Annotated in this window: 49 protein-coding genes, 4 tRNA genes and 4 pseudogenes; 30 read left to right on the top strand and 27 right to left on the bottom strand. The window is 69.4% G+C overall.

The features are described 5' to 3' along the window. The first annotated feature begins 50 nt into the window (after positions 1–50). The 3 genes from ABZT04_RS38370 to ABZT04_RS38360 all read left to right on the top strand — a co-directional run bounded on the left by ABZT04_RS38370 (position 51) and on the right by ABZT04_RS38360 (position 3,769). A complete protein-coding gene (locus tag ABZT04_RS38370; protein WP_356063225.1) occupies positions 51–2,321 on the top strand; it encodes a glycoside hydrolase domain-containing protein in 2,271 nt (756 codons plus the stop codon). A gap of 73 nt (positions 2,322–2,394) precedes the next feature. Then, positions 2,395–3,105 carry a M15 family metallopeptidase gene (locus ABZT04_RS38365; protein WP_356063222.1) on the top strand — a complete coding sequence of 237 codons (711 nt, stop codon included), beginning with the start codon at positions 2,395–2,397 and terminating at the stop codon, positions 3,103–3,105. A 127-nt stretch (positions 3,106–3,232) separates the two neighbouring features. Next, a complete protein-coding gene (locus ABZT04_RS38360) occupies positions 3,233–3,769 on the top strand; it encodes a hypothetical protein (RefSeq protein ID WP_356063219.1) in 537 nt (178 codons plus the stop codon). 553 nt (positions 3,770–4,322) lie between these two features. Here the strand turns inward: ABZT04_RS38360 and ABZT04_RS38355 are convergent. Further along, on the bottom strand, positions 4,323–4,766 hold the full coding sequence (locus ABZT04_RS38355; RefSeq protein WP_356063217.1) for a helix-turn-helix domain-containing protein: 444 nt from the start codon (positions 4,764–4,766) through the stop codon (positions 4,323–4,325). Positions 4,767–4,931: 165 nt separating this feature from the next. On the opposite strand from ABZT04_RS38355, the gene ABZT04_RS38350 reads away from it, so the two are divergent. The 5 genes from ABZT04_RS38350 to ABZT04_RS38330 all read left to right on the top strand — a co-directional run bounded on the left by ABZT04_RS38350 (position 4,932) and on the right by ABZT04_RS38330 (position 9,398). Then, positions 4,932–6,032: a substrate-binding domain-containing protein gene (locus ABZT04_RS38350; protein ID WP_356063214.1), complete on the top strand. Its 1,101-nt coding sequence runs from the start codon at positions 4,932–4,934 to the stop codon at positions 6,030–6,032. 118 nt (positions 6,033–6,150) lie between these two features. Continuing rightward, complete coding sequence (locus ABZT04_RS38345; protein WP_356063211.1) at positions 6,151–6,432, top strand: zinc ribbon domain-containing protein; 282 nt, start codon at positions 6,151–6,153, stop codon at positions 6,430–6,432. A gap of 52 nt (positions 6,433–6,484) precedes the next feature. Next, on the top strand, positions 6,485–7,732 hold the full coding sequence (fmdA, locus tag ABZT04_RS38340; protein ID WP_356063208.1) for a formamidase: 1,248 nt from the start codon (positions 6,485–6,487) through the stop codon (positions 7,730–7,732). A gap of 62 nt (positions 7,733–7,794) precedes the next feature. Continuing rightward, positions 7,795–8,832, top strand: a complete 1,038-nt coding sequence (locus tag ABZT04_RS38335) for an alpha/beta fold hydrolase (protein WP_356063205.1) — start codon at positions 7,795–7,797, stop codon at positions 8,830–8,832. Beyond that, the gene (locus ABZT04_RS38330) at positions 8,829–9,398 is read left to right on the top strand and encodes a DUF1097 domain-containing protein (protein ID WP_356063202.1); all 570 of its coding nucleotides are present in this window, start codon (positions 8,829–8,831) and stop codon (positions 9,396–9,398) included. The genes ABZT04_RS38335 and ABZT04_RS38330 overlap by 4 nt, the downstream gene beginning before the upstream one ends. A gap of 557 nt (positions 9,399–9,955) precedes the next feature. On the opposite strand, the gene ABZT04_RS38325 is transcribed toward ABZT04_RS38330, so the two are convergent. The 8 genes and pseudogenes from ABZT04_RS38325 to hutI all read right to left on the bottom strand — a co-directional run bounded on the left by ABZT04_RS38325 (position 9,956) and on the right by hutI (position 16,804). Beyond that, positions 9,956–10,053, bottom strand: a tRNA-Ser gene (locus tag ABZT04_RS38325). Positions 10,054–10,194: 141 nt separating this feature from the next. Next, a pseudogene (locus ABZT04_RS38320) lies at positions 10,195–10,547 on the bottom strand (ISL3 family transposase); the annotation flags it as partial. Positions 10,548–10,582: 35 nt separating this feature from the next. Then, on the bottom strand, positions 10,583–11,254 hold the full coding sequence (locus ABZT04_RS38315; protein WP_356063247.1) for a hypothetical protein: 672 nt from the start codon (positions 11,252–11,254) through the stop codon (positions 10,583–10,585). Beyond that, a complete protein-coding gene (locus tag ABZT04_RS38310; protein ID WP_356063199.1) occupies positions 11,251–11,763 on the bottom strand; it encodes a SigE family RNA polymerase sigma factor in 513 nt (170 codons plus the stop codon). The genes ABZT04_RS38315 and ABZT04_RS38310 overlap by 4 nt, the downstream gene beginning before the upstream one ends. Before the next feature lie 109 nt (positions 11,764–11,872). Next, complete coding sequence (locus tag ABZT04_RS38305) at positions 11,873–13,849, bottom strand: Xaa-Pro dipeptidyl-peptidase (RefSeq protein WP_356063196.1); 1,977 nt, start codon at positions 13,847–13,849, stop codon at positions 11,873–11,875. 70 nt (positions 13,850–13,919) lie between these two features. Further along, complete coding sequence (locus tag ABZT04_RS38300) at positions 13,920–14,258, bottom strand: hypothetical protein (protein ID WP_356063193.1); 339 nt, start codon at positions 14,256–14,258, stop codon at positions 13,920–13,922. 445 nt (positions 14,259–14,703) lie between these two features. Then, positions 14,704–15,390 carry a helix-turn-helix domain-containing protein gene (locus ABZT04_RS38295; protein ID WP_356063190.1) on the bottom strand — a complete coding sequence of 229 codons (687 nt, stop codon included), beginning with the start codon at positions 15,388–15,390 and terminating at the stop codon, positions 14,704–14,706. Positions 15,391–15,478: 88 nt separating this feature from the next. Beyond that, positions 15,479–16,804 (bottom strand): imidazolonepropionase, encoded by a 1,326-nt coding sequence (gene hutI / locus ABZT04_RS38290; protein ID WP_356063187.1) that lies wholly within the window; start codon positions 16,802–16,804, stop codon positions 15,479–15,481. Positions 16,805–16,905: 101 nt separating this feature from the next. Between hutI and ABZT04_RS38285 the strand changes: the two genes are divergently transcribed. The 11 genes and pseudogenes from ABZT04_RS38285 to ABZT04_RS38235 all read left to right on the top strand — a co-directional run. Further along, positions 16,906–17,922, top strand: a complete 1,017-nt coding sequence (locus ABZT04_RS38285; RefSeq protein ID WP_356063184.1) for an arginase family protein — start codon at positions 16,906–16,908, stop codon at positions 17,920–17,922. A gap of 78 nt (positions 17,923–18,000) precedes the next feature. Beyond that, complete coding sequence (gene cynS / locus ABZT04_RS38280; RefSeq protein WP_356063181.1) at positions 18,001–18,450, top strand: cyanase; 450 nt, start codon at positions 18,001–18,003, stop codon at positions 18,448–18,450. Between the two features lie 29 nt (positions 18,451–18,479). Next, positions 18,480–18,842, top strand: coding sequence for a cupin (locus ABZT04_RS38275; RefSeq protein ID WP_356063178.1), 363 nt, complete (start codon positions 18,480–18,482; stop codon positions 18,840–18,842). A gap of 62 nt (positions 18,843–18,904) precedes the next feature. After that, complete coding sequence (locus tag ABZT04_RS38270) at positions 18,905–21,211, top strand: molybdopterin-dependent oxidoreductase (RefSeq protein ID WP_356063175.1); 2,307 nt, start codon at positions 18,905–18,907, stop codon at positions 21,209–21,211. A 152-nt stretch (positions 21,212–21,363) separates the two neighbouring features. Next, positions 21,364–22,470 carry an ABC transporter ATP-binding protein gene (locus ABZT04_RS38265; protein WP_356063172.1) on the top strand — a complete coding sequence of 369 codons (1,107 nt, stop codon included), beginning with the start codon at positions 21,364–21,366 and terminating at the stop codon, positions 22,468–22,470. Then, positions 22,464–23,117: an ABC transporter permease gene (locus ABZT04_RS38260; protein ID WP_356063169.1), complete on the top strand. Its 654-nt coding sequence runs from the start codon at positions 22,464–22,466 to the stop codon at positions 23,115–23,117. Before ABZT04_RS38265 ends, ABZT04_RS38260 begins: the two co-directional genes overlap by 7 nt. Beyond that, the gene (locus ABZT04_RS38255) at positions 23,114–23,869 is read left to right on the top strand and encodes an ABC transporter permease subunit (protein ID WP_356063166.1); all 756 of its coding nucleotides are present in this window, start codon (positions 23,114–23,116) and stop codon (positions 23,867–23,869) included. The genes ABZT04_RS38260 and ABZT04_RS38255 overlap by 4 nt, the downstream gene beginning before the upstream one ends. Further along, positions 23,862–24,758 (top strand): ABC transporter substrate-binding protein, encoded by an 897-nt coding sequence (locus tag ABZT04_RS38250; RefSeq protein ID WP_356063164.1) that lies wholly within the window; start codon positions 23,862–23,864, stop codon positions 24,756–24,758. Before ABZT04_RS38255 ends, ABZT04_RS38250 begins: the two co-directional genes overlap by 8 nt. Positions 24,759–24,792: 34 nt before the next feature. Next, a complete protein-coding gene (locus ABZT04_RS38245; protein WP_356063159.1) occupies positions 24,793–26,394 on the top strand; it encodes an aromatic amino acid ammonia-lyase in 1,602 nt (533 codons plus the stop codon). Between the two features lie 89 nt (positions 26,395–26,483). Further along, positions 26,484–28,097 carry a urocanate hydratase gene (locus ABZT04_RS38240; protein ID WP_356063156.1) on the top strand — a complete coding sequence of 538 codons (1,614 nt, stop codon included), beginning with the start codon at positions 26,484–26,486 and terminating at the stop codon, positions 28,095–28,097. Positions 28,098–28,154: 57 nt separating this feature from the next. Further along, positions 28,155–28,253 (top strand): annotated as a pseudogene (locus ABZT04_RS38235) (hydrolase); the annotation flags it as partial. Between the two features lie 42 nt (positions 28,254–28,295). Here the strand turns inward: ABZT04_RS38235 and ABZT04_RS38230 are convergent. Next, the gene (locus ABZT04_RS38230; RefSeq protein ID WP_356063244.1) at positions 28,296–28,553 is read right to left on the bottom strand and encodes a hypothetical protein; all 258 of its coding nucleotides are present in this window, start codon (positions 28,551–28,553) and stop codon (positions 28,296–28,298) included. Between the two features lie 919 nt (positions 28,554–29,472). Further along, the gene (locus ABZT04_RS38225) at positions 29,473–30,399 is read right to left on the bottom strand and encodes a LysR family transcriptional regulator (RefSeq protein WP_356063153.1); all 927 of its coding nucleotides are present in this window, start codon (positions 30,397–30,399) and stop codon (positions 29,473–29,475) included. Positions 30,400–30,518: 119 nt separating this feature from the next. On the opposite strand from ABZT04_RS38225, the gene ABZT04_RS38220 reads away from it, so the two are divergent. Beyond that, entirely contained in the window at positions 30,519–31,262 is a 744-nt protein-coding gene (locus ABZT04_RS38220; protein ID WP_356063150.1) for an SDR family oxidoreductase, read from the top strand. A 37-nt stretch (positions 31,263–31,299) separates the two neighbouring features. Further along, entirely contained in the window at positions 31,300–31,734 is a 435-nt protein-coding gene (locus ABZT04_RS38215; protein ID WP_356063147.1) for a hypothetical protein, read from the top strand. A gap of 580 nt (positions 31,735–32,314) precedes the next feature. Here ABZT04_RS38215 and ABZT04_RS38210 read toward each other — a convergent pair. The 3 genes from ABZT04_RS38210 to ABZT04_RS38200 form a co-directional block, all read right to left on the bottom strand. Further along, positions 32,315–32,388, bottom strand: a tRNA-Ile gene (locus ABZT04_RS38210). A 167-nt stretch (positions 32,389–32,555) separates the two neighbouring features. After that, a tRNA-Asn gene (locus tag ABZT04_RS38205) sits at positions 32,556–32,628 on the bottom strand. Positions 32,629–32,634: 6 nt separating this feature from the next. Beyond that, positions 32,635–32,707 (bottom strand) — tRNA-Asn (locus ABZT04_RS38200). A 157-nt stretch (positions 32,708–32,864) separates the two neighbouring features. Between ABZT04_RS38200 and ABZT04_RS38195 the strand changes: the two genes are divergently transcribed. From ABZT04_RS38195 to ABZT04_RS38180, 4 genes are all read left to right on the top strand, one after another. After that, positions 32,865–33,170 carry a YtxH domain-containing protein gene (locus tag ABZT04_RS38195; RefSeq protein ID WP_356063144.1) on the top strand — a complete coding sequence of 102 codons (306 nt, stop codon included), beginning with the start codon at positions 32,865–32,867 and terminating at the stop codon, positions 33,168–33,170. Between the two features lie 51 nt (positions 33,171–33,221). Next, entirely contained in the window at positions 33,222–34,679 is a 1,458-nt protein-coding gene (locus ABZT04_RS38190) for an FGGY family carbohydrate kinase (RefSeq protein WP_356063141.1), read from the top strand. A 133-nt stretch (positions 34,680–34,812) separates the two neighbouring features. After that, positions 34,813–36,546 (top strand): ABC transporter ATP-binding protein, encoded by a 1,734-nt coding sequence (locus tag ABZT04_RS38185; protein WP_356063138.1) that lies wholly within the window; start codon positions 34,813–34,815, stop codon positions 36,544–36,546. Continuing rightward, positions 36,546–38,474 carry an ABC transporter ATP-binding protein gene (locus ABZT04_RS38180; RefSeq protein ID WP_356063135.1) on the top strand — a complete coding sequence of 643 codons (1,929 nt, stop codon included), beginning with the start codon at positions 36,546–36,548 and terminating at the stop codon, positions 38,472–38,474. Before ABZT04_RS38185 ends, ABZT04_RS38180 begins: the two co-directional genes overlap by 1 nt. Before the next feature lie 58 nt (positions 38,475–38,532). Here ABZT04_RS38180 and ABZT04_RS38175 read toward each other — a convergent pair whose 3' ends face one another. From ABZT04_RS38175 to ABZT04_RS38155, 5 genes are all read right to left on the bottom strand, one after another. Continuing rightward, on the bottom strand, positions 38,533–39,843 hold the full coding sequence (locus ABZT04_RS38175; protein ID WP_356063132.1) for an RNA polymerase sigma factor: 1,311 nt from the start codon (positions 39,841–39,843) through the stop codon (positions 38,533–38,535). 81 nt (positions 39,844–39,924) lie between these two features. Continuing rightward, entirely contained in the window at positions 39,925–41,829 is a 1,905-nt protein-coding gene (gene dnaG, locus ABZT04_RS38170; protein ID WP_356063129.1) for a DNA primase, read from the bottom strand. 35 nt (positions 41,830–41,864) lie between these two features. Continuing rightward, a complete protein-coding gene (locus ABZT04_RS38165; RefSeq protein ID WP_356063126.1) occupies positions 41,865–43,142 on the bottom strand; it encodes an FAD-dependent oxidoreductase in 1,278 nt (425 codons plus the stop codon). Between the two features lie 93 nt (positions 43,143–43,235). Beyond that, on the bottom strand, positions 43,236–44,537 hold the full coding sequence (locus ABZT04_RS38160) for a deoxyguanosinetriphosphate triphosphohydrolase (protein WP_356063124.1): 1,302 nt from the start codon (positions 44,535–44,537) through the stop codon (positions 43,236–43,238). Positions 44,538–44,708: 171 nt separating this feature from the next. Beyond that, a complete protein-coding gene (locus ABZT04_RS38155) occupies positions 44,709–45,464 on the bottom strand; it encodes a sirohydrochlorin chelatase (protein ID WP_356063121.1) in 756 nt (251 codons plus the stop codon). 232 nt (positions 45,465–45,696) lie between these two features. On the opposite strand from ABZT04_RS38155, the gene ABZT04_RS38150 reads away from it, so the two are divergent. Further along, on the top strand, positions 45,697–46,383 hold the full coding sequence (locus ABZT04_RS38150; RefSeq protein WP_356063118.1) for an ElyC/SanA/YdcF family protein: 687 nt from the start codon (positions 45,697–45,699) through the stop codon (positions 46,381–46,383). 18 nt (positions 46,384–46,401) lie between these two features. Here the strand turns inward: ABZT04_RS38150 and ABZT04_RS38145 are convergent. The 3 genes and pseudogenes from ABZT04_RS38145 to ABZT04_RS38135 form a co-directional block, all read right to left on the bottom strand. After that, positions 46,402–46,551: pseudogene (locus ABZT04_RS38145) on the bottom strand (gamma-glutamylcyclotransferase); the annotation flags it as partial. Between the two features lie 60 nt (positions 46,552–46,611). Further along, a pseudogene (locus tag ABZT04_RS38140) lies at positions 46,612–46,761 on the bottom strand (gamma-glutamylcyclotransferase); the annotation flags it as partial. Positions 46,762–46,821: 60 nt separating this feature from the next. Continuing rightward, positions 46,822–47,241, bottom strand: a complete 420-nt coding sequence (locus tag ABZT04_RS38135) for a gamma-glutamylcyclotransferase family protein (RefSeq protein WP_356063115.1) — start codon at positions 47,239–47,241, stop codon at positions 46,822–46,824. 169 nt (positions 47,242–47,410) lie between these two features. Here ABZT04_RS38135 and ABZT04_RS38130 point away from each other — a divergent pair, with 169 nt between their 5' ends. Then, positions 47,411–49,057 carry a M4 family metallopeptidase gene (locus tag ABZT04_RS38130; RefSeq protein WP_356063112.1) on the top strand — a complete coding sequence of 549 codons (1,647 nt, stop codon included), beginning with the start codon at positions 47,411–47,413 and terminating at the stop codon, positions 49,055–49,057. Positions 49,058–49,204: 147 nt separating this feature from the next. Here ABZT04_RS38130 and ABZT04_RS38125 read toward each other — a convergent pair whose 3' ends face one another. Then, on the bottom strand, positions 49,205–50,722 hold the full coding sequence (locus tag ABZT04_RS38125) for an MFS transporter (RefSeq protein ID WP_356063109.1): 1,518 nt from the start codon (positions 50,720–50,722) through the stop codon (positions 49,205–49,207). A gap of 151 nt (positions 50,723–50,873) precedes the next feature. Here ABZT04_RS38125 and ABZT04_RS38120 point away from each other — a divergent pair, with 151 nt between their 5' ends. Beyond that, positions 50,874–51,605, top strand: coding sequence for a TetR/AcrR family transcriptional regulator C-terminal domain-containing protein (locus tag ABZT04_RS38120; protein WP_356063106.1), 732 nt, complete (start codon positions 50,874–50,876; stop codon positions 51,603–51,605). A gap of 186 nt (positions 51,606–51,791) precedes the next feature. On the opposite strand, the gene ABZT04_RS38115 is transcribed toward ABZT04_RS38120, so the two are convergent. Then, positions 51,792–52,388 carry an NAD(P)H-dependent oxidoreductase gene (locus ABZT04_RS38115; RefSeq protein ID WP_356063103.1) on the bottom strand — a complete coding sequence of 199 codons (597 nt, stop codon included), beginning with the start codon at positions 52,386–52,388 and terminating at the stop codon, positions 51,792–51,794. 265 nt (positions 52,389–52,653) lie between these two features. Between ABZT04_RS38115 and ABZT04_RS38110 the strand changes: the two genes are divergently transcribed. Both ABZT04_RS38110 and ABZT04_RS38105 read left to right on the top strand, forming a co-directional pair. After that, a complete protein-coding gene (locus ABZT04_RS38110; RefSeq protein ID WP_356063100.1) occupies positions 52,654–53,172 on the top strand; it encodes a hypothetical protein in 519 nt (172 codons plus the stop codon). A gap of 124 nt (positions 53,173–53,296) precedes the next feature. Next, positions 53,297–53,914: a class F sortase gene (locus tag ABZT04_RS38105; protein ID WP_356063098.1), complete on the top strand. Its 618-nt coding sequence runs from the start codon at positions 53,297–53,299 to the stop codon at positions 53,912–53,914. On the opposite strand, the gene ABZT04_RS38100 is transcribed toward ABZT04_RS38105, so the two are convergent. The 3 genes from ABZT04_RS38100 to ABZT04_RS38090 all read right to left on the bottom strand — a co-directional run. After that, positions 53,832–54,509 carry a sulfite exporter TauE/SafE family protein gene (locus ABZT04_RS38100; protein WP_356063095.1) on the bottom strand — a complete coding sequence of 226 codons (678 nt, stop codon included), beginning with the start codon at positions 54,507–54,509 and terminating at the stop codon, positions 53,832–53,834. The genes ABZT04_RS38105 and ABZT04_RS38100 overlap by 83 nt on opposite strands. A 60-nt stretch (positions 54,510–54,569) precedes the next feature. After that, the gene (locus ABZT04_RS38095) at positions 54,570–55,217 is read right to left on the bottom strand and encodes a response regulator transcription factor (protein ID WP_356063092.1); all 648 of its coding nucleotides are present in this window, start codon (positions 55,215–55,217) and stop codon (positions 54,570–54,572) included. A gap of 31 nt (positions 55,218–55,248) precedes the next feature. Continuing rightward, positions 55,249–56,211: histidine kinase (locus ABZT04_RS38090; protein WP_356063089.1), on the bottom strand; the 963-nt coding region annotated here is incomplete at its 5' end.

Below are 56,211 nucleotides of genomic sequence, written 5' to 3'. Positions count from 1 at the left end.
CAGCGGAACCCAGCGCAGTTCGGTGCCTCAACTGAAGAGAAGTGAGTCAGATGGCTGACGACATGGTTCTGAAGTCCCAGGAGTTCATCAACGTGTATTACAACGGCGTCTCCGGGATTTCCCCGGTCGCCGAGGACGGACTCACTGGCTGGGCGACCATGCACGCGCTGACCCGGTGCCTTCAGCACGAGCTCGGCATCACGTCACTGTCGGACACCTTCGGGCCGACGACGCTTTCACTGCTCACGGCGCAGTACCCGTCGATCGACCAGTCGACTTCACTCGACGGCCAGATGGTGATCAGGATCATGCAGGCAGCCATGTACTGCAAGGGTTACGACGGCGGTGAGTGGCAGAGCAACGCCCTGCCGTCGGGGACATTCAGCGATCGAGTCAGCGCGGGCGTGCAGAAACTCAAAGCGGACGCCGGCCTGAGCGGCGTCTATCCGGGCGCGGCCATGGTCCCGAAATTGTTCAAGGCACTGCTGACGATGGACGCCTACGTGGTCGTCAACGACGGCAGTTCCACCGTGCGATCCATCCAGCAATGGATGAACGGGAGTTACATTCAGCACACCAACTTCTTCGTCATCCCGTGCGACGGCATCTTCTCGCGGGACGTCCAGAAGGCGCTCATGCTGGCGATCCAGTTCCAGATCGGCATCAGTGACGCCTCGGCGAACGGGGTCTTCGGACCGGCCACCCAGGCCGGTCTGAAGGCCAACCTGCTCTCCATCGGCTCCTCCGGCCGTTGGGTCCAGTTGTTCTCCGCGGCGATGGTTTTCAACCAGCGCGGCGGGGCCACCTTCACCGACACCTTCACCTCCCTCCTGTCCGATCTGGTCAGTTCCTTCCAGTCGTTCGTCAAACTCCCGGTCACCGGCAAGGGGGATTTTCAGACCTGGGCCTCGCTGCTGGTCTCCACCGGCGATCCCACGCGGCGCGGGCAGGCACTCGACTGCGTCACCGAGATCACCGCCGCCCGGGCCAAGACGCTGACCGCGGCCGGTTACCAGGTGGTCGGCCGCTATCTTTGCAATGTCCCGAACACGGCGCTGGACAAGAAGATCAAGTTCGGCGAACTGGACACGATCGCCGAAAACGGCCTGCGGTGTTTCCCGATCTACCAGACCTACGGCGAGGATGCCGACTACTTCCGCTCGGACCAGGGCTACAGCGACGCCCTGAGCGCAATCGAAAATGCCCGTTTCTACGGCTTCAAGACCGGTACCCAAATCTACTTCGCCGTTGACTTCGATGCCCTCGACGAAGAAGTGACGAACCACATCATTCCTCATTTCCGCGGGATCAACGAGGCAATGGACGAGCGCGGCAATCCTTATCGGATCGGCATTTACGGCCCGCGTAACATCTGCTTGCGTGTGGGCAACAGCGGACTGACAACCGCCAGCTTCGTCTCCGACATGTCCACGGGCTACTCCGGAAACCTCGGGTACCCGCTGCCTTCGGATTGGGCGTTCGACCAGATCGCGACCATCAGCCTCGGTTCCGGCGACGGTCAGATCCAGATCGACAACAACATCCTGTCCGGACGCGACAACGGCCAGAACACCTTTGATCCGGGAGAGTACACCGAAAACCTGGACGTCGACTTCGACTCGTCCCTGAAGCCCGCCCTGCTGGCAGACCTACAGCAGTACCTGCAATCGCAGGGAATTCCCGAGCGCGGCGGAAACCCCGTCGAGGACGCTGCCCAGGTCTACTCCACGACCGAGGCCTTCGACATCATGATGTCGTTCGACCCGCTGATAACCGGGCTGGCCCGCGCGCTCAAGATGCGCAAGGCGCTGATCGCGGTACCGATTTTCTGGGAGGTTCGAAAGTATGCGGTGGACGACCCCTTCGCCGATGACGGGGTCACGCTGTACTACGCCGGGCACCGAGAGCCGACCAACAAGTGGATCAAGCGGGACTCCAGTACCGGACTTGGGCAGATCTTCGGCGTGGCCGCGATCAATGCGCGCAACTACGTGATCGGGCAGGGAATCATCTCCGGCGCGGTCAAGAACCCGGATGTGGACGCCGACGTATGGGAGGTCTGGCAAAAACTGCACAACGACAATGCGTACAACATCAGCACGGCCGCGTACGTGCTGATTCACTGCGCGACCGACATCCGGCGCAACGAATCCGATACCCCGATCACCATTCCGCGGCCCTCGCTGGACTACAGCGACGAGTACACCCGGCTGGTCCTGCGGCGGTATCAGGGTTGGGGTGACGGTCCGGAATCCGACAGTTATATCAAGCTCGGCGTCTACCAGGTGCTGGAGAAGCACTTCGGTCCGTTGCGCAACTGACCTTCCGACCAGCTGTTTCGCGTCCGTCATTCGATGACATCCGGGCTGATCCGGAGGAGAAGAGGCACTGAGCATGGTCGCATCGCGACGTACCCTGCTGCGGGCGGCAGCGGTCGCCACCGCCGGCATCGCCATGCAGACCGGGCTGGCTTCGCCCGCCTGGTCCGCCGCGAGGGCGAAGCCGATACTCCGGCGGGCAAAGCCGCTCACGAACCCGATCTTTTCCGGGGAGAATTCACCGAACGGTTGGCCGATCAATACCAAATCCGACGCGGGCGGCAGTGTGTGGGCAAGACCGGTCGCCGGTGCGGGCACCACCGTGGAGGTGTCGATCGGGGACGTGGAGGTGATCCTGGTCCACGTCGTCCGTCGGTTCCACTACGAGATCGACACCCTCCGCCCGGGTGAGGTGATCGGCTTCCGGAAAGCGGCTGGGGTAAAGGGATATCAGCTGAACCACGCATCCGGGACCGCAGTCGACATCCGCCCCGGGTCATACCCGGTGGGGGTTGGCGGCGGTTTCTTCCCGGCTCAGCTCGAGGTGATCCGGGACATCCTGGCCGACTGCGAGGGGCTGGTGTCCTGGGGCGGCGACTTCACCATTCCGGACGAGGCGCATTTTCAACTCGCCGTTCCCCCGAGCGACGCGCGGGTGACCGCGCTGGCGGCCAAGCTGCGGGGGTGGACGGCAACGCCCGGTCTCGGTGCCGGCGTCATTCAGAACCCGCTGGACCCGCATCGCCGCGATGCCGCTCTCCGCGTCCAGCGCCGACAGCACCACTGACCAGTCGTCAGGTGGGCCCGCCGCTCCGTCGGCAGTGCCTGAAGAGAGCAATTCGGAGGCAACTCGGCATTCATCGATCACCGTTCGGCGCATTCGTTTTACCGTCAGCAACACAGGGAGCCACATCGTGAAGTCCCGGAACCACATTTTCCGCCTACTGGCCACCTTCTCGGCCACCATCGCGCTCGCTTTCGCCAGCCTGGCATGGGCCGGTCCAGCATCTGCCGCCTCGCAGAACTTCGAAAACGCGGGGCTCCGAGACGGCTATAAGCTGGTCTGCTGCTCATCGGACAAGGCAAACCCTGTCTGGTTGGAGCAGTTCGCGAATGCGAGCTGGTCGGTGTACCACAGGGGTGACACCAATGGTCATTCCATAGTGCAGATGCAATCGGCTGACCGCCCCGCGGCAGGTTGCCTCGACAGTCACGGCAACTCGGCCGGCGGCCAGGTGTGGGTGCAAGCGTGCAACAGCGGGGACTATCAACTCTGGGAAGTATTCCACGTGTCGGACAGCAGCCAGTCCTACGTGGTGTTCAAGAGCCGAGGCGCCTACACCAAACAGGGCAAACATCTGTGTATCGCCGGCCTGAAGAACGGGGGCATCCGCGAAGGAATCGTTCTGAAGACGTGCAATGTGAATGACGTTTGGCAACGCTTTTTCTAGGCTTCGTGCCAAACGCCTGAATGGGACTGGCCGAGGAGATCCGTGGGCTGTCGATTTGCCATGGATACTCGGCCGGCCCTCTGGCTCCGCCGCCAAGGCCTGGGTGGGCAGCCGCGATCGTTCATGAGGGGTCCATCTGCTTGTCGATGGCCCCTTTGCGGCGTGACTGGTGATGGCTTTCGGGATCCGGGCAGGCAGACGGTCCGCTGCACAGCGCCACCACCCGGCCCGCCGGCCGGCCGACCACCGGTCTGGCGGTTGGTCTCACCTCTGGAATCCCCACCGGGATCTTCACAGACGCCCCGGCAGAGCCGAGGACCTGACCCATGTCTGACGCCGCCAAGCGCACCCTGCACACGATCCTCCAGATGGCCCTCGGTATCGCTGTCGTCCTCCCGGCCGTCGTCGACGCCTCCGGCCCACCCGAGGCGCTGCCCTGGTCGTGGGCGCCTTCACACCCGGTCGGCGTGCGACATCCCGCCACGTCAAGCATCAGCTGCCATCGTCAGCGGGGGCGGCGTTTCCCCGTTACGCACTGTGGTGTGCGGTCGGCTCAGGAGAGAAGACATCCGCGTGCGCGGCGCAGCAGTGCCGCGAGGAGTGCCGCCTCCTCGCCACCGAGGGCGGTCACGATGCTCTGCTGTTCGTGTTCCACCACTGCCGTCCAGCGGCTCAGAGCCTCGGTGCCGCGCTCGGACGCGAACACCAGCACGCGCCGCCGGTCCTCGTCGTCCACCCGGCGCAGGACGAGGTTGAGGGACACCATGCGGTCGACCACCTTGGTGAGGGTGGGTGGCGACAACAGGGCGAACTCGGCGATCTCGGTCATCGCGTGTCCGGCGCCGTCACCGAGGAACGACAGGACGCGCCATTCCTCGAGCGTCGCACCCTCCGCTTTCAGCGCCTCGCCGAGTCTCGTCACCACGCTCCGCTCCACGAGCGTGAGCATCCGTGCGAAGTCGAGGTCCGACACGGCCGTCGCCGGGGTCGTCGTCATCACCCTGCCAAAGAATCGTCGGTGTCGTTACGTCGCGGCGCCCCGGTCGCCGACGTGGCGAGTGCATGCCGGGCCCCGGTTCGCAAAGGAATGGCTCCACGATACAGTCGTTTCCTTATCGCCGTGAAATATTCTCGTAGCAAGCAATCCCTACTGTGAGCACCTATGATCGAGAAGGCGTCTGTCCGGCTCGGCTCCCCGGCAGCCTCCCGGGGCCGTGACGCGCTGGACGTCGCCCTCGTGATCCCGCTGCAGGGCCCGGCCGGCATCTTCGGACCGTCCTGTGAGTGCTGCGCCCAACTCGCGGCCGAGGAGGTCAACGCCGAGTCCGGAGTGCTGGGCAGGGAGCTGCGACTGGTGCTCGTCGACGGTGGGGCGCCGCCAGAACAGGTGGCGACCGAGATCGACGCGCTGATCTCCGGCGGCGTCGTCGACGCGGTGGCCGGCTGGCACATCTCCGCCGTCCGCGAGGTCGTCGCCCCGCGCATCGACGGCCGGGTGCCGTACATCTACACCGCACTGTACGAAGGCGGCGAGCGGTCCCCGGGTGTGTTCCTCACCGGTGAGACCCCGAACCGCCAACTCCGGCCCGCACTGCGCTGGTTCGCCGCCGAACTCGGCATCCGGCGGTGGACGATCGTCGGCGACGACTACGTCTGGCCCCGTTCCTCCGCGCACGCCGCCCATCGCTATCTGCGCGAACTCGGCGGAGAGGTCTGTGACGAGATGTACGTGCCACTCGGCACCACGGACTTCGGCGAGGTACTGGCCCGGGTGGCGGCCAGTGACTGCGATGCCGTCCTCATGCTGCTGATCGGTGACGACGCCGTGCTGTTCAACCGCGCGTTCACCGCCGCCGGCCTTGACCGCGACCGCATCCGGTTCAGCTCACTGATCGAGGAGAACGTGCTGCTGGCGACCGGGCCGGAGAACACCCGGGGCCTGATGACCTCGGCCGGCTACTTCGAGGACCTGCCCACCAGGTACGGCCTGGACTTCGCCGCCGCCTACGGCCGCCGCTTCGGGCTGCGGGCTCCCGTGCTCAACAGCCTCGGCGAGTCCTGCTACGAGGGCGTACGCCTGCTCACCGAACTACTGCGCCGGGCGGGCGACGTGGATGTGACCCGCATTCAGGCGACGGCCGAGGGACTCGAGTACGAGAGCCCGCGCGGCACGGTCCAGGTGCGTGACCGCCATCTGAAGCAGCGGGTCTTCCTCGCCGCGGCCGACGGGCTGCGGTGGGACGTGCTCCAGCAGTTGCCGTAGCCCGTTCCCCTGGCCCGTCGCTTGACGGGCGTTCTTTTACACGCGCGTAACGCGTCACTGTCTTGCCAGAAAGCTTCAGGAGAAAATACTTTTTTCTCGAAGCTTTTGGAGGTCGTTCATGGCGACATACCCGTACCGCTGCGCGGGCTGTGGCCCCTTCGACGTGACCCGTCCGATCGGCCACGCCCTGTCCGAAGTGCCGTGCGAGACCTGCGGAAAGAAGGCCCGCCGGGTCTTCACCGCCCCGATGCTCACTCGCACCCCCACTCCGCTGGCCAGGGCCCTGCGCGCCCAGGAGGCCAGCGCCCACGAACCCCGCGTCGTCTCCGAGGTGCCCCCCGCCCGCCGGGGTCCCGCACCGGGCTCGGACCCGCGACACGCCCGTCTGCCCAAGCCCTGATCCCCCTGTCCCCCTCCCCACCCCGCGATCCCCCGAGTTTTGGAGGCAGCCCATGCCCGAAGTCGTCTTCAGCGTCGACCAGGCCATGTCCATGCGAGACCAGAAGGTGCCCGGCCACAACCGCTGGCACCCCGACATCCCGCCCGCCGTCACCGTGAAGCCGGGCACGGAGTTCCGCGTCGAGTGCCGGGACTGGACCGACAACCAGATCGGCAACAACGACTCGGCCAACGACGTCCGAGACGTCGACCTCACCCACGCGCACATGCTCAGCGGGCCGATCGCCGTAGAAGGCGCCGAGCCCGGTGACCTGCTCGTCGTCGACATCCTCGACCTGGGCCCCATACCGCAATCGGTCGGCGAGGGATCGGGCCAGGGCTGGGGGTACACCGGCGTCTTCGCCCGCGACAACGGCGGTGGCTTCCTCACCGACCGCTTCCCCGACTCGTACAAGGCCGTCTGGGACTTCCACGGTCAGCAGGCCACCTCCCGCCACCTCCCCGGCGTCAGATACACCGGCATCACCCACCCCGGCCTCTTCGGCACCGCGCCCTCCGCCGAGCTGCTGGCCCGCTGGAACGCCCGCGAACAGGCCCTCATCGACACCGATCCGCACCGCGTGCCCGCGCTGGCCCTGCCCCCGCTCGCGGACAACGCCCTGTGCGGCACGGCGGCCGGCGAGACCGCCGCCCGCATCGCCGCCGAGGGCGCGCGCACCGTCCCGGCCCGCGAGAACGGCGGCAACCACGACATCAAGAACTTCACCCGCGGCTCCCGGGTCTTCTACCCCGTCCTCGTCCCCGGCGCCCTGCTCTCCGGCGGCGACCTGCACTTCAGCCAGGGCGACGGGGAGATCACCTTCTGCGGCGCCATCGAGATGGGCGGCTTCATCGACCTGCACGTCGACCTGATCAAGGGGGGCATGGAGAAGTACGGGGTCACGACCAACCCGATCTTCATGCCCGGCAACGTCGCGCCGCAGTACACCGAGTTCATCTCGTTCGTCGGCATCTCCGTCGACCACGACACCGACACCAACCACTACCTCGACGCGACGATGGCCTACCGCAACGCCTGCCTCAACGCCGTCGACTACCTCATGACCTTCGGCTACAGCGGCGAACAGGCCTACCTCCTGCTCGGTTCGGCCCCGATCGAGGGACGCATCAGCGGCGTCGTGGACATCCCCAACGCGTGCAGCACCCTCTACCTCCCGACCGCGATCTTCGACTTCGACATCCGGCCGACGGCCGAAGGCCCGCGGAAGGCCGACCGCGGCCAGTGCGCGGTCACCTCCTGACTCCCCCCGCACCCCCGGAACACCCCGAAAAGCACCACCAGAACGTTCCGAAAGGCACCACCATGAGAGACCATCTCACCTTCCAGCTGGGCGACTTCACCACACAGCACGGCGCCACCCTGCGCGGAGCGCACCTCGCCTACACGACGTACGGTGAGCTCAACGCCGACAAGTCCAACGTCATCGTCTACCCCACCTGGTACTCCGGGCGGCACTGGGACAACGAGTGGCTCATCGGCTCCGGCATGGCGCTCGACCCGGAGCGGTACTTCATCATCGTCCCGAACATGCTCGGCAACGGCCTGTCCACCTCACCGAGCAACACTCCGCCGCCGTACGACCGCGCCCGCTTCCCGCACATCACGGTGTACGACCAGATCGCCGCCCAACACCGCCTGGTCACCGAGGAGTTCGGCATCGAGCGGATCGCACTCGTGACCGGCTGGTCGATGGGTGCCGGACAGACCTACCAGTGGGCCGTCAGCCACCCCGAGATGGTCGAGCGGATCGCACCCTTCTGCGGGTCCCCGCGCACCAGCATCCACAACAAGGTGTTCCTGGAGGGCGTCAAGGCCGCGCTCACCGCCGACGCGGTCCACAACGGGGGCTGGTACGACGAGAAGTGGCCGACCACCGGACTGCGCGCGCTCGCCCGGGTGTACGCGGGATGGGGCTTCTCGCAGGCGTTCTACTGGGAGAAGGAGTACGAGAAACTCGGCTACTCCTCGCTGGAGGACTTTCTCGTCGGCTTCTGGGAGGGCTTCTTCCTCGACGGCCGCGACCCCAACAACCTGCTCTCCATGCTCTGGACCTGGCAGAACGGCGACGTCGGCCTCACTCCCGGATTCAACGGAGACACGGAGGCGGCGCTGGGCTCCATCCGAGCGACCACGCTCGACATGCCCGCCGAGAAGGACCTGTACTTCCCGCCGGAGGACGAGGCCTGGGCCGTCAGCCACATCCCGGGCGCCGAACTCCGCGTGATCCCCGGTATCTGGGGGCACTTCGCCGGACACGGCAGCAACCCGACAGACACCGAATTCATCGACACAGGCCTGAAGGAACTGCTGGCCAAGCCGGGCGGACTGGCCTATTCATGAGAATCCGACTGCCGCACGAGGTGAGCGCCTCGATCGTCGCCTTCGCCACCGTCTTCCTGCTGATGAGCCCGCTCAACATGCCGACATGGGCGATCTTCATCACCTGGGCCGGAACATTCCTCCAGGGCGGTCCCAGCCGCTCCAACGCCATCGCCATGGTCACCGCCACCACCACCGGGGCCGCATTCGGGGTGGTCGCCGTCCTGCTCAACCGGGAGACCGGCACGATGTTCGGCACCGGATCCCTCGCCCGTACTCTGGCACTGGCCGTGGTGATCTTCGCCGTCAACGGCACACTGCTGGCCACCGGCCGGCTGAAGCCCTTCGCCCTCATCCCGGGCATGTTCTTCGGCTTCGCGTCGCTCTTCGCCACGTACTTCGGCGGATTCGGCTACGACGGCGGCAACCTGGGCGCCGCCTTCGTCAGCGCCGCCGCGATGTGCGCCCTCGGCCCGCTCTGCGCCACCCTGGGCATCCGGCTGATGTCCGCCCCGGCCGCCGCACCGGCGCCCGAGGCACGCGAGAGGGGTGAGGTGACACCTTCCGCCGGCGAAACCCTCGCCTGAGGGCGATGCCCGTCGTCCCAGCGGGGAACTGGCCGGGACGACGGCTCGTCCCGTCGGATTCCATCGAACAGGCCGTGATCTCACCTCTGCGTTCCAGAAAGTCACTCGCAGGCTTCGGCGCTGCTCAGGCCCTGGTTCATGAGCCGGAAGCATTCCTCCCGCTCACGAACCGGGGGCCTGCGGCCCAGACGTATCGGCACCTGCGCCGCCTCGCTGCCGGCCCGGTACGCGACTGGCCGCGCTGAGGATGGCAGCCCCACGCCCAACAACAAGCAAATCGGACAACGAATCGGCCCGGGGACACCGTCTACTTGGACGCGTCGGCATCGTCCCGGCCCCTGTACGGCCCCTGGGTCTCGACATCGCCCTTCAGAGCAGTCGCCCGGACGGCGAGCGACAACCTCGATCATCTATTCCGCCGCAGGCCAGAGAGGTGCAGCTACCCCGAGCGCCACTCGAATCGAAACCCACCGAGCAGCGGATCCAGTCCGCTCAGGCGAAGTTGACGCTCCACCACCCAAAAACAAACGTTTCCACAGGTCAGCGACCTGCACAGGTGGGGCGGGTGGGACTCCAACCCACGGCCGACGGATTATGAGTCCGCCAGGGATCTTGGCGGCCCTTGTCGGTCCATGCTCATTTTGGCCGTTTTCCCAGGCCAGACGTGCCGATCAGTGTCAGTCCTGTGTGGTGCTTGTCGATGTGTTCCTGCCCTTGTGGCCCCTCAATGGCCCCTGGGAGTCGATGGGTTGGACGTCTTCGACAGCCCCGGCCGCGTTCGCCAGGCCGCGCGGGATGCGGTGCGGGCCCGGGCGACACAGTGCGTGAGCGAATCGGTGTTTCCGGCGTGAGGCGTCAGGAGTCGAGCGAAGTCCCGGACGAGGGTTGCCAGTTGGGTCATCTCGAGGCATGCAGCGGTGAGCTTGGCCCGGAGTTCATGATCTCGGCCTTGAGGTTGTCGGGTCCGGTCAGCAGCATCCGGGCGAACCTGCGCGGGGAGATGTGGCCGCGGTCGGCATCCGCGCGGCCCTGGTTGATGTACTTGTGCAGGAGGTCCAGGCAGTCGGTGAAGCCGAGGGCCTTGACCTCTTCGAAGAGGTGCTCGACGGGGGCGGAAGCATTCTCGGTCCGGTATTTGCGCAGGTGCTCCCCGCAGCGGTCGTGGTTGTCCCCGCCTGACGCGCTCAGTTCCCGCTCGCGCCCACCGCGTTGGCGGACCTCCGGGTGAGGATCTCTCCCACCTGGTCGATCACAGCCCGCGAGGCGTCGTTGAGGCAGGCATAGCCGTCCTGTGTCTCGCCCCCGTCGTCGGCCCGCGGCCGGACGGCGACCAGTTGCCGGTTCCCTCCTGCCCGTTCGCACCAGTCGTCGACCGGAGAAACCTGACGCACCGTCACATTCGTGTCGGTGTCATCGCTCCGGACGTAGAACACCAGCACCGCGCCCGCGCTGAGAGGGGTCAACGGGGACCGGGAAACCGCACTGAACGAGACGACGGCCCGGTCCTTCGAACGGGCGCCCGCAGGCAGCACCACCTGCCACCCCCGACTCGGCTCCCGGGACAGACCGGCCTGCGGTATGTCGGTGAACCCGGGCGGCGCCCAGGATGCCGGCGGCGCTGCCGTAGTTCGCTCCGGCGGGGAGGAGGGCCAGGCCCGCACCCCCACGCCGACCGCCGCGACGACGACGGCGGCGCTCACCAGCCGGATACGACGACAGCGCCGGTACGCCGTCACCCGCTGCCCGATCTCCTGGATGCGCCGGGGATTCGAGCCCGCCGGAGTGGCCCGGTCCAGCATCACACGCAGCAGTTCCTCTTCCGGCCCCTGTGCCCTCTCTTCTTCCGGGCTTGTCACGGCTGTTCACCTACTTCCAGGAGATGTGACGGCGTGAGGTGGTGGCGCAGTAGCCGAAGTGCTTTGGCGGCCTGGCTCTTGACCGTGCCGGGACGGCAGCCCAGCACCTGGGCGGTCTCCTCGACGCTCAGGTCCTCGAAGTAGCGCAGTACCACCACCGCCCGCTGCCGTGGCGGCAGTTGACGGATCACGGAAGCCAGCGACTGCTCCAGATCGATGTCGGCGAAGACGTCCCGGGCCGGGGAGACATCCGGGAGGTCCCGCGTGGGTGTCTCGCCCCGCCAGCGCCGTCGCCACCAGGTCGCGTAGGTGTTGACCAGCGCGCGGCGCGTGTACGCCTCCGGGTTGTCCCCCGCGATGCGTGACCACTTGGGCCACACCCGGGCCAGAACCGTCTGCAGAAGATCCTCCGCCGCGTGCGCGTCGCCCGTCAGGAGCCATGCGGCCCGGTACAAGCGGTCCCCGCGGGTGGCGACGAAGTCCTCGAATCCCGGCTCGCCGTCCGCCACCGATTGATTCACTCCGTCGCGCCCCCTCGTCGTCCCTGCCGTACCCCGTCAACCACACGGCGTGGCCGAACGGTTGCCTGCTCGGGCGCAGTGAGCTGTCCGGTCGTCGTCAACCTACCGCCGCCGTGAGGGCCTTGGATCCGCCGACGGCCGCTGCCCGCAGGGAGGTGCGGGCCAGGTCGAGGGTGATCGTCGGCCGGTCGGCGGCCCGCTGGGCGAAGCCGCGGTCGGTCCCCGCGATGATCAGGGCGAGTCGGTGTCCTGCCGGGACGACGTGGTCGGTGGCCGCGAGGTCGAGAGTCAGGGTGCAGGGCTTTCCGGGCGTCAGCGCCGCGACCTTGTGGACGTCGGCACAGGTTCCCAGGGCGGCCCAGCCCCGGCTGAAGACGGTGGAGGTGACGTGCGTGGTGTCGGCCGCCGTCTTCTTGTAGCAGGCGCTGTCCGCGGTGGTGCTCGCGCCCCAGCAGGTCCGGCCGGCAAGCGCGGTGATGCCCAGGCCACCGGAGCCGTACTGCCGGATGGTCGCCGGTCCGATGTCGACGAGGACGGCTGACAGGTTTGCGGTGGGGGTCGTCGGGGTGGCTGTGACGGTCAGCTCGGGTGAACCCGTCAGACGCAGCGCCTTGCCGAGCGGCCGGGTGAGGAAGTCGGCCTTGTCCGGGGTCGAGGTGGCGGCCTGCTCGGCCCAGTCGACCTCGCTGTGGCCCTCGTCGTCGGTGAAGGCCGCGGTGCCCGTGCCGGGTGACGTGCCGAGGGTGTCCACGCCTTCTTTCGCGCCCCCGCCGGGGCTCAGCGTCACGGACGTGGCGGTCCTGGGCGGCCAGACGGTGTCCGTGGTCCAGCGGTCGGGGGTGCGCTCCACGTCGGCCATCGGCGCGCGGTCGATTCCGTTGTCGTAGCCGAGCAGTTCGTGGTCGAACCAGCGGTGCAGCGTGTCCACCCACTGCGTGCGACGGTAGTCGAAGGGGTCGACGTGCCCGGTCTGGCTGAGCCAGATCTTCCGGTGGACCCCGGCCTTGGCGAGGGCGTCCCACCACCGGCCGAACTCCTTGGGACGAACGGCGAGGTCCTGCAGACCGTGCACGACGAAGACACTCGCCCTGACCTTGTCCGCGGCGGCCACGTAGTCCCGTTCGCTCCAGATCGGCAACCAGTCACCGGACCTGGCCGCCTGGTCACCCAGCGGCTTGTTCACGGCGGCACAGCGGGCGCCGGTGGCGTCGGTCTCGACCGTGCGGATCAGCGCGCCGGAGGTCGAGGCACTGCCGACCAGTTGGACCCCTTGGGAGAAATAGGCGTCGTACCAGGAAGAGATGGAGCTGATCGGGACGATCGTCTTCAGCCCGCGTACACCCGTGGCGGCGACGCCGTTGGCGACGGAACCGTCCCAGCTCTTGCCGATCATGCCAGTGGCGCCGTCGGTCCAGGTCGCCGTGGCACGCTGGGATCCGGTACGGGTGGTGTAGGCGTGGGCACGTCCGTTCAGCCAGTCGATGACGGCCTTGGCGGACTGCACGTCGATATGTCCACCGGCGTCGGTACAGCCGTCGGAGCGGCCGGTGCCGGGGAGGTCGACGGCGACGAAGGCGTAGCCGCGGGGCACGAAGTAGTTGTCGTAGAACAGCGGCATCCGGACCAGACGGCCCTTGGCGTCGTACGTCTTCTTCTGGTTCTCGTTGCCGCGGCCGCAGCACGAGTAGTAGGGGCTGGCCTCCATGATGACCGGGACCTTGCGGCCCTTCGCCGCGGGCTCGCCCGGACGCACGATGTCGGCGGCGACCCGGTCCTCCTTCCCGTCGCCGTCCGAGTCGAGCCCGGTACCGACCCAGACGCTCTCCCGCACGGCCTTCTGGTACGAGTACACCGCCTTGCTCTCCCCGGACAGACCCGGATCGGCCGTCCCGGCCCCGTCCGGCCCGCTCACCGCCGGAGAGGCCGACCCGTCCGTCTCCGCCGTCGACGGACCTCCCAGGAAATGGACGCCGACCAGCAGCGCGGCGGCCACCGTGGCTGCGATCACCGCCACGGTCAGCGGCGCGCGCGGCCCGCGGCGGCGAGGTGACGCATCAGATCGGTGGGAACGCATGGACGCAGCCTTCGGTCGCTCGGCATTCGGACACAGGGCAGACAACTCCACACGATCGCGGGGCCGGCCTTCATGCCGTCAACAACCTGGGTGCCGTTGGAGGTTGCCCTGTTCCGGAAACTTCTGCCGGCCACCGCTGCTCCAGCCGCGTGCGATACGGCCGGCCCCGTGTCCGGGCGACCGTGCGCGGCAGCGGGGGACTCGCCGCTGCCAGGCCCGCGAAGCCGAACGCCGGGCAGGCGGCGAGGAGCGTGGCGTTCGTGCCGTCGAAGTGCGGGGTGCCGGCGAGGTGGAGCAGACCGTGGGTGCGGCGGCGGTCAGGGACGGACGACGCGGCCACGATGCCCATGACGACGATGGCGAAGCTCGCGCCGGGCACGGCGAGCGTCACGAGAAACAGAAACCTCATGAGTCATCCACCCCGGTGTTCCACGGACGCCACGAGCGGCCAACTCGACCGGGCCGAGGTCGTCCTACTCGCGCCGCGCAACCAGCAAATGGGACCACGCATCGGCCCGGCGGCACTGTCGGCCTGGACACCGCTACGTCACCCCGGCCCCTGTCCGGCCCCTGGATCTTGGTATCGAGCCTCAGGGCAACGGCCCGGACGTCGAGCGACAACCTCGATGGCCTACTCCGCCGCAGGTCAGACGGGTTAAAACTCCCCGGGCGCCGTCGGACTCCAAACTCACGAGCAGCGGATTGAGTCCGTTCGGCGGGAGTTGCCGTCGCCCTCGGGCTGCGCACCCGACGGGTGACGCCGTCCGGGCGTCGCCGTTCTCGATGGTGGACCGTCAGGGCGCGGGCGGTCTCACGGTCGGCGAAATCTCCTGCCCTCGGGGCAGGAGAGGGCGTCAAGAGATCTTGCCGGCGATCAGGTCGGACAGCTCCGTGGAACGCGTGCGGAGCTGTTCGCCGTAGCGGGTGATCACCCGTGGCGGCATCCGGAAGGAGGGGCCGACGACGCTGAGTGCCGCGACGATGGTGCCGCTGGCGTCGCGGACCGGTGCCGCGACGGCGGTGGCACCCTCGGTCGCGATCGCCTTGGCGACCGCGACCCCCTGTTCGTCGACCTGTCCCATCAGTGCCGCACCGGCCGCTGTTCCCGCCATGGGCAGGCTGCGCCCGGTCCAGTTGACGTGACGGATCGCCTGCGGGCTGGGTACCTGGCGGAGGTATACCAGTGTCTGGGCGGCGCCCTGGACGCTGAGGTAGCTCGATTCCTGGGTGTCGTCGGTCAGGGCGCGCAGCACCGGCCCCGACAGCTCCACGATGTCCGTCTCCGGCGCTGCGGGGACGGCCCTTTGCAGGGAGGCGAACCGATGGCCCGTCGTGTACGTCCCGGACTCGTCCCGATCCAGGTATCCCCAGTGCACGAGAGCCCGGCCCAGCCGCATGGTGGTGCTGGGCGACATGTCGAGAACGCGGGCCAGCGCGGTCAGTGTCTGCGGCCCCCGCTCGGCGACGCAGGTCAGCAGCATCAGCGCGCGGTGGACGGACCGGGGGCCGTCGGCCCCCGGCTCGGGGTCGGTCAGTGACATGGAAGGACCTGGGTTTCCGTGTTCGCGTACCAGGAGCGGTGGCACGGGCTCGCCCGGTACGTCGGCGTGGCCCTTCTGCGGGCTCATGCTATAGCGCAGGTGAGGCCTGGGTCGCCGGGGTCGTGCGGGGCAGTCGGCGCCCCGCTTCGGCGACGAGCCAACCGTCGGCGTACACCCGGTCGGCCATGTTCGTGCCGAACCGGTGGACGACTTCGCCGTGGCTGCGGACGGACCAGATGACGAAGTCCGCCGACTTGCCGGGGGCGAGGCTGCCCCGGGTGTCCTGCACGCCCAGGGCCGCGGCGGCGTTGAGGGTCGCCATGTGCCAGACCTGGGAGTACGACCAGCGGTAGAGGCGCGCGGCGAGTTGCATGACCATCTGCATCGACAGCGACGGAGCCGTACCCGGGTTGTAGTCCGTGGACAGGGCGAGTGCCGCGCCGGAGCGCAGGACACGGTCCGCCCAGGCGGCCAGGTCCTTGGGGGGCCGCCCGCCCGGCACGAGTGATGCGGTCATGTCGAGGAGGTGGAAGTTGGCGCCCGGGAAGACGACCCCGACGGTCTCGCTCGCGGCCAGCGCGTCGAGCGCCGCGTCGGATGCCTGGTCGAGGTGGTCGACCGACACGGCACCGAATTCGACGGCGAGTTGTGTGCCGCCGACGTCGCCGGTCTGGTCGGCGTGGAACTTCAGGGACAGCCCCAGGTCCCGGGCCGCCGCGGCGATGTGCCGGCTCTCCTGCTGGGTGAAGGACACCGGATCGCAGGCGATGTCGCAGAAGTCGGCGGTGTGCGCGATACGCGGCAGGGTGTCCACGACGGAGCGGATGTACTCGGCGCGTCGGCCGAGGTGGTCGGCCGGAACGGTGTGCGCCCCGAGGTAGGTCGCCAGTACGCGGACGGGGTGGGCGAGCGACCTCGTCAGATCGAGCAGCCGTATCTCCTCGTCGGGGCTCAGGCCGTATCCGGTCTTCGCCTCCAGCACGGTGGTGCCGTGTGCCAGCGCCTCGTCGAGGTCAGCGAGGGCGCGTGCGGTGAGTTCGGTGTCCGATGCGGCGCGGGTGGCGGCGATCGTGGTGCGGATTCCCGCGTCGATGCCCGGTACGGCCCGCTCCAGGACCTTGCCCTGCCACTCGTCGTGGCGGGAGCCGCCGTAGAGCAGATGGGTGTGCGGGTCGACGAAGGCGGGGGAGACGAGGCGGTCGTGCGCGTCGATGACCTCGTCGGCCTCGAACCGGTCGAGGAGTTCCGCGGTTTCACCGGTCGCGACGACGCGGCCGGCGTCGACGGCGAGGGCCCCGTCGGGAACGACCACGAGCTGGTCGAGTTGTGGGCCGCGTGCGGGGCGGTCGAGTCCGGCTGACGGCGTGACGAGCTCGGAGGCGTGCACGACGAGCGTGTTAATGCGGCGTTTCATCCATGTACCGATCTATTTGTTCCGGCATTCAACCGTCGCCGATCTTTTCATCTGATGGTAGCTTCAATTTTCACAGTATGACTGACGATGGGGTGTGGGCAATGGGATCTGGATCGCCGGCGGAGCGGAGCACGGCAGGGCCTGGGGCATTCGAACTGCACCCGGCAGCCTCCCCGCTCCTGGGTGCGGACGGTCTGCGTGACCTCGACGACCTGCGTGCGGCGTTCGCCGTCATCGGGGTGCCCTACGGCTCCCCCTACCGCATGGAGAACGTCCACTCCGGCGCGGCCGACGCACCGCGCGTCTTCCGCGAGCGGGCCAACGCGCGCTTCGGCTCGCACAGTGACCGCTGGGACTTCGACCTGGGCGGCACGCTGTTCGGCGAGACCGGGCTGGGCATGGCCGACGTGGGCGACGTCGTCGGAAACCCGCGCGACCTTCCGGGCACCGCCGCGGCGGCGACCGAGGCGATGCGCGCGATCGTGGATGGGGGCGCGGCGCCGATCGTCCTCGGCGGCGACGACTCCGTGCCGATCCTGTGCGCCCGCGCGTTCGCCGCCGAGCGTCCCGTGATCAACGTCCTGCAGATCGACGCGCACATCGACTTCCGGGACGAGGTCGACGGCATCCGCGACGGATACTCCAGCCCCGTCCGGCGGATGTCCGAGATGCCGTGGGTCGGGCAGATCGTGCAGGTCGGCGCGCGCGGAACGGGCAGCGCGCGCCCCGAGGACGTGACGGCGGCGCTGGCCGCGGGCAACGTCATCGTTCCCGCCGAACAGGTGCACAGCCAGGGAATCGGCACGGTGACGGCGGCCATGCGCGACGACCTGCCGTGGTTCGTGACGCTCGACGTGGACGGGCTCGACCCGACCATCGCCCCGGGCACCAGCTGCCCGCTGCCGGGCGGCCTGGACTTCCGGCAGGCGAACGCCCTGTTCACCGCGGTCGGACGGGACTTCGACTTCGCCGGTATCGACATCGTCGAGCACTTCCCCGGTCTCGACGTGGGGGGCACCACCTCGCTGACGCTGACCCGGCTGCTGGTCGTGCTCATCGGCCACGCCGCCCGGCGCCGCGCGACGCGCGTCCCCGAACACGTAGTCGCTGTCGCCTAGTTGCTAGTTGCTGTCGCCCAGTTCCCGCCGAGCAGATCTCCTCGCGCGGATCTCCCCACGAAGAGAGGAAGCCTCCCCATGGCCGAACTACCCCCGCCCGACCTCACCAGGCGGATCCGCCTGGCCCGCCGGACGAAGGGCGTGACCTGGACCGAACTCGCCGAGCGGATCGGCCGGCCGCCGGTGTGGACCGTAGCCGCGCTGTTCGGTCAGCACGCGCTGAGCGCCACCGAGGCGGACACGGTCGCGGAAGCGCTCGGGCTCTCCGCCGATGACGCCCTGGAACTCCAACTCCAGCCCTACCGGGGCACGTTGGACGGCGGAGCACCGTCCGACCCCACGCTCTACCGCTTCTACGAGGCGCTCTCGGTCTACGGCCCGGCGATCAAGGAACTCATCCATGAGGAGTTCGGCGACGGGATCATGAGCGCCATCAACTTCACCCTCTCCGTCGAGCGCCGCCCCGACCCCGACGGCGATCGCGTCGTGGTCACGCTCGACGGCAAGTTCCTCGACTACCGCTGGTAGCCGACATCCCCCGAGAAAAGGATCAGCACATGCCCGCGAACCCCGTGATGCAGAAGGCCGCCCTGCTCGACCTCGAACCGGACGTACACGGCCTGATCAGCAAGAAGACCGCACAACTCGACGGCGTGGCGGTGACGGAGGTCACCTTCGGCGTCGGCGCGAAGTGGTCGAACGACCTGAAGGAGTACGCGGCGACCGACCTCTGCGAACTCCCGCACGTCGCGCTCGTCACCGGCGGCACCCTGGCCGTCCGGATGCTCGACGGCGCCTACGAGGAGTTCTCGGCGGGCGACGTCATGATGCTGCCGCCGCAGCACGACGCCTGGAGCGTCGGTGACACCGCGTGCACCTTCATCGAGTTCTCGGTCGGAAACGACTACTACGCCGCCTGACCGCTACCCAGCAGGGGGCGTCGGGCCTCCCCTTGCCGGCCGCGAGAGCGAAAGGAAAGCGGATGGGTGCCGAATCAGAACGCGAATTCCTTCCCCACTCCTCACACTGGGGCTCGTTCCGGGCGCGCGGCACCGCGGCCGGGGGTATCGAGGTCCGCGCACACGAACTCGATCCCGAACCGTACGACCTCATCCACAACGTCACGGACGCCCTCAGGCATCCGACCCGGATCGACCGGCCCTACGTCCGCCGCGGCTGGCTCGACGGGAACCGCACCGCGCGACGCGGGCGCGACTCCTTCGTCCCGGTCAGCTGGGAGCGTGCCACCCGGCTCGTCGCCGACGAACTCAGCCGCGTCTACGGCGAGTTCGGCGCGGAGGCGGTCTTCGGCGGCTCCTACGGCTGGGCCAGCGCGGGCCGGTTCCATCACGCGCAGTCGCAGGTGCACCGGTTCCTGAACCTCTACGGCGGCTACGTCCGCGGGGTGACCAACTACTCGCTCGGCGCCGCCCTGGTCGTCGTGCCGCATGTCGTCGGCGCGAACGGCTCCATGCTGCAGTCGAGTTCCACCTGGTCGGACCTGGTCGGCAACTGCGAACTGTTCGTCGGCTTCGGCGGCATCGCGACGAAGAACGCGGCGGTGAACGCCGGCGGACCCGTGCGCCACGTGGCCCGCCAGGCCGTGCGCGACCTGCACGAGGCCGGCTGTCGGCTCGTGAACGTCGGGCCGCTCCGCTCCGACCTCGCGGACGCGCCGGCACAGTGGATCGCCTGCCGCCCCGGCACCGACGTGGCGCTCATGCTCGCGCTCGCCCACCGGCTCATCGTCACCGGACGCGCGGACATGGGCTTCCTCGACCGGTACACGGTCGGCTACGACCGTCTCCGCGACTACGTCATGGGCGTCTCGGACGGCTGTGCGAAGAGCCCGGAGTGGGCCGCCGGGATCTGTGACGTGCCGGCCGAGGACATCCGTGAGCTGGCGGACGCGATGGCGGCGAAGCGGACGTTCATCTCCGTGGCGCCCGCGCTCCAGCGTGCCGAGCACGGGGAGCAGCCCGTCTGGATGGGGATCGCGCTCGCGGCGATGCTGGGCGGGATCGGGGTGCCGGGGGCGGGTTTCTCCATCGGCCACGGCTCGATGGGCAACTACGGCAACCAGCCCAACCAGTTGCGCAATCCGCCGCTGCCGCAAGGACGCAACGGGTGCGAGGCGTTCATCCCGGTCGCCCGCATCGCGGACATGCTGCTGCACCCCGGCGAGGAGTTCGACTTCGACGGCGGGCGGCACACCTACCCCACGGTCCGGCTCGTGTACTGGGCCGGTGGGAACCCCTTCCATCACCACCAGGACCTCTTCCGCCTGCACGAGGCCTTTCAGCGCCCGGAGACCGTCGTCGTCCACGAGCCGTTCTGGACCTCGACGGCGCGGCACGCGGACATCGTGCTGCCGGTCACGATGACGGTCGAACGCGAGGACATCGCGGCGGCGTCGAACGAGCCGGCGATGATCGCCATGAGGCAGATCGTGCCGCCGTACGCTCAGGCCCGCGACGACCACCTGATCTTCGCCGACATCGCCGCACACCACGGCCTCGCGGAACGCTTCACGGAAGGCCGCTCGCCCCGGCAGTGGCTTGAGACGCTCTACGAGGAGTGGCGGACCCGGGCGCGGGCGACGGCGCCGGAGACACCGCCGTTCGCGGCGTTCTGGGAGCGGGGCAGCACGGCGATCCCGCTCGATCAGGCGGCGCACAGCTGGCTCGACTGGTACCGCGCCGACCCCGAGAGCCGCCCGCTCGGCACCCCCAGCGGGCGGATCGAGCTGTACTCGGAGACGGTCGCCGGGTTCGGGTACGACGACTGCCCCGGCCACCCTGTCTGGCTGGAGCCGAAGGAGTGGACCGGCTCGCCGCTGGCCCGCGACCATCCGTTCGCGCTCGTGGCCAACCAGCCGTCCGGCAAGCTCCACAGCCAACTCGACATGGGATCGGCGAGCATGGCGACGAAACAGCGGGGGCGTGAGTCGCTGCTGATGAACCCGGCCGACGCGGCCCGGCTCGGGCTGGCGGCGGGTGACGCGGTGCGCGTCAGCTCCCGCCGAGGCGCGTCGTTCCTCGCCGTGGCCGCCCTCTCGTCCGGCGTGCGTCAGGGCGTCGTGCGGGTGCCGACCGGTGCGTGGTTCGATCCGGACTTCGACGAGCGGTTGTGCGTGAGCGGCAACCCGAACGCCGTGACCCGTGATGTCGGGACGTCCAGGCTCGGGCAGGGCTCGACGGGGCAGCTCTGTCTTGTCGCCGTGGAGCCGTGGCACGGGCCACTGCCCCCGCTGACCGTGCGGATGCCTCCGGCGATCGTGCCGTCCTGAAGCGGCTTCGGTCGCATCGTTTCAAGCGGGTTTCTTCTCGTTTCACGCAGATTCGTTTTCTTTGCGGCGGTTTATTACCCATCGTCCATGTGTTTCACTCTGCAGCATGAGCCATTTTCACCAGACGTAAAATGAGGGTTGAAGGTCACGACATGATCGAATTCGACGACGTCTCGAAGACGTATCCCAACGGGGCACGGGCCATCGAGAAGCTCTCGCTCACCGCCCAGACGGGGAAACTCACCGTCCTCGTCGGCCCGTCCGGGTGCGGCAAGACGACCTCGCTGCGCATGGTGAACCGCCTCATCCGGCCCTCGTCCGGCACGATCAGGCTGAACGGCGACGACGCCGCCCGGCTGGACGAGACCGAACTGCGCCGCCGCGTCGGGTACGTCATCCAGCACGTGGGCCTGTTCCCGCACCGCACCGTCGAGCACAACGTCGCGGTCACGGCACGCCTCACGGGCAAACCCCGCCGACAGGCCGTCGAGGTCGCGCGCGAACTGCTGGAGCGGGTGGGACTGGGCTCCGAGTTCTTCCGCCGGTACCCCTGGCAGCTGTCCGGCGGGCAGCAGCAGCGGGTCGGCGTCGCACGGGCGCTCGCGGCCGAGTCCGAGTTCATGCTCATGGACGAACCGTTCAGCGCGGTCGACCCCGTCGTGCGATCCCAGCTGCAGGACGAGTTCCTGCGCCTTCAGCGCGAGTTCGGCAAGACGATCGTCATGGTCACCCACGACGTGGACGAGGCGCTGCGCCTCGGCGACCGCATCGCCGTGTTCCGCGAGGGCGGGCACATCGCCCAGTTCGACACGCCCGAGGTGCTGCTCACCGCCCCGAAGGACGACTTCGTGGCCACGTTCCTGGGCAGCGAGCGTGGCTATCGCTCTCTCGCCTTCCGCTCCGGTGTGCGCGTGCGGCCTGCGCCGGTTCCCACGGTGACCCTGGACGAACGGTCCGGTCCGTCCGGTCCCGCGAGCGACGAATGGCGCCTGGCGGTCGGCGGGTCCGGCCGTCCGATCGGCTGGCTGCCGCCGTTCGAGCCGGTCGAGCGCGAGCGCCTGCTGCCCTGCGGCGCGACGGCCGGACCGGACGCCTCGCTGCGGGATCTGCTGAACGCGGCCCTCAGCTCGCCGAGTTCGGCCGGCCTCGTGCTCGACGACGACGGAGGCGTGGCCGGGGTCGTGCCGATCGACGCGGTGCTCCCCGAGATCGCGGCCGGCACCCGCGCGACCTCGCCGAACGAGGGGGCGCCATGCTGACCTGGGTCCGGCAACAGTCCTCGTACATCGGCGATCTCACGGTCTCGCACCTCTACCTGTCGGTCGTGCCGATCCTGATCGCGCTCGCCATCTCCCTTCCCGTCGGTGCGCTGATCCACCGCTCGCGCCGCTGGAAGGCGGTCGTCCTCGGCGTCAGCGGAATCCTCTTCACGATCCCGTCCCTCACGATCTTCACCGTACTGCCGACGATCATCGGCACCCGGATCCTCGACCCGCTGAACGTCGTGATCGCGCTGGTCATCTACAGCACCTCCCTCCTGATCCGGACCGTGGTCGACGGTCTGGACTCCGTCCCGCCCGAGACCGAACAGGCCGCCGTCGCCATCGGCTACCGGCCCGCCGCCAGGCTCCTGCTGGTCCAGTTCCCGGTGGCCGTACCGGTCATCGCGGCCGGCCTCAGGGTCGCGGTCGTCACCAACGTGAGCATCGTGTCGGTGGCCTCGCTGATCGGGGTCCCGCAACTCGGCCAGCTCTTCACCCAGGGAGCCCAGCAGCTCTACCTCGACCCCGTCGTCGTCGGCGTCGTACTGAGCATCGCGCTCGCCGCCGTACTCGACGTGCTCGTCCTCGTGGCCGGCCGGGTCCTGACCCCCTGGCGCCCGCCGAGCCGAGTGAGGCACTCATGAACTGGCTGTTCGATCCCCACAACTGGTCCGGCAGCGACGGAGTCCCCGTACGCGTCGCCGAGCACCTCCGGTACTCCCTGACGGCCGTCGCGATCGGCCTGGTGATCGCCCTGCCGCTCGGCCTGGCCGTCGGACACACCGGCCGCGGCAAGCGCGCGGTCGTCTCCTGCGCCAACGCGCTGCGGGCGCTGCCCACGCTGGGCATCGTCGTGCTGCTCGTCATCCTGCTCGCGCCGCACCTGCACTCGAACCTGGCCTTCTCCCTGCCCTCCACCGTGGCGCTGGTCCTGCTCGCCGTGCCGCCGATCCTCGCCAACGTCGTCGCGGGCATCGACGCGATCGACCGCAACGTCCTCGACGCCGCCCGCGGCGTCGGGCTCGGCCCGCTCTCCATCGCCCTCGGCATCGAACTGCCGTGCGCGCTCCCGCTCGTCCTGGCGGGCGTACGGATCGCGTTCCTCCAGGTCATCTCGGGCGCGGCCATCGCGGCCTACGTCTCCCTCGGCGGTCTGGGACGCCTGATCATCGACGGCCAGGCGCAGCAGAACATCCCCGAGATGGTCTCCGGCGGCGTCCTGATCGCCGCGCTCGTCGTCGTGGTCGACGCACTGTTCGCCGCCCTGACGGCCTTCCTGGTCTCGCCGGGACTGTCGCGCAGGACCGGACGGCCCGTCATCCCCTTCCGCCCCGCCTCCCGGACCCGCACCACCCCTCCCCGTACCACCTCACCCCTTGGAGAAGGCAATGCGTAGACGTTCTTTCATCACCGTCCTGGCCGCGGCGGCCACCACGCCCTTCGCGCTCGCGGGCTGCTCGTCGGCCGACGCGACGGCGAGCTCGGGCTCCTCGTCAGGCGTGACCATCGGCTCCGCCAACTTCTCCGAGAGCCAGCTCGTCGCGGAGATCTACGCCCTGAAGCTGGAGGAGGCGGGCGTCAAGGTCACCCGAAAGTTCAACATCGGCAGCCGTGAGACGTACATACCGGCGCTGAAGGACGGCTCGATCGACATCATCCCCGACTACCAGGGCGCCCTGCTCACCTACCTGGCCCCCTCCGTCGGCCACATCAAGGCAAGCGCCCTGACCGCCACTCTCCTGTCCGAACTCCCCAAGACCGTCACCATGCTCAAGGCGTCTCCGGCGCAGGACGTCAATGTGCTCGCCGTCCGCAAGGACACCGCCAAGAAGTACAGTCTGACCACCATCAGCTCCCTCGCCCCGCACGCCGCCGAGCTGAGCGAGGGCAGCGGACCCGAGTGGAAGACCCGGTACGAAGGCGTAGTCGGTCTCAAGAGCGTGTACGGGATCACGTTCAAGTCCTTCGTCCCCCTGGACTCGGCGGGACCGCTGACGCTCGCGGCCCTGAAGAACGGGCGGATCGACGTCGCCCCTCTCAACTCGACGGACCCCGCCCTGAAGTCCCTCACGGTCCTGGAGGACGACAAGGGGCTCTTCCTGCCGCAGAACATCGCGCCGCTCGTGCGGACCTCCGCGGACAACCCGAAGATCGACACAGCCCTGAACACGGTCTCGGCGAAGCTCACGACCAACGACCTGATCGACATGAACGACAAGGTCAGCAACGATCACCAGGGCATCGCCGCGGTGGCGAAGGCATGGCTGAAGTCCAGCGGTCTCTGACGCCGGAAGAGCCCGCGCCTCCCAGCCCGCGGACATGCTCTCCCACCTCCTGACGAGCGAGACGAAAGGCAGCGACACGAAAGGCATGGAGGAGATGAACGAGACCATCACGATCGGCGCAACGCCACTGAGCCACCAGGCGATCGTCTCGATCGCCGCCGGCGCCACCGTCGACGTGGACCGTGCCGCACTCGCGCGCTGTGCGGCCACGTACACCGCCGTCGAGGAGACACACCGCGGCGGAGCCCCGATCTACGGACTGACCACCGGCGTCGGCGACCTGTACAAGGAGTCCGTGGAGGGGCCCGTGGGCGGCGCCGCGCACGCCGACACCCAACTGGCGATGCTCCGCGGGCACGCGACCGGTGTCGGCGCACCGTACGACGACGACGTCGTACGAGCCGTCATGGCCTGCGTCGCCACCGCACTGGCGCAGGGGCGCAGCGCCGTCCGCGCCACCCTCGTCGAACGGCTCGCGGCGATGCTGAACAGGGGCGTCACCCCGCTCGTGCCCGCTCAGGGTTCGGTGGGCTACCTCACCGCGCCCTCGCACATCGCACTGGTCGCGTTCGGGGGCGGCCGGGCCCGGTACGACGGGACCGTACTGCCCGGCGGCGAGGCGATGCGGCGGGCCGGGATCGCCACCGACGGCCCGGTCCTCCGCGAGGGCCACGCGATGATCAGCGGCACCTACGAGATCACGGCCCTCGCCGCCCTCGCCCTGGACCGTACGGCGAAGGTCCTCGACGCGGCGGACGTGACCGCCGCCATGTGCCTCGAAGCACTGCGCGGCAACACGCGCGGCTGGGAACCCCCTGTACAGCGACTGCGCCCCCAGCCGGGGCAGGTGCGCACCGCGGCCCGCCTCATGTCACTCCTGGAGGGCAGCGAGCCGATCGCCGCCAACCGCCACCACCGCCTGCAGGACGCCCTCAGCCTCCGCTGCGTACCCCAGGTGCACGGCGCCGCACGAGACACGTTCGACTTCGTCGGACGCACGGTGGCGATCGAGATCAACGCCGTGACGGACAACCCTGCCTTCGTCCTGCGGGACGACGGCCTGGTCGAGGTGCTGGCGAACGGGAACGGCCACGGCGCCGCGTGCGGCCAGGCGCTCGACTACCTCGCGATCTCCGTCGCCACGGTCGCGAACATGTCCCACGCCCGGCTGGACCGCCTCAACAACGCGTCTCTCAGCGGGCTGCCGCCGTTCCTCTCCCGGCGCGGCGGCGCCGAGTCCGGCCTGATGGTGCTCCCCGTGACCGCCGCGGCCCTGCTGGGGGAGATCCGGCAGCTGGCCGGACCGTCCTCCGTGCACTCGATGGTGTCCGTGGCGGGCCAGGAGGACCACATCAGCCAGGGCGTGAACGCGGGCAGAAAGCTCCTGGCGCTGCTGGACCGCGCCGCCTCGGTGGTCGCGATCGAACTGCTGTGCGCGGCCCAGGCACTCGACTTCCGCCTGCCCACCGTCCTCGGCCACGGCACCGGCCTCGCCCACCGGGCACTCCGCTCGACCGTCGAGCCGTACGAATCGCAGACCGACCTCGGCGATCAGATCGAGGCGGCGAGACGGCTCGTACTGACCGGCACACTCGGCACGGACACCCCGCGCACCCTCGCGGAGGCCCTCCGGTGAGCGACGACCGGACGACCCCCGGCACCCAGCCGACACCCTGACCCATCGGCCCACCCCCGCCCCGACCCGCGCTGGAGAAGACGAACACCATGCCCCGAGGAATCACCGCAGCCCGCGGCCCCGAACTCCGCTGCAAGGGCTGGCGTCAGGAGACCATCCTCCGCCTGCTGGAGAACAACCTGGAGAACGCCTCCCACCCCGAGGACCTCGTCATCTACGGCGGGAACATGAAGGCCGCCCGCGACTGGGACGCCTTCGACGCCATCGTGCGGACCCTCAAGGAACTGGAGACCGACGAGACACTGGTCGTCCAGTCCGGAAAGCCCGTCGGTGTCTTCCGCACCTCCGACGACACACCGCTCGTCATCATCGTCAACGGCGTGGCGACGGGCAGCACCGAGGCGGAGACGCGGGAACTCTTCGACAAGGAACTGCTGATGGTGGACGGCATGACCGCCGGCGCCTGGCAGTACATCGGCAGCCAGGGCATCATCCAGGGCACCTACGAGTCGTTCATGCAGGCCGCACGGCACGGGCTCGGCGGCTCCCTGAGGGGGCGGACCATCCTCACCACCGGCGCCGGGGGCATGGGCGGCGCACAGCCCCTCGCGGGCAAGCTGGCCGGTGCCTCGATCCTCGTCGTGGACGCGGAAGCGAGCCACCTCCGGCGCCGCATCGACGAGGGCTACCTCGACCGGATGACGGACGACATCGGCTCCGGCGTCGACGACTGGCTCGCGGCGGCCGCCGACGGCCGTGCCGCGTCCTTCGGCATCGCGGCGAACATCACCGAGGTGCTGCGCGCCCTCGCGGCCCGTGGCGTCGTCCCCGACGTGGTGACGGACCAGACCACGACGGACCCGCTGCACGGATACCTCCCCGAAGGGCTCGACGAGGCCGGCGCGAAGAACCTGTTCCGCACCGACCCCGACGAACTGCTACGACGCTCGAACGCGACGCTCGCCGAACACGTACGCGGGCTGCTCGACCTCCAGCGCAAGGGCGCGATCGTCTTCGAATACGGCAACGACCTGCGCAAGCAGGCCGTCGAGACCGGCGTCGACGACGCGTTCGAGATCGGCGGGTTCATCGACATGTTCATCCGCCCCCTGTTCTGCCAGGGGATCGGACCGTTCCGGATCATCGCGATCCAGGGTGACCCCGAGACGATCCACGCGATCGACGCCATGCTGCTGCGCGAGTTCGCCGACGTGCCCCGGGTCGTCGACTGGCTGGGGCGGGCCAAGGAGATCGCCTTCACCGGGCTGCCCGCCCGCGTGTGCTGGCTCGGCCACACCGAGCGCACCCGCGCGGCACTCGCCGTCAACGACATGATCGCGCGCGGCGAGATCACCGGTCCGGTCGCGTTCAGCCGCGACCACCTCGACGCCGGCAGCGTGACCGCCCGCTACCGCGAGACCGAGAACATGCTGGACGGCAGCGACTGCGTCGGCGACTGGCCGCTGCTCAACGCGATCCTGAACGGAATCGCCGGAGCGGACCTCACGTCGGTCATCGGCTGGGGGCTGAAGGGCCTGAACTCCGGACCGACCACCATCGCCGACGGCACGCCGCAGGCCGCGTCCCGGCTGCGGCGCGTGATGGACGCCGACACCGGGCTCGGCGTCATCCGGCAGGCGGACGCCGGCTACCCGACAGCCGTCGAGACGCGGGAGGCGTTCGGGCTCGGCATCAGGGGTTGACACGGCGTCGGGCGTGCCGAGGCTTTCCCGCGGCAGGGCTACGACGCTGTGGGGGGCGCCAGATTCGGCACGGGCAGCCGGGTCCTGGCCGGCGCGCATGCAACCCATTCCCAATCCGCCACCTTGGCCTACGAGTTCGCCTGGCGCTCATACGCCTGGTCGGGTGTGTCAATTCAACGGCTGATCTTGGTTGTCGGGTCACGTGGTCGCCTCTGCGGTGACGTTGTTCCAGTGCCGGTGGCTGGCAGTGGCGCGGTGTTGGTGGCGGCGCCGGGCGGACCAGTGCGGGATGTGGTTGAGGTCGCGACGGGGCATCGGGATGACGGTGGCTCGGAGGACGGCGAGGAGTTCGCGCGGGCCGGCCGGGACGAGGTCGATGCCTGCGGGGCAGGTGGCGCGGGCACGGTTGACGGTCAGGACCGCGGCGGCCAGGAGGCTGATCAGGCTCCGGCGCATCCACGAGTTCCAGCAAGGTCACCTGGCCCTGGTCGAGGCCAGTGGTCCCCTTCGCGCGCTGGAAGTCCTCTTCGATCTTCCATCTGGTGCAGATGATGTCCACGAGGTGGCGATGCCGACAGTCGAACTTGCCAAAATGACTGCACGTCCTTGCAGGTCAGAGTTGCGTTGGCCGGCTCGGCCCAATCTGTCAACGAACCCACGAGCAGCGGATTCAGTCCGTCCAGGCAAAGTTGACGCTCCAACACCCAGAAATGAACGTTTCCGCAGGTCAGAAGCCTGCACAGGTGGGGCGGATGGGACTCGAACCCACGGCCGACGGATTAATGGGTCCGTCAGGGATCTTGGCGGCCCTTGCCGATCAACGCTCATTCTTGGCCCCTCAATGGCCCCTGGGAGTCGATGAGTTGGACATCTTCGACAGCACTAGCCGCGTCCGGCCAGTTCAGCCAAGGAGTCAGAACCCTCACACAGCGGATTCCCCTTCCAACGCACAGAGGCTCCGCACCTCTACTCACGTCTACTCGGGGCGGAGCCTCTGCAGTTGGAGAACGGGCGGGCTGCGGCTTCGGGCGCACGGCGCCGCCGGGGGCTCCTCCAGCCGCGTGCCGGCCAAAGCATTCGGAGCGTTTACTCCCTTTTTTGGGCATCTCTTGAAGACAGGGCCGTGGGGTCCGAGGAGAAGGTGTCCACAAACGAGTGCAAACCCCAGCCCCTCAATGACCCCTGGGGATCGATGAGTTGGATGCTCACTACAGAAGCAGCCGCGTCCGCGCAGTTCAGCCAGGGGATAGAGCCCCCACACAGCAGATTCCTCTTCCCCGCCAACTGGTCACACGCAGAGGACGCGCGTATCGTGCGCGGATCCGACCTCCGTCGCGCATAGTCCACCGGCCCGGCGGGCCTTCTCTGCCAGCCGTCATTCCTTCGGTGAGTAGGGGACCAGCTGGTCGTGGACGTGTGGAGGCATGACGCGCGTGTGCTCGGCGAGAGTGTCGAGGAACGCTGTGGTCAGTGGGTCCGGACGGGACCGGGTGTAGGCGGTCAGGGTGCGGCGTACTGGCGGGTCGGGGCGGAGCAGGCGGCCGGCGAAGTGGGGCGGGATGACGTTGGCGGGGACCAGCGCGGGGCCGAGGCCGGCAGCGGCGAGCAGGGGTGCGGCGGCGGTCTGCTCAGTGCGTACCGCCGTATGCGGGCGGAATCCGGCCGCAGCGCAGGTCCGGTCGAGGATCTCGGCGAGGCCGTTTCCTGCGGCGTAGTGCACCCAGCTGCGGTCGGCGAGGGTCTTGAGCCGTACGAGGGTCGCGCCCTGCCCGGCGGCCGGGTCGTCGGCGGAAACGACCACGACGAACTCCTCGGTGCCCAGCTCGCGTAGGAGACCGTCCCAGCTCGGCGGTCGTGGACCGACCGCGAGGTCGGCGTGTCCGGCGGTCATCGTGTCGTGGAGTTCCGTGGCGTGCCGGTGCTCCAGCAGGCGTACCTGGATCTGGGGGTGGGTCTTGTGCCAGACGTTCAGGACCGGCGGGAGGACGCCGAGGGCGACCGAGTAAACGGCCGCAAGCTGGAGCTCGCCGGCTTCCAGCTCGGCAGCACGACGGGCCGCGGAACGGGCCCGGCCCGCGTCAGCGAGGGCGGCGCGGGCGTGAGGCAGCATCGCGCGGCCCATCGGGGTCAGCCGGACCGAGCGCGGGAGGCGTTCGAGGAGGGGGCCTCCGGTGTCCCGTTCCAGGGCGCGGACCTGGTGGGAGAGAGCGGGCTGGGAGACATGCAGCAGCTCGGCGGCGCGGGTGAAGGACCCGGTGTCCACGACGGTCACCAGGTATTCCAGCTGTCTCAGCGTTGCCATACATCTAGTTTATGACAGCCGTAGAAAGCATGTCTTGGACGCATCAATTGGGCATGGCGCAAAGTCGATGTGACAGAGCCGTACGCACCGGAGTGCGGTGTGAATGAAGAGGTGCCTCCATGTCTGATTCCCCTCCCCGCCACGTTTCCCCGGCTCTCGAAGGCCGGCGCATCGTCGTCCTCGGCGCCGGCTCCCGCATGGGCCGGATCCTGGCCTCGCGGGCGTCGGCCGCCGGGGCCGACCTGATCCTCGCGGGCCCGGACACCGGCAAGCTCAAAGTGACGGCCGACGAGTTGCCAGGAGCAGCCAGGGTGCTGGCGCTCGATCTCGCGGACGAGGACTCGATCGCCGCGTTCGCGACCGAGGCCGGCGCCTTCGACCATCTTGTCTCGACGGCGGCGATGCCGGCCAACGGGCCGGTCGCCGAACTCGAACTCGCAGCGGTGCAGCGGGCGTTCGCTGCCAAGGTGATCGGCCCGCTGCTGCTCGCCAAGCACCTGGCCGGTCAGGTCCGTGAGGGCGGCTCGTTCACCTTCTTCTCCGGTGTGGCGGCGTGGCGACCCGTACCCGGCCGGGTGGTGATGGCCACCACGAACGGCGCGCTGTCCTTCCTCGTCGAAGCCCTGGCAGTGGAACTCGCCCCGCTGCGGGTGAACGCCGTCTCCCCCGGCATCGTCGACTCCGGGGCCTGGGACGCCATGGGCGACGGCAAGGAGGCGTTCCTGCGCAGGACCGCCGAGAGCAACCCAGCCCGCCGAGTCGGCACCCCCGACGATGTCATCCAAGGGGTGCTGTTCACGCTCACCAACCCCTACGTCACCGGCACCGTGCTGCACGTCGACGGCGGCGGACGCCTCGCCTGAGCCGACCCGACGGCCCCTCACACGAACGGAACGACGCATGAGTACCCATGACGTGAGCGGTCTTCCACTCGCCGGAGACCTGATCGCCGACGGCTTCCAAGGCTGGCCTCCGCACCTGCACCAGGAATTCCAGCGCAACGCGTTCAACGGCCACGTCGGCCAGACGCTGCTGAGCGAGACCGACCGGGTGCGCGTGTGGGAGATCCGCCTCGCCCCGGGCGAGCGCGTACCTGCACACCGGCACGTCCTGGACTACTTCTGGACCGCGGTCGCAGGCGGCCGCAGCCGCCAGCACACCGCCGACGGCACCACCCGGGAGGTCGAATACCAGGCGGGTGACACCCGGCACCTCACCTTCCGATCCGGACAGTACCTCCTCCACGACCTGGAGAACACGGGTCCTACGACCTTGGTCTTCACCACTGTCGAGTTCAAGGAAGGCCCCAACCCTCCGCTGTCCCTGCACAGTTGACGGACAGGGCCAGGACGCGGTCACCAGCCCCGCGAGCCCGAGGGAAGTGAGTCCGCCGCGGTCGGACTCGCCCGCGACAGACATGACGCGCACTCCCGTGTGGCGGAGCAATTGCACGGTCAGGGAGCCTGCATGGTCCCAGCCGACGCCCGCGAGCTCGGGCGTCAGCTGCTGCGCCGGGAGGGTGACGTAATGCGCCTGCCCGGCACGGCTGTTGGTGAATCCGAGTACCTCGGCGCCGCCCTCTGGGGCGGACGCCGCACTGGCCACGGAGAGGATCCGTCCGGCGAAGCCGCTGCCCTTGCCGACGACAACCTCGTCGGCGCCGCCGTCCACTGGGCTCGTCGACCCCTGTCCGGCCCCTGGGTCTTGGTATCGAACCTCAGGACAGCTGTCCCGGAGGCCAGCGACAACCTTGATCATCCACTCCGCCGCAGGTCAGAGAGATTGGGGCTTCCTCCGAGCGGCGCGCGCGACCCCGGACTCCAAACCCACGAGCAGCGGATTCAGTCCGTTCAGGCAAAGTTGACGCTCCACCACCTAGAAATGAACGTTTCCGCAGTTCAGGGACCTGCACAGGTGGGGCGGGTGGGACTCGAACCCACGGCCGACGGATTATGAGTCCGCTGCTCTAACCGGCTGAGCTACCGCCCCATTACGGCGCGTCGCGCACATTTGTACGCGCCGTCTGCCGCAGCATAGCCGCTCATACGATCTCCTGCTTCGGATGGTCGACTTCGCACGACCATGAGGACTGTGGCCTGCCCCGAGCGGTTCCGGCGGGCATGAAAAAGGACCCCAACGGGGTCCTCTTCAGTGCGCTCTCCCGACTGGACTCGAACCAGTAACCTGCCGGTTAACAGCCGGCTGCTCTGCCAATTGAGCTACGGAAGATCGAAGCTCCCCCGACTGGACTCGAACCAGTAACCTGCCGGTTAACAGCCGGCTGCTCTGCCAATTGAGCTACAGGGGAATGCCTCGCTGCATCGAACGTGACTCCCTGGGTATTCGCCAGGGGGCGTGTGCTCGCTGCGACACATACATTAGCGCAAGCAGGGGGGTGCTCCGCCAATCGGTTCCCCCGGCACCGATGCCGCGCCGGAGACCTACGCAAGGGAAGGATGGCCGTCATGCGCTACAAGCTCACGTTCGTCGTCGGGCTGGCTCTGGGTTACGTGCTGGGCACGCGGGCCGGACGCGAGCGCTACGAGCAGCTGAAGAAATCGGCACGCCAGGTCGCGCAGAACCCGACGGTCCGCAACACCGCCGAGACGGCGGCGCAGCAGGGCCGGCAGTTCGCGGGCAAGGCGTACCACGCGGTCGGTGACAAGGTCGGCGACCGGGTCCCCGACTCGGTGGCCCAGCGCGTACGGTCCCTGCGCGAGCGCAATGCGAACGGCTCGGGCGAGGACGACTGGGGCACCAGCAACACATAGGGAAGTCCGACCCGGCGCGGTCACCTCCCGCCGTACGGCAGAATTTCTGGCATGGGGATAGTCGCCGGGTTGGACAGTTCGCCCGATTTCACTCGTATCGTCGTCTGCGACACGGACACGGGGTCCGTGCTCAGGCAGGGATATGCGCCGCATCCGGTCGAAACCGAGACCGAGGGCGGCGGGCGGCCCTCCGATGTCGATCCACAGGCCTGGCTGTTGTCGCTGGGCGAGGCGGCCGGCGGGGGGCTGCTCGAAGGTGTGCAGGCCATCGGTGTGTCCGCGCAGCAGAACGCCGTGGTGCCGCTGGATTCCCAGGGCAACACCGTGCGGCCCGCGATGGTCGGCGGTGACAAGCGGGCGCAGGTCGCGGCTGCCGATCTGATCGACGCGCTCGGCGGCCGCGAGGCCTGGGCGCAGGCCGTGGGTTCCGTGCCGCAGGCCGCGCATCCGGTGACCAAGCTGCGGTGGCTCAGCAAGACCGAGCCGGACAACGCCCGTCGTACAGCCGTACTGCTTCAGGCCCATGACTGGCTGGTGTGGCAGTTGCTCGGGCGGCCGGTCAGGCGGACCACCGATCGGGGTGGGGCCTCGGGGACCGGGTACTGGTCGGCGGCCGGCGGTGGTTACCGGCCCGACCTTGTCGAGCTGGCCCTCGGTCACCAGGCCATGCTGCCCGAGGTGATCGGCCCGTCCGACGCGGCCGGCACGACACCGGAGGGGCTGCTGATCTCGGCCGGGACCGGCGAGACCATGGCCGCGGCCTTCGGGCTCGGGATCGGGTTCGGGGATGCCGTGGTGTCGCTCGGTGCTTCCGGGTCCGTGATGGCCGTACATCCCGAGGCGCTCGTCGACCAGAGCGGGATGATCACTTCGCTCGCCGACGCCACCGGGATGCATCTGCCTGTCGTGACCACGCTCAATGCCGTACGGACCCTGCGCGGGGCCGCCGAACTGCTCGGGCTGCCGGATCTGGAGAGTCTGTCCGAGCTGGCGATGAAGTCGACGCCGGGTGCGCACGGGCTGGTGTTCCTGCCCTATCTGGAGGGTGAGCGGACGCCGAATCTGCCGCACACCGCCGGGACGCTGGCCGGGCTGCGGCGGGAGTCGATGAAGGCCGAGCATCTGGCGCGGGCCGCGTTCGAGGGCATGCTGTGCGGGCTCGCGGACGCGCTGGACGTGCTGCGCGGGCGGGGGGTCGCGGTGCGGCGGCTCTTCCTGCTCGGGTCGGCCGCCGAGCTGCCCGCCGTACAGGCCGCGGCGCCCGCGCTCTTCGGGACGCAGGTCGTCGTACCGCAGCCGGCCGACTACGCGGCGATCGGTGCCGCCCGGCAGGCCGCCTGGGCGCTGGGGGTTTCGCAGGGCACGCTCGATCCGCGCAATCCGCCGCCCTGGCAGGGTCCGGTCGCCCAGGTGCTGGAGCCGGGGGACGAACTGGCCGTAGGACAGGCGGTGCGTCAGCAATATGTGTCCGTGCGGGAACAGACCCATCCGGGCGCGTTCCGCTCTTAAGGGTTCATAAGGGCACCAAGAGCACTGCTGTTGGCTTAATCAGTTGAGGTAACGCGGGTGGAGTGTCCGACGATGGGGGCGAGGGGCACACCACACCCGCCCGCCCCTCATCGCCGACTCCGAGAGACGTAGCGTGCTCATACGACTTCTGCGGACCTATCTCAGGCCCTACAGGAAACCCATCTCCCTGCTGGTGCTGCTGCAGTTCCTGCAGACCTGCGCCACCCTCTATCTGCCCACCCTGAACGCGCACATCATCGACAACGGTGTCGTGAAGGGTGACACCGGTTACATCGTGTCGTTCGGTGCCCTGATGATCGGCATCTCGCTGGTCCAGGTCGTCTGCAACATGGGTGCCGTCTACTTCGGCGCGCGCACCGCCTCGGCGCTCGGCCGGGACGTCCGGGGTGCCATCTTCGACCGGGTGCAGTCGTTCTCGGCCCGCGAGGTCGGCCACTTCGGCGCGCCCTCGCTGATCACCCGTACGACCAATGACGTCCAGCAGGTCCAGATGCTGGCCCTGATGACGTTCACGCTGATGGTGTCGGCGCCGATCATGTGCGTGGGCGGCATCGTGCTGGCGCTCGGTCTGGACGTGCCGCTGTCCGGGGTGCTGATCGCGGTGGTGCCGACGCTGACGATCTGCGTGACGCTGATCGTGCGGCGGCTGCGCCCGCTGTTCCGGGCCATGCAGGTGCGCCTGGACACGGTGAACCGGGTGCTGCGCGAGCAGATCACCGGCAACCGTGTCATCCGCGCCTTCGTCCGGGACGAGTACGAGAAGGACCGGTTCCGGAAGGCCAACGCCGACCTGACCGAGATGCAGCTGAAGTCCGGCAACCTGCTCGCGTTGATGTTCCCGGTGGTCATGACCACGGTGAATCTGTCGTCGATCGCGGTGGTCTGGTTCGGTGCCCATCGCATCGACAGCGGCGGAATGCAGATCGGCGATCTGACCGCGTTCCTCGCCTACCTCATGCAGATCGTGATGTCCGTGATGATGGCCACCTTCATGTTCATGATGGTGCCGCGCGCGGAGGTCTGTGCCGAGCGCATCGAAGAGGTCCTGGACACGGAGTCCAGCGTCGTGCCCCCGCTCGCGCCGGTCACCGAGCTGCGCCGGCACGGTCATCTGGAGATCCGCGGGGTCGGCTTCAGCTATCCGGGTGCCGAGGAACCCGTGCTGAAGTCCATCGACCTGGTCGCCCGGCCGGGCGAGACGACGGCCGTGATCGGCTCGACCGGCAGCGGAAAGTCCACCCTTCTGAGTCTGGTCCCGCGCCTGGTTGACGCGACCGACGGCGAGGTCCTCGTCGACGGGGTCGACGTGTCGACCATCGACCCGGTGCTGCTCGCCAAGACGGTCGGCCTGGTCCCGCAGAAGCCGTACCTGTTCGCGGGCACGGTCGCGACCAACCTTCGCTACGGCAACCCGGACGCGACGGACGAGGAGCTGTGGCACGCGCTGGAGGTGGCGCAGGCCAAGGACTTCGTCACCAAGCTGGAGGGCGGGCTGAACGCGCCCATCGCCCAGGGCGGCACAAACGTCTCCGGTGGTCAGCGGCAGCGGCTCGCCATCGCCCGCACGCTGGTGCAGCGGCCGGAGATCTACCTCTTCGACGACTCCTTCTCCGCGCTCGACTACGCGACCGACGCGGCGCTGCGGGCCGCGCTCTCCCAGGAGACCGCCGAGGCGACCGTGGTGATCGTGGCGCAGCGGGTGGCGACCATCAGGGACGCCGACCGGATCGTCGTACTCGACGAGGGGCGGGTCGTCGGGACGGGCCGCCATCACGAGTTGATGGCGGACAACCAGACCTACCGGGAGATCGTGCTCTCCCAGCTCACGGAAGCGGAGGCTGCCTGATGGCCGGGCCCATGGGGCGGATGATGGCCGGGACGGGCCCCGACGCCCGTTCGATGGACTTCAAGGTGTCCGGCAAGCGGCTCGTCGGCCAGTTCAGGCCGGAGCGGCTGACCATCGGCATCCTGTTGGTGTGCGTGGTGTTCAGCGTGGGGCTGAACGTGGTCGGGCCGAAGATCCTGGGCAACGCCACCGACCTGGTCTTCGCGGGCATCGTCGGACGGCAGATGCCGGCCGGGACGACCAAGGCGCAGGCCCTCCAGGCGATGCGCGACCGCGGCCAGGGCTCGATCGCGGACATGCTGAAGAGCACCGACTTCACGCCGGGCAAGGGCATCGACTTCACCGCGGTGGGGCATGTGCTGCTGCTCGCGCTGGGCACGTTCCTGGTGGCGGGTCTGCTGATGGCGGTGGCGACCCGGATGGTCAACCGGGCGGTCAACCGGACCATGTTCCGGCTGCGGGAGAGCGTGCAGACGAAGATGTCGCGGCTCCCCCTGTCGTACTTCGACAAGCGGCAGCGCGGCGAGGTGCTCTCGCGCGCGACCAACGACATCGACAACATCGGGCAGACGCTCCAGCAGTCGATGGGCCAGCTCATCAACTCGCTGCTCACCATCGTCGGTGTGCTCGCGATGATGTTCTGGGTGTCGTGGCTGCTCGCGCTGGTCGCGCTGGTGACCGTGCCGCTGTCGTTCCTGGTCGCCACCCGCATCGGCAAGCGGTCGCAGCCGCACTTCGTGCAGCAGTGGCGCTCGACGGGCAAGCTCAACGCGCACGTCGAGGAGATGTACACCGGGCACAACCTGGTGAAGGTGTTCGGGCGGCAGGACGAGTCGGCGCACCTGTTCGCCGAGCAGAACGACGCGCTCTACGAGGCCGGGTTCAAGGCGCAGTTCAACAGCGGGGTCATGCAGCCGCTGATGATGTTCGTCTCGAACCTCAACTACGTGCTGGTGGCGGTCGTCGGTGGTCTGCGGGTCGCCTCGGGCGCCCTGTCCATCGGTGACGTACAGGCCTTCGTGCAGTACTCGCGCCAGTTCTCGATGCCGCTCACCCAGGTCGCGTCGATGGCGAACCTGGTGCAGTCGGGGGTCGCCTCGGCCGAGCGGATCTTCGAACTCCTGGACGCCGAGGAGCAGCAGGCCGACCCGATGCCGGGCGAGCGCCCCGCGGAACTGCGCGGCCAGGTCGCCCTGGAGCACGTCTCCTTCCGCTACGACCCCGACAAGCCGCTCATCGAGGACCTCTCGCTGACGGTGGAACCGGGCCACACGGTCGCGATCGTCGGCCCGACCGGCGCCGGCAAGACCACGCTGGTCAACCTCCTCATGCGGTTCTACGAGGTGTCCGGCGGCCGCATCACCCTCGACGGCGTCGACATCGCGCGGATGTCCCGTGACGAACTCCGCGCCGGTATCGGCATGGTGCTCCAGGACACCTGGCTGTTCGGCGGCTCCATCGCCGACAACATCGCGTACGGCGCCTCGCGCGAGGTCACGCGCGGCGAGATCGAGGAGGCGGCGCGGGCGGCGCACGCCGACCGGTTCGTCCGTACGCTGCCCGACGGCTACGACACCGTGATCGACGACGAGGGCACGGGTGTCAGCGCCGGTGAGAAGCAACTGATCACCATCGCGCGGGCGTTCCTGTCCGACCCGACGATCCTGGTGCTCGACGAGGCGACCAGCTCCGTCGACACCCGTACCGAGGTGCTGATCCAGAAGGCGATGGCCAAACTGGCGCACGGACGCACGTCGTTCGTCATCGCGCACCGGCTCTCCACGATCCGGGACGCCGACACCATCCTGGTCATGGAGAACGGCTCGATCGTCGAACAGGGCGCGCACGCCGACCTGTTGGCGGCGGACGGGGCGTATGCCCGGCTGTACAAGGCGCAGTTCGCGCAGGCGGTGGCCGAAGTCGACTAGTACGGAGTGGAGTTGAGAGGTTCAGAGGGGCGCCCACCTTCGGGTGGGCGCCCCTTTCTCAGTCCAGGTATCCCCTCAACTGGTCCGCGAACGCGTGGTCCCGGAGCTTGTTGAGGGTCTTCGACTCGATCTGCCGGATCCGCTCCCGGGTCACCCCGAAGATCCGGCCGATCTCCTCCAGCGTGCGCGGACGCCCGTCGGCCAGCCCGTACCTGAGCTGTACGACCTTCCGCTCGCGCTCCCCCAGCGTCGACAGGACGGCGTCCAGGTGCTGGCGCAGCAGCAGGAACGCGGCCGACTCGACGGGACTGGTGGCGTCGCCGTCCTCGATGAGGTCGCCGAGGGCCACGTCGTCCTCCTCCCCCACCGGCGCGTGCAGGGAGACGGGTTCCTGGGCCAGGCGCAGGACCTCGCTGACGCGCTCCGGGGCGAGGTCGAGGTGGTCGGCCACCTCTTCCGGGGTCGGCTCGTAGCCGCGCTCCTGGAGCATCCGGCGCTGGACGCGGACGACCCGGTTGATCAGCTCGACGACATGCACCGGGACGCGGATGGTGCGGGCCTGGTCGGCGAGGGCGCGCGACATGGCCTGGCGGATCCACCAGGTGGCGTAGGTGGAGAACTTGTAGCCGCGGGCGTAGTCGAACTTCTCGACCGCCCTGATCAGCCCGAGGTTTCCCTCCTGCACGAGGTCGAGCATGGTCAGTCCGCGGCCGACGTACCGCTTGGCGACGGAGACGACGAGCCGCAGGTTGGCCTCGATGAGGCGGCGCTTGGCCATCCGGCCCATGACGACCAACTTGTCCAGGTCCAGGGCGAGTTGGCTGTCCAGGTCGACGGCGCTGCCGAGCCGCTCCTCGGCGAACAGGCCGGCCTCGACGCGGCGGGCGAGTTCGACCTCCTCGGCCGCGGTGAGCAGCGGGATGCGGCCGATCTCGCGCAGGTACTGGCGGAACAGGTCCGAGGAGGGGGCGCCGGTGTCGGCGACCCGGCTGCGGGGCCGTTCGTCGGGCTCGGGGGCCTCGGCGGTCTCCACCGCTTCGGCCGTCGGTTCTTCGAGCTCGGGCGGACTCTCCGGTTCCGCTGTTTCGGGGTGGTGCGCGGCACGGCTCTGCGGGGGGACGGTGGCGAGGACATCGGTCTCCGCCGCCGGTTCTTCCGCGCCGTCCGTCGTGCTGGTCTCGGTCTGGTCGAGGGTCTGGGTCTGCACGGGGGCGACCTCCAGGATGATCGCTGCCAGGGGGTACGGCAGCGGTACTTCGGGGGCGGAGTCGGCGGCCTCGCCGCAATCCGTCCCGTACTCGATGAGCGGAACCGCGGGGGTGTGGGACCCGCTGGGGACGGATCGGCCGCGCTCCGAGGACTCAGGCACCGGAACCCAGTGTGGAGTACGACACATCGCCGCCACGAGGGGCGTGCGGTGACTTTTTGAGTCCGTTCCGTGACTACGTGCTCAGAGGGCTGAGGCGCCGTGCACCTGGAGTGCCTGGTCGTACTGCTGGAGCACCCACAACTCGTTCTGCACGGCGGCCAGTTCGGCCGAGTCGCCGTGGCTGCCGAGGCGGGTGAGCGTGCCCTGGATGTCGCGGATACGGCGCACGACGGCTCTTCGGCGGACGGTGACGAGCTGCTCACCCGCGTAGTTCTCGTCGACCGTGCGGCGCAGGATCGCCTCGACGGCCAGTTCGGTGACCATCGCGCGGACCGCGTCGTCCGGGGCCGCCGCGCGGACCCGGACGAGATAGTCCTGGGGGTCCTGGACGCCGTACTCGGCGCCGCCCGCCTCGATGATCGCCTCGCGTACGGCCGCGTAGGGCGGGGCGGTGAACTCGTCGACGCCGTACGCGTCGAAGGCCGGGGAGACCAACTCGGGGCGCTGGAGGGCGAGTTTGAGGAGTTCGCGCTCGGTGGCGAAGACCGGGTTGCGGAGGGTGAGGGCGGGGCCGCCGGTGGCCGGGCGGGGGGTGGTGTCGTACTGCCGCTGGGCGCCGCCCCGGGCCGGAGCGGGGCCCTTGCCGCCGCGGTCGCGGGCCCAACGGGCCAACTGGGCGACCCGCTTGACCACGAACTGGGTGTCGAGGATGCCGAGCATGCCGGCGAGCTGGACGGCGACCTCGTGCTGGGCGCCGGTGTTCTTGATGCGGGCGACGATCGGGGCCGCCTCGTCCAGGGCGGCTGCGCGGCCGGCGGGGGTGTCGAGGTCGTAGCGGACGACGATCTGGCGGAGCGCGAACTCGAAGAGCGGGGTGCGGGGTTCGACCAGGTCGGCGACGGCCTCGTCGCCCTTGGCGAGGCGCAGCTCGCACGGGTCCATGTTGTCGGGGGCGATCGCGATGTACGTCTCGGCGGCGAACTTCTGGTCGTCCTCGAAGGCGCGCAGGGCCGCTTTCTGGCCGGCCGCGTCGCCGTCGAAGGTGAAGATCACGCGCGCCGAGCCGTTGTCCATCAGCAGTCTGCGGAGGATCTTGATGTGGTCGCCGCCGAAGGCGGTGCCGCAGGTGGCGATGGCGGTGGTGACGCCGGCGAGATGGCAGGCCATGACGTCGGTGTAGCCCTCGACGACGACCGCGCGGGACGACTTGGCGATGTCCTTCTTGGCGAGGTCGATGCCGTAGAGGACCTGGGACTTCCTGTAGATCGCGGTGTCGGGCGTGTTCAGGTACTTCGGGCCGTTGTCCGACTCGTAGAGCTTGCGGGCGCCGAAGCCGACGACCTCGCCGCCGATGTCGCGGATGGGCCACATCAGTCGGCCGCGGAAGCGGTCGATGGGGCCGCGGCGGCCCTCCTGGGCGAGGCCGGACAGGAGCAGCTCCTTGTCGGTGAAGCCCTTGCCGCGGAGGTAGCGAGTGAGGTGGTCCCAGCCCTGCGGGCTGTAGCCGACGGAGAAGTGCTCGGCGGCGGACTGGTCGAAGCCGCGCTCGGCGAGGAACTTGCGGCCGGTGTCCGCCTCGGGGCCGGCGGCGAGCTGCTCGACGTAGAAGTCGGCGGCGACCTTGTGGGCCTCGACCAGGCGGATGCGCTCGCCGCGCTGGTGGGCGGGGTTGTATCCGCCCTCCTCGTACCGCAGTGTGATGCCGGCCTGGGCGGCCAGACGCTCGACCGACTCGGAGAACGTGAGGTGGTCGACCTTCATCACGAACGTGATGGTGTCGCCGCCCTCCTGGCAGCCGAAGCAGTGGAAGAGCCCCTTGCTCGGGCTGACCTGGAAGGACGGCGACTTCTCGTCGTGGAAGGGGCAGAGGCCCTTGAGGTTGCCCCCGCCCGCGTTCCGTAGCTGGAGGTACTCGGACACCACGGCGTCGATCGGGACCGCGTCCCGAACCGCCTTCACGTCCTCGTCGTTGATCCGTCCTGCCACGCGTGAATTCTACGGGGCCGGACTGACACCAGTGACTACTTGGACGCGGGGCTGCCCAGGCTGTCCAGTGGAACGTGTGGGTCCGCAAGGGCCTCGGTGTCCACCCGGGTCCGGGAACGGATGAGCTGCTGGATGGGCTCTGTGACGTCCCACACATTCACATTCATCCCGGCCAGCACACGGCCCTCCTTCAGCCAGAAGGCGATGAACTCGCGCTTGCCCGCGTCTCCCCGGATCACCACTTCGTCGTAGGAACCCGGGGGTGCCCAGCCGGAGTACTCCATACCCAAGTCGTACTGGTCGGAGAAGAAATAGGGCACGCGGTCGTAGGTGACGTCCTTGCCGAGCATCGCGCGGGCCGCCGCCGGGCCGCCGTTGAGGGCGTTGGCCCAGTGCTCCACGCGCAGCCGGATGTCGAACAGGGCGTGGTGGAAGGCGGCCACGTCGCCGGCCGCGTAGATGTCGGGGTCGGAGGTGCGCAGCCGTTCGTCGACCGCGATGCCGCCGCCGTGCGCGCGGTCGGCCAGCTCCAGGCCGGCCGCCTCGGCGAGCGCGGTGCGGGGGGCCGCGCCGATGGCCGCGAGGACGTCGTGCGCGGGGTGCTCCTCGCCGTCGTCGGTGCGGGCCGCCAGCACCATGCCGTCCTGGCCGACGATCTCGGTGAGCATGGCGCCGAAGTGGAAGCGGACGCCGTGCTCGGCGTGCAGATCGGCGAAGAGCTGGCCGAGTTCGGGGCCGAGGACGCCGTGCAGCGGGGTCTGCGACGGCTCTACGACGGTCACCTCGGCGCCGTACTCGCGGGCCGCCGCCGCGACCTCCAGGCCGATCCAGCCGCCGCCGGCGATCACCAGATGGCCGTTGTCCCGGCCCAGGGAGGCGAGGACGCCCTTGAGGCGCTCGGCGTGCGAGAGGCGGCGCAGATGGTGGACGCCCGCGAGGTCCGTGCCCGGGATGTCGAGGCGGCGGGGCTCGGCGCCGGTGGCGATGAGGAGCTTGTCGTAGTGGACAAGGGTGCCGTCGTCCCCGAAGCGGACCGTCTTCGCGCCGCGGTCGACGGCGTCCACGGTCTGGCCGAGGTGCAGCTCGATGTCGTTGCGCGCGTACCAGGCGGGTTCGTGGACGAAGACGCTGTCGCGCTCCTCCTTGCCGAGGAGGTAGCCCTTGGACAACGGCGGACGCTCGTACGGGTGGTCGCGTTCGTCGCAGATCAGTATCACGCGCCCGGTGAAGCCCTCCGTTCGGAGCGTCTCGGCCGCCTTGGCGCCGGCCAGGCCTCCTCCGACGATGACGAATGTCTGATCCGCGTCGACCACTTGATGCCTCCTCGTAATGGTGCCGCCATATGCGAGCGTCCCGCACGCAGCGTGATGCGGGAAGGGGGTGTGACCCGATCAGGCCACGGAGGGTCACATTCGGGCTTGTTCCGCGCCACTGTGCCCCAGCGATGTGAGATGCGCGTGAAGAGACCGCGCCGACGCGTCCGTCAGCGAGGCGATCTGATCGACGATCACCCGCTTGCGGGCACGGTCGTCGGGCGCCTCGTCGAACTGGGCGCGGAACTGCGGCTCCAGACCGTCGGGCGCGCGCGTCGTGAGCACCTCGGCGAGTTCGGCGACCACGATGCGCTGGTCGGCGCGGATCCGTTCCTGCTCGGCGCGCTGCATGACGTACCGGTCGGCGACCGCCTTGAGGACCGCGCACTCCAACCGTGCTTCGTGCGGTACGACGAGTTCGGCGTCGTAGCGGGTGAGGCGGCCGGTGCCGTACGCGGCGCGCGTGGCGGTCTCGGCGGCGAGGCAGAAGCGGCCGATGAGCTGGCTGGTGGCGTCCTTGAGGCGGGCCTGCGCCACGGCCGAACCGTCGTAGCCGTGCGGCCACCACTCCTGGTCCTGGAGCCGGTCCAGGGCTTCCGCGAGTTCGGCGGGGTCGGTGTCCGCGGGGACGTAGCGGCCGAGGGCGACCGCGAAGACCGCCTGCCGCTCGGGCTCCGCGTGCAGACAGTTGGGGTCGATGTGGCCCGCGTGCAGACCGTCCTCGACGTCGTGCACCGAGTACGCCACGTCGTCCGACCAGTCCATCACCTGGGCCTCGAAGCATGTGCGCGTGCCGGGGGCGCCCTTGCGGACCCAGTCGAAGACGGGTCTGTCGTCGTCGTAGACACCGAACTTCGGGGAGCCGGGGTCGGTGGGGTGCGCTCCGCGCGGCCAGGGGTACTTGGTGGCGGCGTCGAGGGTGGCGCGGGTGAGGTTGAGGCCTACGGAGCCCTCCGGAGTGAACCGTTTGGGCTCGATACGGGTGAGGAGTCTCAGCGACTGGGCGTTGCCCTCGAAGCCGCCGCAGTCGTCCGCGAACTCGTTCAGTGCCTGTTCGCCGTTGTGGCCGAAGGGCGGGTGGCCGAGGTCGTGGGAGAGGCAGGCCGCTTCGACGAGGTCGGGGTCGCAGCCGAGTGCGGCACCGAGTTCGCGGCCGACCTGGGCGCATTCCAGGGAGTGGGTGAGGCGGGTGCGGGGGCTGGCGTCCCAGGCCTGGCTGCGGGTTCCGGGCGTGACCACCTGGGTTTTGCCGGCGAGTCTGCGGAGGGCGGCGGAGTGCAGGATGCGGGCGCGGTCGCGTTGGAAGGCGGTGCGGCCGGGGCGTTTGTCGGGCTCTTGTGCCCAGCGGTCGACTGACGTCGGGTCGTAAGCAGGGGGTTCTGCAGTGCCGTCCATGCTTCGACAGTAAGCGGGGGGAGTGACAAATCGGGAGTTGCGGGGCTTCTAGGGGGTGCCGGATCGGTTCGTCGGCGGGTGCGGGTGTGTTGAGGCTGGGCGCGCCCACGCGGCGGAGCCGCAAATCGATACAGCCCCGCGCCCCTCAGGGCATGAGACCCACCCTTGGTTTCAAGCTGAGGCCAGTTCCGGTTGCGATGCCACCGGGATTGTCAGGCTCTGGTCGTAGCGGTGGAGGATCAGGTGGGCCATCGCAGGGTGGGCTCCCAGGGGGGCCGAGGCGATCCAGGAGGTCTGTTCTGCGCACTGGGTGGCGAAGCGGCCCGGGGCTGTGAAGCAGGATGCCACCGCAACCCTGTGGCGGCCTTGGGCCGCGAGGGTGTGTACCGCTTCCTGGACCGTGGGGGTCGCCGCCGAGGCGTAGGCGGGGATCACCGGGGCGCCCAGGCGGGCGGCGAGGAGGCGGGCCGTGTGGTTGGTGTCCAGCTTGGATTCCGGGTCCCGGGAGCCTGCGGCGGCCAGGACCACCGCGCTGTCCCGGCGGGTGCGCCAACCCGCTTCCATCAGGCGGTCGTACAGGGTGTCCACGAGGAGGGGGTGCGGGCCGAGTGGGGCCGCCACGCGCGTGTGCGCCTTCGCCTCGGCCGCCATCTCGGGGATGTCCTGCTTGACGTGGTAGCCGCGGGCCAGGAGGAGGGGGACCAGGACGGCGTCCCCGGTGCCGAGTTCGGCGAGGGTGTCCGGGAGGCGGGGCTCGTTGAGTTCGATGTGGCCCAGGTGGACGGGGAGGCCGGGGCGTAGGGCTTGGACCCGCTCCATGAGGGCTTTCACGGTGCTGAGGGCGCGCGGGTCGCGGCTGCCGTGTGCCACCAGGACCAGGGCGGGCGAGCCGGGGCGCCGCCTGCCGTTCAGGGAGACGAGGTTCATGGAGCGATGGTGGCAAGGGGAGGTTGCCGCCCTGTTGCCCGAGAATCACGGGTGTTTTCCGGGGGTTCACGGTGGGGTGAGGGGGGTGTGTGAGGTGATGTGACCTGCGGTTTCGGGGATTCATCGTGAGGCCGGTCACACTGCGGACGGCGAACCGGAAGGCCTTACGGCGCGTCTGTGACTCTCGAACCCGGACGGGGAGGGGCCCCCTTTGAAGCGTCTGATGCGTCTGATGCACCACCTGAGACTTCGGCGACCGCGGCTGCCACGCACGCGTGCCGGGTGGCGGCACCTCGTGCAGGAGGTGGCCGCCGGGTGTGTCCTCGCGCTGCTTCCGGCGACCTGGCTGTGGGTGTCGACGGCCGACCGGCTCCGGACTCTTCAGGACGCGCCGCGCACCGGGGTGGCCGTGGTCTTCGGTGCGGGCCTGTGGGACGGCGAGCCGTCGCCGTATCTCGCGCACCGGCTGGACGCGGCGGCGACGCTGTACCGGGAGGGCCGGGTGAAGGTCGTCCTGGTGACCGGCGACAACAGTCGCAAGGACTACGACGAGCCGGACGCGATGCGCGTCTATCTGGCGAAGCACGGGGTGCCACGCGCGCGCGTGGTGACCGACTACGCCGGCTTCGACACCTGGGACTCGTGTGTCCGCGCCAAGAAGATCTTCGGCGTCGACCAGGCCGTGCTCATCAGCCAGGGCTTCCACATCCGGCGGGCGGTGGCGCTGTGCGAGGCGGCAGGTGTGGACTCGTACGGCGTCGGTGTCGACGACACGCACGACGCGACCTGGTACTACGGCGGCACCCGCGAGGTGCTCGCGGCGGGCAAGGCGGCGCTGGACGCGGTGTTCCACCCCGATCCGCAGTTCCTCGGACACAAGGAGACGGGGGTCGCGCGGGCGCTGGCCTCGGGCAAGTAGGGCCCGTGCGGGGGCGGTTCAGCGGCGGGCGGGCCAGTTGCCGCCCTCGATCGGCCTGCCGTGGGCGCGGAGGGCCGCGGTGACGGTGGGGGCGGCGAGGTACACCCAGGCGCGTACGGCGGTGCCGTCCGCGTCGCGAGTCACCCCACGTTCGACGCGCTCGTAGAGAAGGAGACCGGGGTCGCGCGGGCACTGGCCACAGGTAACTGAGGACCGTGCGGCGGTGGTTCAGCGGCGGTCGAGCCAGTCGCCGCCCTCGATCAGCTTGCCGTCGGCGCGGACGGCCGCGTTGACGGAGGGGGCCGCGAGGTACACCCAGGCGCGCACGGCCGTGCCGTCCGCGTCGCAAGTCACCCCACGTTCGACGCGCTCGTAGAGAAGGAGACCGGGGTCGCGCGGGCACGGGCCTCCGGCAACTGAGGACCGTGCGGCGGTGGTTCAGCGGCGGTCGAGCCAATCGCCGCCCTCGATCAGCTTGCCGTGGGCGCGGAGGGCCGCGGTGACGGAGGGGGCCGCGAGGTACACCCAGGCGCGCACGGCCGTGCCGTCCGCGTCGCGGGTCACCTCGCGTGCGACGCGCTCGTAGAGGTTGCGCGGGTCGCCGGGGGTGTAGTCCTCAAGTCGGTCCAGTTCCCTGAGGAGTTGGGGGTAGGACTCGGGGCGTGCGGTGACGAGGTCGCCGACGATCACCGAGCCGGGGTCCTCGACGGCGTACGGGTAGCCGGGGCCGTCGTAGAGGACGGCGTCGTGGAGGCGGGCGCGCTCCTCCGACCGCGTGCGGGCGCGCAGGAAGAGGTCGTGGTTGGGCTCGCCGGGGCGGAGGGTGCCGTAGACGAAGAAGGGGAGGGTCGTCGTCACTCGGTCTCGCCACCTCCTTCGGTCGTCTCTACGGAAGCCTCGCAGAACCGGTTCGCACCCCTCACACCAGGCGATGTGCGCGCTATGGACACGACATGTCATGGCCCCTTAAATCTCAGTCAACATCAACATCGCCCCCACGCCCCCCACTTGCGTTCCGAGGAGACCGATGAGTCGGACACGGCACTTCCGAGGTTCCCGTCTCGCCACGGCCGGTATCGCGGCCGGCGCCGCGACCCTGCTGGCCGCGACGCTCGCCCCCACCGCCCACGCGACCGACCGGCCGACCCGGACCACCGTGCTCGCGAACGCCGCGTCCGCGCTGCTTGCGCATGCCGCGACCCTGGGCCTCACGAGTGCGCAGGACACGTCGGTCCGGGACGTGATCGTCGACGCGGACGGCGCCCAGCACGTTCGCTACGACCGGACGTACCGTCAACTCCCGGTTCTCGGCGGCGACTTCGTGGTCCATCTGGCCGCGAACGGCAGCTATCGGAGCGCGGACCGCGCGACCCGGACCTCCATATCCCTGTCGTCCGTGACCCCGAAGGTGGCCGCCCAGAAGGCGGCGGACCTGGCGGTGAACGCGTTGCGGGCCGTCAATCTGGGCGAGGTGCTGAAGGGCGTAACCGCCAAGCCCCAGTTGGTGGTTGACGCCCTGCACGGTGCCCCGAGGCTCGCCTGGCGGACCGACGCGGTCGCCAAGGACTCGCTCGGCAACCCGGTCGCCCGCACGGTGCTGACCGACGCCCGTACCGGCGCCCAGATCGACGCCTGGGACAGCGTGGAGACGGCGACCGGCGACGGGCGGTCGCTGTACAGCGGGACGGTGCCGCTGGAGACGACGCTGTCCGGATCGACGTACCAGCTCAAGGACGCGACGCGCGGCGGGACTTACACCGGTGACGCGGCGAACAAGACCGACCTGTGCCTGCTCGGCAGCATCTGCATCAGCCGCGCCCCGTCCACGCTCTTCACGGACACCGACAACCACTGGGGCACGGGGACGACTTCGGACCGCTCGTCGGCGGCGGTGGACGCCCAGTACGGCACCGACGAGACCTGGGACTACTACAAGAACGTGCACGGCAGGAACGGCATCGCGGACGACGGCAAGGGGTCGTACAACCGCGTCCACTACGGCAACAGCTACAACAACGCCTTCTGGGACGACAGTTGCTTCTGCATGACGTACGGCGACGGTGACGGGACACAGCTCGGTCCGCTGGTGGCGCTGGATGTCGCCGGGCACGAGATGACGCACGGTGTCACGTCCAAGACGGCGGCGCTGACCTACACGGGCGAGTCCGGCGGGCTCAACGAGGCGACCTCCGACATCATGGGCACGCTGGTGGAGTGGTACGCCAACAACTCCTCGGATCTCGGCGACTACCTCATCGGCGAGAAGGTCGTCCGCTCGGGCTTCGGCCGGTCGGCGCTGCGGTACATGGACAAGCCGTCCAAGGACGGGAACTCCGCGGACTGCTGGAGTTCGACGGTCGGGAACCTCGACGTCCACTACTCCTCGGGCGTCGCCAACCACTTCGCGTATCTCCTCGCGGAGGGCAGCGGCGCAAAGACCATCAACGGGGTCAGCTACAACTCCCCCACCTGTAACGGCGCTTCGGTGGGCGGCATCGGCCGGGACAAACTCGGGGCCATCTGGTACCGGGCGTTGACGGTCTATATGACGTCCTCGACGAACTACGCGGGCGCCCGGACGGCTACCCTCAGTGCCGCCAAGGACCTGTATGGGGCGGGAAGTTCGGAGTACGGCGCGGTGGCCGCAGCATGGAGTGCGGTCGACGTGGGGTGAGAGGGGGGTTCTTCGGAATCCGCTGCCGGGCGGGGGCACGGGCTTTGGCCGGGGGGGGACGGCCGACTGGACCCCGTACACCGCGACAAGGCCGTTGCCCACGGCGGGCAACGGCCTTGTGTTCCAAGCAGGTTGAGCATGTTGAGGTCAGGCGATCAACTCCCCTTCCTCCGTGGCCACTTCCGCGACGACCGGAGCCTCCGCCGCATCCCGCTTCCCGTCCCGCATCACCACGGCCGCCAGTACCGCCGCCGCCACAACCCCAACCGCGCTGACCGTGAAGGTCGTTGACATGGAGTGCGTGAAGGCCTCACGGGCCGTGCGGACCAACCCCGCGTCCCCGTGCGCCGCCGCCAGTGCCCCGCCGATCGAGCGGCGGGCCTCCTCGGACGTACCGGAGGGCATCTCGTCGGCGAAGCCGCTCGACAGGAGGGAGCCGAGGATGGCGATGCCCAGGGCTGTACCGGCTTGCTGGATGGTGTCGTTGAGGGCCGAGCCGACGCCTGCCTTGTCCTCGGGGATGGTGCCCATCAGCGCGCCCACCGCGGCCGGCATCGCGAGGCCCGCACCCAGGCCCAGCAGGCCGAGGGCGACGGCCGGGACGGTGAAACCGGTGTCGGCGGTGACCGTCGTCAGCAGGGCGAAGGACGAGGCCATCACCAGCATGCCGGTCAGGATCAGGTAGCGATGGCCGTACCGCGCGGTGAACTTGGCGCCGGCCGCGTTGCCGACCAGCGCGGTGACCGCGAGCGGGACGAAGGCCAGGCCCGCCTTGACCGGTGAGTAGCCGAGCACGAACTGCAGGTACTGGGTGAGGACCAGCAGCAGACCGCCGTTGCCTATCTGGACCAGGGTCAGCGAGAGCGAACCCCCGCTGAAATTACGGTGCTTGAAGAGGACCAGCGGGACCATCGGGGTCGCCGTGAAGTTCTCCCAGGCGACGAAGCCGGCGAGGGAGACGACGGCCACCGCCAGGGTGACCAGGCCGCGGCCCGCGAACGCGCCGTGCTGCGGGATCTCGATGATCCACCAGATCAGCGCCGTCATACCGACCGCCGACAGCACCGCGCCCAGCGGATCCGGCTTCTGCCACGGGCCCTTCGACTCCGGCATCAGCGTCACACCCGCGACCAGGGCGAGCGCCACGACCGGGACGTTGAGGACGAAGATGGAGTGCCACGAGAAGTGGTCGATCAGTACGCCGCCCAGCACGGGGCTGCCGACCAGCGCGAGCATCGACACCGAACCCCAGGCCGCCATCGCCTTCCCGCGCTCCTCCGCGTCGAAGACCGTGATGAGGATCGAGAGCGTCGACGGCATGATCAGCGCTCCACCCACCCCCATCGCCACCCGTACGGCGATCACTTCACCGGGGCTGGTGCAGAAGGTCGCCGCGAGTGACGCGGCCCCGAAGAGCACCAGCCCGATCAGCATCACCCTCCGACGGCCGAAGCGGTCACCGAGGCTGCCGGAGGTCAGCAGGAGGCCGGCGAAGACCAGGATGTAGGAGTCGAGGATCCACTGGGTGTCCTGGGCGCTCGCCCCGAGGCTCTCGGTCATCGACGGGACCGCCACGGTCAGCGCCATGCTGTCGACCACCAGCACCAGCGAGCTGAGGCACAGCACGACGAGGATCCACCAGCGCCGGGGGTTTCGGGTCTCCATCGGGCTTCCCTTCGGGTCGTCGGCGTCATCGGCCGACCGTCTGCGTACACCGTTCCTTCGCTGCGAACACTGTACGCACGGCGGAACGGTGTGCGCAACCTTTGAACTCTGTACGCTGGCCGCGAACGTCGTACGCACGAAGGAGCCCGTCATGGTCGCCAAGGCCGAGCCGAACCCCATCCCCTCCGTGTGGGCCCGTGAGCGGCGCACGCCCGACCAGCCCGCGCTCAGCCGGGACGTGATCGTCCGCGAGGCGATCGCGATGCTGGACGCGGACGGCATCGAGGCGCTGAGCATGCGCAAGCTCGGCGCCCGCCTCAACGCCGGCGCGACCTCCCTCTACCGGCATGTCGCGACCAAGGACGAGCTGATGGAACTGGCCGTGGACGAGGTCGCCGCCGAGATCCACGTCCCGGACGCGGACGCCCCCGACTGGCGCGCGGCCGTCGCCGAGGCCGCCGGTTCCTTCCGTACGACGGCCCTGCGGCACCCCTGGCTGTCGTCGGTACTCGGACAAGCGGGGCTGGCCTATCTCGGCCCCAATCTCATGTCCTTCTCCGAGCGACTGGCCGCACTGTTCACGACCGCCGGCTTCCCCGAACCGAGCGGCGCGATCGACGCGGTCCTGTCGTACACGATCGGCATGAGCACCACGGAGGCCGCCTGGCTCACCACGGTCGCCCGGTCCGGGGAGAGCGAGGCCGAGTTCATCGCCCGCCTGATGCCGGCCGCACGGCAGGCGGCGGCCGGCCACGCCCATCTCGCCGGGTCCTATGCGGAGTCGGCCACCACGACGACGGATCCGGTGGCGCTGCGCGACAGCAAGTTCGCCTACGGCCTTGAGGTGGTCCTTGATGGACTGGGGTTGCGGTTGGGGCGATAGGTTCTCCCGCACCGGATCGGCAGACCCGACTCCGGGCAGGCCTCGGTCGGCATCCGCAACTTCGCGCCCCTCGCCGCGAGTTGACCGCCCGGCCGGTCGGATCGACCGCCGGGTCGACGCCCTTGTTCCGGCCAGGCGCCAACTCGCCCCAGGCCGCGCCGAGTTGCGGGAACCCTGAGTCGGGCTCTACGCGGAATACGGCCGCGTCTCCCTCGCCTCCCCCAACGCCCGCCCCCACCACACCAGTTGGTCCAGCATCGCCTTCGCCGCCATGTCCGGGGCCGTGGGGTCCCTGAGGACGCCCCGGTCGTCGAAGGACGTCCCCGCGTTGTGGAAGGAGACGGTGTCGCGGACCGTGACGGCGTGGAGTTCGGCGAAGACCTGGCGGAGGTGTTCCACCGCGCGCAGGCCGCCCGCGAGGCCGCCGTAGGAGACGAGGGCTACGGGCTTGGCGCGCCATTCGGTGAAGTGCCAGTCGATCAGGTTCTTGAGGCCGGCCGGGAAGGAGTGGTTGTACTCGGGGGTGAGGACGACGAAGGCGTCCGCGCCGGCCAGCTTCGGGGTGATGTCGGCGAGTGCGGCGGTCGTCTCCGGGGTCCGGGCGAGGCTCGTGGGCAGGTGGTCGGTGTCGGCGACGTCGACGACCTGGAGGGTGAGGTCGGCGTGGTCGCGGACGTGGGTGAGGAGCCAGTCGGCGACGACCGGGCCGAAGCGGCCGTGCCGGTTGCTGCCGATGACGACGGTCACGGTCAGGGGGCGGGTGGGAGCGGTGTTGGTGTTCATGCGGGCAGCCTGATACCTCAACCATTCTTGAGGTCAAGCGCGACGGCCGGTCACCCGTTCACCCGCGTGGCTTGCGCTCTTCGGATTCTTCTCCGGCAGGGAGTCGTCGTACCCGTATGACCTGCTGAAACGGCGGCGGAACGGGCTGCCGTGGCGGCTCCCTGACACCCATTCACCACATTTCTGACGGGCCCTCAGGAAGCGGGCTCGGGCCGGTGCCACTTACCTCGGAAGGGCAGCCAACCCCAGCTCGGAGGAGCACCGAATGCGACGTACGGCCCGTCTGCTGACCGGTACCGCGCTCGCCGTCGCCGCCGCGGGTCTCGCGACCGCGCCGGCCTACGGCGGCGAGACCGGCAGTCTGGAGGTCTTCCCGTCGAGCGCCGTGCCGGGCGGCGACGTCACGGTCAACACGGCGGCATGCGGCAACGACGGCACGGCGGCCGGTGACGCCAGCGCGGTGGGCGCCGGCACGTTCACGCTGGCGCCGAGCGCGCACGAGGACGACGCGATCGGGCAGTTCAAGGTGCCGCCGAGTGCGCAGCCGGGGACGTACGAGATCGTCGCGAAGTGCACGGACGGCCGGCAGGTCTCCGGCGATCTGACGGTGACGCTGGCCTCGATGCGGCAGCAGGTGCAGCCGCGCGGAAGTGTGAAGACGGGGGTTGGTGGCGCCCTGGGCCCCGACCCCGTGCAGACCGCGGCCGGTGTGGCGGCTCTCGCCGTCGCCGCCGCGGGCGGTACCTGGCTCCTGCATCGCCGGGCGAGAGGCGACAGGATCTGACGGACACCCTCCGCTGTCCGTCCGCCGGTACCGCAAGTCCCCTCCCCCTCCGGGTCCGACGCCCCTCGTGGCCCGGAGGGGGCGCGGGGCAGCAGGGCCCTGGTCACTGGGAGAGGGGTGCGCGATGCGTTTCGGCAACACCGCGATAGGGGCCGTCACCGTGGTCGCCCTGTGCTCGGGCGCGTGGCTGCTGACCAACGGCAGCGAGACGCACCCCCCGCCGCAGCCGTCCGCCGCCGAGGGGCGCCCCGACCCGGCCGCCGGGCACACCGCGGCCCGCGCGCTGCCGCCGTCGCCGCCGGACCGGATCCGTATCCCGGCCATCCAGGTGAACGCTCCGATGATGGGCCTCAAGCTGACGAGCGCCGGCAGCCTGGACGTGCCCCCGGCCGCGAAGAAGAACCTCGCCGGCTGGTACGAGGCCGGCACCACCCCCGGCGAGACCGGCACGGCGATCGTCGCGGGCCATGTCGACAACGCCGACGGGCCCGCCGTCTTCTACGACCTCGGCGCCCTGAAGAAGGGCAACACCATCGAACTGGACCGACTGGACGGCAGCGTCGCGCAGTTCACGGTCGACGCGGTGGAGGTCTACCAGGCCAGCCACTTCCCCGACCAGAAGGTGTACGGCGCGGCGCGGCGGCCGGAGTTGCGGGTGATCACCTGCGGGGGCGGGTACTCACGGTCGACCGGTTACCAGGGGAACGTGGTCGTGTTCGCGCACTTGAGCGGCAGCCGCTAGGGCGGTGAGGGCGAGGGCCTGTCCGACCATTCGCGTCCTCGCCCGGAGTGCCGCCGGGCGACGTCCCGGTAGAGCGAGTGAAGGTGCCTCCCCCTCCCCGAAGACAGTGCGGAGCGTGCATGGCGTCGCGCGGCAAACGGGAACTGTAGACAGGCCCTCGCACCAGGAACGTGCCGGGGCCCACGAGCCCGTCGTAGAAGCCGATGCCCAGGCCCGCGAGGCCGATCGCGGCGAGGATGCGGCGGCGGGTGGCCGGGGGCGGGGCGGGGGTCGGCTTCAGTACGTCGGTGCTCATGCCGGCCGCGAAGAAGGCGCCGGCCGAGGAGCCCGCCAGCGCCGCGAGGCCGATGCGTACGGCGAGGGCGATGTTCACGGGTGTCTTGCGGGCGTAGGTCACCGCGGCGCCGGACGTGCCGGCGATGGCGACGGCCTTGTTGGTGCCGAGGGCGGTCGCGGCCGGGGTGCCGGCCGGGAGGCCGAGCAACAGGACCGGGAGCAGGAGGAGTCCGCCGCCGCCGACCACGGCGTCGATCCAGCCCGCGGCCAGGGCGGTGAGGTACAGGACGGCGACCATGGTCAGCGATATGTCGGGCATGATCGCGACCCTGGGGACGGGATGCGTGTGCCGTCCAACCACTTGTGGGGGTGCTGGGCTTCAGCGGCCGTTCTCCAGGTAGCGGAGGACCGCCAGCACACGGCGGTTCCCGGTCTCCGAGGGGGGCAGGTCGAGCTTCGTGAAGATGTTGGCGACGTGCTTCTCGACCGCGCGCTCGGAGACGGTGAACGCGGTCGCGATCGCGTGGTTCGTGTGGCCCTCCGCCATCAGTGCGAGGACCTCGCGTTCGCGGGGTGTGAGGGTGTCGAGGACGGTGGATCGGCGGCTGGCGCCGAAGAGTTGGGCGACCACCTCGGGGTCGAGGGCGGTGCCGCCGGCCGCCACCCTTTCCAGCGCGCCTACGAACTCGCCGATGTCCACGACCCGTTCCTTGAGCAAATATCCGAACCCGGCCGGGTTGCCCAGGAGTTGGGCCGCGTGGGTCGTCTCGACGTACTGCGAGAACAACAGCACGCCGGTCGTGGGGTGTTGCCGCCGCAGTCGTACGGCCGCCTGGACGCCCTCGTCGGTCTGGGTGGGCGGGAGGCGGATGTCGACGACGGCCACGTCGGGGGCGTGGGCCGCCACCGCGGTGAGGAGCGCTTCGGCGTCGCCGACCGCCGCGGCCACCTCGACGCCCCGCAACTGGAGCAGTTGGACCAGACCGTCGCGCAGCAGGGCCGAGTCCTCGGCGATGACGACGCGCATACCGCTCCGTTCGGGTCCGTTCAGGTGGGGGTCACGTGTGGGGCAGTTCGACCGTGACCACCGTAGGGCCTCCGGGTGGGCTGTCGCAGGTCAGTGTGCCGTCGACGGTACGGATCCGGGCCAGCAGACCGGTGAGCCCGGACCCGGCGCCCAGCACCGCGCCGCCCTGCCCGTCGTCGCTGACCCGCAGGCGCAGGCGTCCGTCGCGGGCGATGACGTCGACGGCGGCGGACGTGGCCCGGGCGTGCTTCGTGGCGTTGGCGAGGAGTTCGGCGGCGCAGAAGTAGGCGATGGTCTCGACGGCCGGGGTGGGGCGGGTGCCTATGTCGGTGGTGAGGGTGACGGGGAGCGCGCTGTCGGCGGCGAGGGTGGTGAGGGCGGCGTGCAGGCCCTCGTCGAGTACGGGGGGATGGATGCCCTTGACGAGGTGGCGCAGGTCGGTGATGGCCTGGGTGGCGTTGCCCCGGGCGGTGTCGACGACGGAGAGGACACGGTCGGGGGCGGCACCGGTGGTGATCAGTTCGCGGATCGCGGTGAGGTGCATGGCGAGGGCGACCAGGCGGGCCTGGGTGCCGTCGTGCAGATCGCGTTCGATACGGCGGAGGGTCTGGGCGGCGTCGTCGACGGCTCGGGCGCGGGTCTCCTCCAGGGTGCGGATACGGCGGGTCGCGGGATCGGGGCCGAGCAGCACGGTCAGCAGGGCGCGGTGCGGGCCGAGGGCGTAACGGAGGAGGAGAGGTGCGACGGCCAGGAGCAGCAGTCCGGCTGCGAACGGGATCAACCAGCGTGGCCAGGAGTCGAGTTGGTGACCGAAGAACTCCAGGGACACGTGGCGTGTGGAGCCGTCGGCAGTGTGAACCCTGTTGTAGTTCCAGCGCTTGAGCAGCGGGTGCAGGGTGAGCAGGACGCCGTAGACGTATCCGATGACGACGGCCGCGTACGCGAAGACGGCTGTGAACGGCGTCAGCAGCGCGCAGCCGACCGCCCGCCAGCC

Origin of the sequence: Streptomyces sp. NPDC005492 (genome assembly GCF_040605995.1) — a bacterium.
Lineage (GTDB): Bacteria > Actinomycetota > Actinomycetes > Streptomycetales > Streptomycetaceae > Streptomyces.
Note: the sequence above shows the minus strand (reverse complement) of the source record. Positions and strands in the feature narration are given on the sequence as shown.

Excerpts from the sequence above, each read along its gene's own strand:
- ABZT04_RS38180 (WP_356063135.1), top strand. The coding sequence starts at position 36,546 with ATGGCCGGGCCCATGGGGCGGATGATGGCCGGGACGGGCCCCGACGCC.
- ABZT04_RS38355 (WP_356063217.1), bottom strand. The coding sequence starts at position 4,766 with ATGACGACGACCCCGGCGACGGCCGTGTCGGACCTCGACTTCGCACGG.
- ABZT04_RS38365 (WP_356063222.1), top strand. The coding sequence starts at position 2,395 with ATGGTCGCATCGCGACGTACCCTGCTGCGGGCGGCAGCGGTCGCCACC.
- ABZT04_RS38370 (WP_356063225.1), top strand. The coding sequence starts at position 51 with ATGGCTGACGACATGGTTCTGAAGTCCCAGGAGTTCATCAACGTGTAT.
- ABZT04_RS38265 (WP_356063172.1), top strand. The coding sequence starts at position 21,364 with ATGATCGAATTCGACGACGTCTCGAAGACGTATCCCAACGGGGCACGG.
- ABZT04_RS38155 (WP_356063121.1), bottom strand. The coding sequence starts at position 45,464 with ATGAACCTCGTCTCCCTGAACGGCAGGCGGCGCCCCGGCTCGCCCGCC.
- ABZT04_RS38220 (WP_356063150.1), top strand. The coding sequence starts at position 30,519 with ATGTCTGATTCCCCTCCCCGCCACGTTTCCCCGGCTCTCGAAGGCCGG.
- ABZT04_RS38270 (WP_356063175.1), top strand. The coding sequence starts at position 18,905 with ATGGGTGCCGAATCAGAACGCGAATTCCTTCCCCACTCCTCACACTGG.
- ABZT04_RS38260 (WP_356063169.1), top strand. The coding sequence starts at position 22,464 with ATGCTGACCTGGGTCCGGCAACAGTCCTCGTACATCGGCGATCTCACG.
- ABZT04_RS38125 (WP_356063109.1), bottom strand. The coding sequence starts at position 50,722 with ATGGAGACCCGAAACCCCCGGCGCTGGTGGATCCTCGTCGTGCTGTGC.
- ABZT04_RS38110 (WP_356063100.1), top strand. The coding sequence starts at position 52,654 with ATGCGACGTACGGCCCGTCTGCTGACCGGTACCGCGCTCGCCGTCGCC.
- ABZT04_RS38105 (WP_356063098.1), top strand. The coding sequence starts at position 53,297 with ATGCGTTTCGGCAACACCGCGATAGGGGCCGTCACCGTGGTCGCCCTG.
- ABZT04_RS38285 (WP_356063184.1), top strand. The coding sequence starts at position 16,906 with ATGGGATCTGGATCGCCGGCGGAGCGGAGCACGGCAGGGCCTGGGGCA.
- ABZT04_RS38195 (WP_356063144.1), top strand. The coding sequence starts at position 32,865 with ATGCGCTACAAGCTCACGTTCGTCGTCGGGCTGGCTCTGGGTTACGTG.
- ABZT04_RS38190 (WP_356063141.1), top strand. The coding sequence starts at position 33,222 with ATGGGGATAGTCGCCGGGTTGGACAGTTCGCCCGATTTCACTCGTATC.
- ABZT04_RS38230 (WP_356063244.1), bottom strand. The coding sequence starts at position 28,553 with ATGCGCCGGAGCCTGATCAGCCTCCTGGCCGCCGCGGTCCTGACCGTC.
- ABZT04_RS38215 (WP_356063147.1), top strand. The coding sequence starts at position 31,300 with ATGAGTACCCATGACGTGAGCGGTCTTCCACTCGCCGGAGACCTGATC.
- ABZT04_RS38095 (WP_356063092.1), bottom strand. The coding sequence starts at position 55,217 with ATGCGCGTCGTCATCGCCGAGGACTCGGCCCTGCTGCGCGACGGTCTG.
- ABZT04_RS38305 (WP_356063196.1), bottom strand. The coding sequence starts at position 13,849 with ATGCGTTCCCACCGATCTGATGCGTCACCTCGCCGCCGCGGGCCGCGC.
- ABZT04_RS38275 (WP_356063178.1), top strand. The coding sequence starts at position 18,480 with ATGCCCGCGAACCCCGTGATGCAGAAGGCCGCCCTGCTCGACCTCGAA.
- ABZT04_RS38335 (WP_356063205.1), top strand. The coding sequence starts at position 7,795 with ATGAGAGACCATCTCACCTTCCAGCTGGGCGACTTCACCACACAGCAC.
- ABZT04_RS38245 (WP_356063159.1), top strand. The coding sequence starts at position 24,793 with ATGCTCTCCCACCTCCTGACGAGCGAGACGAAAGGCAGCGACACGAAA.
- ABZT04_RS38350 (WP_356063214.1), top strand. The coding sequence starts at position 4,932 with ATGATCGAGAAGGCGTCTGTCCGGCTCGGCTCCCCGGCAGCCTCCCGG.
- ABZT04_RS38295 (WP_356063190.1), bottom strand. The coding sequence starts at position 15,390 with ATGTCACTGACCGACCCCGAGCCGGGGGCCGACGGCCCCCGGTCCGTC.
- hutI (WP_356063187.1), bottom strand. The coding sequence starts at position 16,804 with ATGAAACGCCGCATTAACACGCTCGTCGTGCACGCCTCCGAGCTCGTC.
- ABZT04_RS38130 (WP_356063112.1), top strand. The coding sequence starts at position 47,411 with ATGAGTCGGACACGGCACTTCCGAGGTTCCCGTCTCGCCACGGCCGGT.
- ABZT04_RS38120 (WP_356063106.1), top strand. The coding sequence starts at position 50,874 with ATGGTCGCCAAGGCCGAGCCGAACCCCATCCCCTCCGTGTGGGCCCGT.
- ABZT04_RS38345 (WP_356063211.1), top strand. The coding sequence starts at position 6,151 with ATGGCGACATACCCGTACCGCTGCGCGGGCTGTGGCCCCTTCGACGTG.
- fmdA (WP_356063208.1), top strand. The coding sequence starts at position 6,485 with ATGCCCGAAGTCGTCTTCAGCGTCGACCAGGCCATGTCCATGCGAGAC.
- ABZT04_RS38115 (WP_356063103.1), bottom strand. The coding sequence starts at position 52,388 with ATGAACACCAACACCGCTCCCACCCGCCCCCTGACCGTGACCGTCGTC.
- ABZT04_RS38250 (WP_356063164.1), top strand. The coding sequence starts at position 23,862 with ATGCGTAGACGTTCTTTCATCACCGTCCTGGCCGCGGCGGCCACCACG.
- ABZT04_RS38255 (WP_356063166.1), top strand. The coding sequence starts at position 23,114 with ATGAACTGGCTGTTCGATCCCCACAACTGGTCCGGCAGCGACGGAGTC.
- ABZT04_RS38150 (WP_356063118.1), top strand. The coding sequence starts at position 45,697 with ATGCACCACCTGAGACTTCGGCGACCGCGGCTGCCACGCACGCGTGCC.
- cynS (WP_356063181.1), top strand. The coding sequence starts at position 18,001 with ATGGCCGAACTACCCCCGCCCGACCTCACCAGGCGGATCCGCCTGGCC.
- ABZT04_RS38225 (WP_356063153.1), bottom strand. The coding sequence starts at position 30,399 with ATGGCAACGCTGAGACAGCTGGAATACCTGGTGACCGTCGTGGACACC.
- ABZT04_RS38160 (WP_356063124.1), bottom strand. The coding sequence starts at position 44,537 with ATGGACGGCACTGCAGAACCCCCTGCTTACGACCCGACGTCAGTCGAC.
- ABZT04_RS38240 (WP_356063156.1), top strand. The coding sequence starts at position 26,484 with ATGCCCCGAGGAATCACCGCAGCCCGCGGCCCCGAACTCCGCTGCAAG.
- ABZT04_RS38330 (WP_356063202.1), top strand. The coding sequence starts at position 8,829 with ATGAGAATCCGACTGCCGCACGAGGTGAGCGCCTCGATCGTCGCCTTC.
- ABZT04_RS38100 (WP_356063095.1), bottom strand. The coding sequence starts at position 54,509 with ATGCCCGACATATCGCTGACCATGGTCGCCGTCCTGTACCTCACCGCC.
- ABZT04_RS38300 (WP_356063193.1), bottom strand. The coding sequence starts at position 14,258 with ATGAGGTTTCTGTTTCTCGTGACGCTCGCCGTGCCCGGCGCGAGCTTC.